The sequence below is a fragment of the Salinivibrio sp. AR640 genome (genome assembly GCF_001995405.1).
Lineage (GTDB): Bacteria > Pseudomonadota > Gammaproteobacteria > Enterobacterales > Vibrionaceae > Salinivibrio > Salinivibrio costicola.
In genome coordinates, this window is the sequence record NZ_MUFD01000024.1 from 1 (window position 1) to 57,671 (window position 57,671).

Consider the following 57,671-nt stretch of genomic DNA (forward strand, 5'->3'; position numbering starts at 1 on the left):
TATCACTGTTAAACCTCCTATTTATCGAGTAATCGATTACTAAATATTTTATTACATAGCGAATACTACTCTTTTTTCATCTTTATTTAGCCGTTTATTCGACCTGAACAAAAGCTGAATGGTCATTGACTCGAATGAACATATATAAAATAGAGCAAAAATCCTAATTGATTGTTAACTCAATAATAACACTATTGTCATGGCACTGACGCATTGCTAGCATAAATCCACATTCGCACCTCAGTCACCACCACATTTCTTGTGGCGCTAATAATGTTGTGAATGCCAAGGAATAGGCTGTCGCCCGGTATTGAAAAGTATGGACAGATACCGTCACCAGAAAGTAATAGCCAAAAAATTAGCGCCTACTTTTTGGTGAATAATGATAAAGCGGCAGTGCTCGGGAACATATTAAAGAAGGGATACTTTAAAGTGAGCAATACAATCCAAAAAACAGCGCTCGCCGCTGCCATCGCTCTTGCCAGCACAACAAGCTTTGCCGGTGAATTAGGTTCACTGACCAGTGAAGTCAAAGTCAACGACTATGAAAAAGGCCTGACAAAAACAGAAGTCACGATAGGTAAGGGTTCTTACAAATTAAGCGATGATGTCAGCTTTCTTTTTGATGTCGATAAAGACTTTATTGATAGTGAGGGAGCGGCGAGAAAAGAAGGGTGGGACACCCAGTTTGGTTTGGCCCAAGGCATAGGAACTATAGGGGATTTTAATACAACCATGTATTATTTATTCCGCTATGATACCTCATGGAAAGCTAGCGATGAGTCCGATAGTTCGGATACAAAGCAGTACATCATTGCCCCATACTTGAGTAAAGACATCTCCCTTGGTGGCAAAGATTTCTCCTTTGGTATCGAGCTGTGGGCACAATTGGGTAACGACAATGATGAGAGCCTAAAAAATATTAGTGGTGTGGAAACTAACTTCTATCTGTCAGGTGCTCTATCTGAAAACTGGAATCTAGAACTGGCTTGGTATAACTTCGATTACTATGATACGGATGAAGAAGAATATGATTACCAAATTGGTACTGAGAACTATTTAACCTATTCACTCCCGCTCGTCTCAGGTTTCTCATTTAATATTGAGAATTATGTAGAGGCTTACCACACACCAGATTCAGACACCACAATAGCCTATGCACATATCCAGCCTGAATTTGAGTTTAAAAAAGAAGTTAACGAAAACTTCTCTTGGCACGCAGGTGTTTCTTACGAAGCATTTAACTGGGAATTCAAAGATGCTAAAGGAAATAAAGATGATAAAGACATCTTTGACAATAACGAGTTCCAAGCATACCTAGGCTTTACTATTCAATAATCGCACCACACTGCAGGCAAATTCACTGCCTTTTGCCTGCAGTGTTTAAACGGTAACAAGATTAACTCACACGCTTTTGCCATTTATCGATAACCGTGGCGCCAATCAGGTCACCTTGCACGTTGACTGCGGTACGGAACGTATCAAGCGGGCGCTCAATGATCAGCAAGATAGCGATGGCTTCAAGCGGGATCCCCGCTGCCAGCAGCACCAACTGCATCCCAGACATCGAGCCCGATGGCATCCCTGGCGCGCCCACCGACGACACCATCGCCATAATGAAGATCATCACAATACCGGTCGTAGACAAATCAATCCCGAACAATTGCGCAAGGAACACGGCAGCAATCCCTTCAAACAGCGCGGTGCCATCCATGTTCATCACCGCCCCCAAAGGCAATACCATGCTCGCCGTGGATGGGGTGATCTTGAGCTCTTCCTTGGCTGCCTGCATAGATACCGGCAGTGTCGCAGCACTGGATGAAGTGGCAAACGCCATCGCCAGAGGCGCAGAGATCGCACGAAATAAAGCGATAAAACCAACGCCTCCCGCGACACGTGCGATCAGCGGCAATACAATGACGCCATGTACCATCGTCAGAGCAAACACTAAAGCCGCGAAGCTAAACAGCTGACCAAATAAGTCATTGTCGCCTTGATGCGAAAACTGAAAGACAATCGCAAAAACGGCGAAAGGCGCCAGTTTGATGATTCCGGCCACCAGCGTGTTAATACCTTGGTTTAAACCACGAATGGTATCAAATAGCGGATGTTTTTCCGGCAAAGCCACAATCAGTGAAATACCAAACAAAATGGTGAAAACGACAATCGCAAGTAGATTACCACTGCTTAGCGCCTCAACGGGATTCACTAACGCCATGTTAAAAAGCTTGGTGGCAATCGCGCCAGCTCCTGCCGCATCTTGATTGATAAAGCTGATGCTCTCATCCACCGGTGGCGCACTGTTAAGCGTTTGCCACTCTGGCATCAGTAACGCTGCGCCAAGTCCCAGAATAATCGCTATGGTGGTGGTAAAACCGTAGAACAAAAGGGTGGCACCACCGAGACGTTTTAAGCGGACAACGTTGCCAATATTACTGACCCCTTCCAGCAGCGAGAGCAACACCATCACGCCGACGACGGCTTTCAGTAAACCGATATAACTGACTTTGGCCAACATGAGCAATGGATACCAAGTGGTCTGCTCCGCATTTTCTATGGGACCCAATACAGTCCCCACCAGCCAAGCCAGTGCTGCTGCCAATGCAATTTGCAATGGTAAAGAATGTTTAACTTTTTTCCACATCGTCTTTTCCCTCGCTGCAGACGGAGCTACATGCTGATGTTTTGTCTAGTTTGTTGGGGTTTAATGGCGGCAAATCATAGCAAGATGAGGCGGTTAGCTCATGTAAAAGTTATGAACATTCTGGAATATCTAGTAACAAAATCGTTGGTTGGATGCGATTAAAAGCCCGCCAGTGATTGGCGGGCTAGCAGTACACGAATTACTGAGGCTGTTGATTTTGAGGATTGAGTTCAAGGTTGACCGGCGTCTCGAGTGATTGATTGAGTGCTTTTTCCAGCGCCGATACATTCACACCTGGGCTGGCTTCGAGCAACGCGACACCATCCATATAACTCACCAGATCCAGACCATATTGGTCAGCGAGTTGATCCGCTCGTGCTTGACTCGCTTTCACCAAAATAGAACCAGTGACTGTTAATGGTGTGCTCTGAGCAGACAAGGCAACCTTGTCACCGACCATCACCCCCATTTGCTCGCCATTCATATTGCGAGCATTATCGGCCGTATCGACCACAACATAGCGGTCACCATTTAATTCAACCGTAGCGGCATGGACACTCATTGTCAGCCCCATCGCTGCGATTACTGCAATTAACTTTTTCATACTTTTCTCCTATTAACCGCGGTGACCAATAACACGCAGTGACCATTGCATTAGTTTGCCATCAGCGCTGTTATTGGGTAGGGATTTCACTTCCCCTCCCAAGCTGTATTGACGTGTTTCACCATCGGTGTCAGTAACATGTAACGTCCATTGACCCGCTGAACTTTCGCTATTGAATTTATGGCTGAGCATTAAGTGATCGGTAAAACCCTCTGGATAAGTGCTATCCAGCGCATTCGATAACATGCTGTTACGCGGCGACATAAGCACGCTGCGTGTGCCAGATGGCGATTCGAGCTCGATCAACAAATCGGACATACGGCTATGATCAATTGAGCTACGTACTTGCACCGCCTCAATAGTGAGATCATCTGTCACTCGCACGCTATCGGCGGTGGCGGCTACTCCTGCGTCAGCAATCGGTAGCCCTGTGTCACCATTTTGGTTGTGATAAGACCAAGTCCAATCCGTAAACACTTGCTCAGGCAAAGGTTGATACGTCTTTGCCGCCTCAAGCGCCGCATTGACATCAATTAAGCCAAACCCATAGGTTGGGCTATACCAACGATCTGCCGCGTTTTGTTGCCAACCTTCTAGTCCCGTGACAGTGCGAGTCTGCCCTTGTGCCGTTTGGTAGCTTAAGCGTACATCATCACTATTCGTATCCACACGTGTAGCCGTCGTCGCTAACAAATGGCGAATATCACGCTGGGAAAGGTTCGGATAGGCCGACATTAGTAGCGCGAACGCACCCGAGGTGTTTGGTGCAGCCGATGATGTGCCATTCATGACGCTATTAAAGTCACACGTGTTGTCTATTTCCGTGCCACCGTGTAGGTCATGCGAATCATAAGGAATACGATCATTGCGGTTATAGCCCATGGTACAACCGGTCAAATCTGTGGTGATATGTGCGGGTTTATTGGTGCCGTATTCGCCTCCTGGAGCCGTCAAGAATACGTTGCTACCGACAGAAGAATACGACGATCGTTTGCCATCTGCATTCAAGGCACTGACCGTCACATTCCAATAATTTGCGTTGCTGGATGACTGGTTACTGTTTTGCCATGGCAATCCATTATTATTACCCACAGGACCAAATCGCTCTCGGTTAAACGAGGTGCGACTGAAGCCATTTCCCGCTGACTTAACAAATACTGCGCCACGCCCACCAAAAGCTTCCGTGGTCATTGTCTTGTATTGGGCATTTTGGCGACCATCATAGCTCATAGGATCATCACTATAAGGATAGCTGCGCACCCCTGAGCCACCATAGCTTTGATTGAAGACTCGGACATCATCTGAATAACCTTCACGCCCGTGACTGATCTCCCATGCTTTTTGGCTCTGATATGCCAGGTAATTATAGCCTTGTAGATTGGCAAGCGGTGCAACACCCATCCCTCCCAAGCCGTTATCACGCGCCGCCGCGATAATACCGGCCACCGAAGTACCGTGAGCTGTATTTCGATTGCTCCACCCTTCAGGCGTCGGATCGTCATCACGATCAACGAAATCGTAAGATTTTCCTGCACGCATATTCGCCACTAGATCAGGGTGTGCGATCTCTAACCCATCATCAACCACGGCGACATTGACGTTTTGTCCTAAAATCTCTTGTCGATGAGCCCACCAAAGATTTAAGTCATTACCTGGTTGCCCTCCTTCGCGAGCAAATGCATTCTGTCCACTATTTAGCAAATGCCATTGCTCTGCGGTAAAAGGATCGTCGCCCGGTAGACAGCGCTCGGCGCTGGTGCGCCCAATATCGATAGGTTCACTTCCTGTTAACACAATACAGGCTTGTGAGCCTGGTTCCGTCGGTGGCTCAACGGGTTCAGGCACTTTTGCCATCGCCCAAGCCCCAGATGTATGAAAGAGCGCGCCGATAATGAGCGCAAGAGAGCTATGTTTGTGCATTTATCATTCCTTTTTACACTAACGAGAGATGTCTCATTCATGAGATACTCATCATTAGTAAAAAGAAACAAACTCAATAGAAACAGGCTATTAGTATAAACGTGATCTTGTGCCTAATTTTTAGAGCAAGTAATCTAATTCGTTGAACAAGGCCAGCAAAATTAACGTTTACGTTACATTCATATTCAAGGCGTGTGATGTAAAAGAATCCCTGAGCCTATGCCCAACCATAAATCTATTGATGCTGCCCCATCCACCATCGTAACCACTTCGGCAATTTTTGCTGTTTGACTAAACGTATTATCTGCTTTTCGCGTAATATAAAGGCGAACAAGGAGCGATAATGAACTGGATTGAAACACATGAAGCGGGATTTCGACTTGGTCTATTCGTGCTCGTACTCGTGATCATGCTGGTCGCCGAGTGGCAATGGCCCAAACGTCAGTTAACCCGTACTCGACGTGAACGCTGGCGGGGCAATATTGCGCTCACCGCATTTAATACGCTAACGCTTCGACTACTGGCACCGCTTTCAGCCGTTGGTGTTGCCAGCCTTGTCGATGAATCAGGGTGGGGACTGCTTAATCAGCTCTCTTTGCCGCTTTGGGCAACGGTCGTCCTCACGCTAATTGTCATGGATTTGGCGATTTGGTATCAACACAAGCTGTTCCATGAGCTCCCTTGGTTATGGCGATTGCACTTAGTTCATCATGCCGACATGGATATTGATGTCACCACTGGCGCGCGCTTTCACACCGTCGAAATCTGGCTTTCAATGGCGATAAAATGTGCACTGGTAGCCTTATTAGGTGCCCCTGTTTTAGGCGTGATTCTGTTTGAAACCGTATTAAGCAGCATGGCGATGTTTAACCACAGCAACGTCCGTTTACCGCTGCCTCTCGATGACTGGCTGCGCCGTATCGTCGTCACGCCCGACATGCATCGCGTTCATCATTCCACTCGTTTTCATGAGTGCAATGCCAACTATGGCTTTAATTTGTCTTGCTGGGATCGCTGGTTTAATACCTATGTTGCTCAGCCTCGCAAAGGGCATCAGGGAATGCGAATTGGCTTAAATGAAGTGGCGCAAGCCAATGATGCGAGTCGCATAACAGGCATGCTGCGCTTACCTTTACGCTGGCGTATACTGCAGCGCGCCTACCAACATGATAAGGAGCGCTAGGGCGTATGACCCACGTAATCGTCACCTCACAAAACCCTGCCAAAATTTCTGCCGTTAAAGCAGCATTTTATGACGTTTTTCCCAATACCGACTTCACGTTTACCGGCGTGTCCGTACCCAGTGATGTCGCCGACCAACCCATGACAGAGAAAGAAACCTATTCAGGCGCATGCAATCGGGTTCGGCATGCACAAGGACGTTATCAAGGCGATTATTATGTGGGGATAGAAGCCGGCTTGGATGGCCAACATACCTTTGCTTGGATGATCATAGCAAAAGACGACGCGCACGGCGAAGCACGCTCAGCGTCACTTCCCCTTCCACCAGACGCGCTCAAGGCATTGCATCAAGGCGAGGAGCTCGGTGATGTGATGGATCGAATGTTTAGCCAACAAAATGTAAAACAAAAAGGGGGCGCCATCGGTATGCTTACCGGACACCGATTAACGCGATCAAGCGTGTATCATCAAGCTTTGATCATGGCACTGATCCCGTTTATGCATCCACACCTTTATCGCTAAAAACCCAGCGCTAAAAACCCAGCACTAAAAACGGAGCCCGTGGGCTCCGTTTTTGTTTGATAGACAGGGGATCAAGAGCGGGTTTGCTCCGCCTCGCGCTTGAGCAAGTCGGCGAGCCAAATTTTGGTATCCTCATCCATCCGCTTTAATTCGTTAGAGCCTCGGGTCACGGTCGCGATCCCTACCCCAAGTAACTGACTGAGCTGGCGCTGACTCATTCTGCCTTCTAATAATTCGTGCAAGATATTGATCCGAGCGACCAGAGTATCTCGCTCATCAGGCGTCAGTAGTGCTGTCAGTAATGCATCATCGTTATCGTCTTTTCCTGCTAAACGCACTAAAGAAATAACATCTTGCCAACCAGAGAATGCAGGCGATTGCGACATGGTTTCCTCTCGCTCTTTACGTGATGACAGCAATGATAACATCAATAGCGCTGAGCCAGCTCGTGCGCACTTAAAAATTGCACCGGCTCACCTAACAGCTGACGATAATAAATGTCGAACATCAAGACGTTCTGCACATAATGGCGCGTTTCGTAAAACGGAATCGACTCAATAAAAGCAATCGCATCCATATGACCTTGCGATCGTTCCAACCAACGCGACACACGATGCGGGCCGGCGTTATAGGCCGCGAATGCCAAGATACGATTACTGTCGAAACGATCTAACATCATTTTTAAGTAACCGCTGCCAAGACGAATATTAACGCCCGGATCACTCAAGCTAGCAGGGCCTTGATAATCAAATCCCAACTGACGAGAGGTTTCGCGTGCCGTGCCTGGCATTAATTGCATCAAGCCTCTTGCACCCACATGGGACACTGCGCGGGTAAAAAAGGCGCTCTCTTGACGCGATAAGGCCATCAGTGTGGTTTTGTCTACGCCACGCTCGCGGCTGAAAAACTCAAACCACCACTGGTGTGCTAACGGGAAGCGGAGTGACAAATGGTCCCACATTTTTCCCGCAATCGTGGCTTGAACCGCGAAGTGGTACCAATGTTTTTTATTGGCATAGGCCGCCAGTAAGGCAATCTGCTCATCACTAGCACGTTGTAATACATAATACCATTCACGCTTAGCCGCATAGATTTTATCGAGCGCGATAAGCTCATTCACTCTTGCCAATACATCATTGATCGGCATTAACCCTGCTTCTTTCAGGACTGCTGTGCGTGAGGGTATTGAAATCGGTTTATCTAAATGCTGCGCCGCTGCCACGCTATAGAAATTACGCTCACCAAGCATGGAAGCAAATGCTTGATTTGCTGACGCACTATCACCAAGCTCTAGCTTGATTCTCGCCTGCCAATACCGCCACTTTAAAGACTGCTGAGCCGCTTCGCTGAGCAATGCGCGCCACTGATCCAGCGCGTGCCAGTCACCCTCGATAAGTGCAAGGCGAAACCGTCTTTCCAATAAACCATCATCATGACTCTGACGCAGCATACGATCTCGCCAGCCAGCCAATGCAGGCTCGTCATCATTCATTAATTGACCAATCAAGTAATCGGCAATGTCTTGTCGCTCTCGTTTATCGTAATGCTGGCCCTCGACCGTGCGACGAAAGTGGCGAATGGCTTGCGCTTCATCCTTGCGAGCCAAACGCTCAAACGCCAAGCGAGTCAGTTTTTGATTAAACGGCGTCACATAACTGCGCTTCGAAAAGTCGGCCACGTTCTCAGGTTGGTCATATAAGTCCAACACCTGCTTGCCAACCGCACGATCCGCCTCGGGTAACTGGCGTAACAAATAACGCATCAAACTGCGGTTGCGCGCATCGAATGTTAGAAGCATACGCTGCAATATCAAGTCACCGGTCAGCAGCCCTTGTTCCGATAAAAAATCGAATAAGTCATTGCAACTGCTATCCACGGATTGACCCGACAAATAGAGCGATTTGGCGCCACTGCGCGCTAAAGCCTGATTCCCCGCTTGACTGTGCGCATAATAATATTGGCACTGATAACGATCACTCCGTGGCACATCAGACTGGAACGCGATCAATGTCTTCCAATCTCCTCTGTCCGCCAACAGGGTGAGATAATCCGCACGCAAACTATTCGCGAATGGCATGGTGCTATAACGCTGAATAAAGTTAGTGACCGCGTGGTGAGGCTTTTTAGAAAGATTACGAGTGAAATCACGATAATCGAGATACGGATACAAAGGATAATCACGCAGTTGTGCTTTTAAGCGCTGAAACTGATGCAAATCGCCGCTTTCAATCGCATCGATTGCCGCTTCATACTGGCGCTGGTGCGGTGTCATTTGACGACTATCAGGGCTGGCGGAAGCCTCAACCATCGGGACTGATAAGCTGGAAATCAACACGAACCCTGACACCCATACAGGAAAGAAGGCACGGGCGTGACGAAAAGTCGCTCGATATGCTGACTTGATTGGCCCGGATAATGCGATGAATCGTTCCATGTCAAAGATCGCTCCTATTGTATGCAACACCGACTGTGTAACACCGAGTAGACAACAGCTCCGCCCGCAAATTCCCTGTAGGTGGTAAGCGTTGTTTGTCGGCACGTCTCGCCATATTAATGACCGAATATGACAATCACTGTTAAACTTGGCAAAGTTAACGTTAGAATAGCGTTTTTTATACCACAACGATTAACGTGAGCAGAAATGGCTGAGTACGTATATACCATGTCGCAGGTGAGCAAGATCGTGCCACCTAAGCGTCAAATTCTTAAAGATATTTCTTTGTGTTTCTTCCCAGGCGCCAAAATTGGGGTGTTGGGTCTCAACGGTGCCGGTAAATCGAGCCTGTTGCGCATTATGGCCGGTATCGATACCGAGATTGAGGGCGAAGCCCGTGTGCAACCCGGGATCAAGATCGGGTATCTCCCGCAAGAGCCGAAGCTGGATGAAGAAAAGACAGTCCGGGAAACCGTTGAAGAAGCGGTCGGTGACGTCAAAGATGCATTAACGCGTCTCGATGGTGTCTATGCCGCTTACGCTGATCCAGATGCCGACTTCGATGCCTTAGCGCAAGAGCAAGGTGAACTCGAAGCACTGATCCAAGCTAAAGACGGGCATAACCTCGATAATACGTTGGAGCGTGCAGCAGATGCACTGCGTTTGCCCGAGTGGGATGCGCAAATCAAGCACCTTTCTGGGGGCGAGCGTCGTCGTGTTGCTATTTGCCGTTTGCTACTCGAAAAGCCCGACATGCTGCTGCTTGATGAGCCAACTAACCACCTAGACGCTGAATCCGTTGCATGGCTTGAGCGTTTCTTAGTCGACTACTCTGGTACCGTCGTTGCTATTACGCACGACCGTTACTTCCTCGACAATGCAGCGGGCTGGATTCTTGAGCTTGACCGTGGTGAAGGTATTCCGTGGGAAGGCAACTACTCATCTTGGCTCGAACAAAAAGATGTACGGTTAAAGCAAGAAGCGTCGCAAGAAAAAGCGCGTCAGAAAACCATTGAGAAAGAGCTTGAGTGGGTTCGCCAGAATCCAAAAGGCCGTCAGGCGAAATCAAAAGCCCGTATGGCCCGCTTTGAAGAGCTCAACACCACGGACTATCAACGCCGTAACGAGACCAACGAGCTGTTTATCCCACCAGGTCCACGTCTGGGTGAAAAAGTCATTGAGGTCAATAATCTGACCAAGTCGTTTGGTGATCGCATCTTGATCGATGACTTATCCTTTAGCGTGCCCAAAGGGGCAATTGTCGGTATTGTTGGTCCGAACGGCGCGGGTAAATCAACCCTATTTAAGATGCTCAGTGGCACAGAAACCCCAGATAGCGGCACCGTTGAAGTAGGCGATACCGTACAACTGGCCTCGGTCGATCAGTTCCGAGACAGTATGGACGATAATAACACCGTCTATGATGAGATCTCCGAAGGGGCGGACATCATTCGCATCAATAACTTTGAGTTACCGGCACGCGCTTATGTGTCACGGTTTAACTTTAAAGGCAGTGACCAACAAAAACGCATTGGTGATTTGTCAGGCGGTGAGCGTAACCGCGTCCACCTCGCCAAATTGCTAAAAGCTGGCGGTAACGTGTTGCTCCTTGACGAACCGACTAACGACTTGGACGTGGAAACGCTCCGTGCACTTGAAGAGGCACTCTTAGAGTTCCCAGGCTGTGCCATGGTGATCTCGCACGACCGCTGGTTCCTTGACCGTGTCGCGACCCATATTCTTGACTATCGAGATGAAGGCCAAGTGAACTTCTTTGAAGGTAACTTTGCTGAATACACCGATTGGTTGAAAAAAACACTGGGTGCACAAGCGGCGGAGCCGCACCGGATCAAGTACAAGCGTGCAGTCAAATAATGACGCATACCACGGTAAGGGCAGCGACGGCTGCCCTTTACCTTCCCACTCTTCATCTTCTCACTCGTCATCTCGATAAACCGTATTGCCGCCTGTACTTAGCTCAGCAGAACCACGAAAACGTTTTAAATGTGAGACAAACCACTAAATCAGTATTGTGATTGCCCCATATCACCTACACTAGAGACAGTGAATGAGGAGATGTCATCATGACAGAGCGTAGAAAATTTTCCCGCGTCATGTATCGTGTGCCGGCAATACTCAAACAAAACGAGCAGCAGTGGCACGCACAGGTACTGGATCTATCTCTCAAAGGCGTGTTGCTCAGCCGTCCTGAGAACTGGCAAGCTGATCCCGAACATAACGCGTTTCTACTGGTGTTTTACCTCCATGACTCGGATGTAGAATTAGACATGGACTGCATTCTGGTAAATAACTGCGAAAATTATCTCCATCTTTACATCGATCACATTGACATTGATAGCGCCAGTCATTTAAAAAGGCTCGTTGAACTGAACGTGGGTAACGATGAACTGCTTCATCGCGAGCTTGCGCAATTGACTGACCACATGGCGGAACCGAACGCTTAATCCGCACGGTCATGGACGGTATTTAATGCAGGCCAGCAGTAACCAGTCATGACAGACCATATCCATATTGCCGTAACGCACCCGAACGGGGTGAAACACTATACCCTCTGCCCGACCCGTAAAAAGGTCGTGCAAACCCTTGCATTAGTGATACTCGCGGCTCTCACCATCACCTTTGCTAGCCTGTACCTGCTTTCTGAGCGTTCGACCGAGGCCGAAGCGGCTGTTGAACGATTACGCCAAGAGCGCGCGACCTTAAATAACGAGGTGGCGATGTTGCAACAAAAACGTGATGCGCTGTCACAAACCATCGAGAACAAAGATGTTGAACTCACCGCCCTGACACAACGCGTGGTCACGGTTGAAGATATGCTCGGGCTAGAATCAGTGGCCAAAGACGCCTCGCTCACTCACCGTCTCGATGTCGCAGCGATTAACTCAGCGGTGCGTTACACCATGCTCCAGCTAATCCCGAATGGTAAACCGCTTGAAAGCTACCGACGCTCCTCGGGATATGGCTCACGAACTCACCCTGTGACAGGAAAAGAAAAATTCCATATGGGCTTAGATTTGACCTCAGACGTCGGCACGCCGGTGTATGCCCCCGCGGATGGCGTCGTCGAATATGTCCGTCCCAGCCGCCGCAAAGGCTATGGTAACTTCATCAAAATCGACCACGCCTTTGGCTTTATGACACTCTATGCCCATTTGGATAAATTCAATGTCCGGAGCGGGCAATTTGTGAAAAAAGGGGATTTAATTGCATGGTCGGGTAATACCGGATTATCAACTGGCCCGCATTTGCATTATGAAGTGCGCTTTTTGGGCCGCGCTCTTGACCCACGTCGCTTTATAAAATGGAGCACTGAAGAGTTCGATTCCTTACTCGAAAACGAAAAACGCGTGAGCTGGGGACATTTGGTCGCAGTGGTTGAAAACTTGGTCCAGACCCAGGTCCAAGTCGCCAATATGCCCGCCCCTAACCCACCGCTGAGCACCGCACAACAGCGTGACGCAGAGGATGATCGCGCCCCGGCTAATGCCGCTATGTAGCTCAAGCAACCGCCGCTATAACTCTTCTAATACTGCCAACGCATCTGATAATTTGCTCACACCGTACACGGTCATGCCTTCAAGCGTCTGTTTGGGCATATTGGCTTTAGGGACAACCGCTTTTTTAAAGCCATGTTTAGCCGCTTCCATTAACCGCTCTTGCCCACTGGGTACCGGGCGAATTTCACCGGCCAAGCCGACTTCGCCAAACACGACTAATTCTCTTGGCAAAGGCCGGTCTCTAAAGCTTGAGATCAACGCAAGCAACAAGGCCAGATCCGCGCTGGTCTCAGTCACTTTGACGCCACCAACCACATTCACAAACACATCTTGATCAGACATTTGCAGCCCGCCGTGCTTGTGTAACACCGCCAATAACAGCGCTAGACGATTTTGCTCTAACCCCACAGCCACCCGACGGGGATTAGCCAATTGCGAATAATCCACTAACGCCTGTATTTCGACCAATAATGGGCGCGTGCCTTCCCAGACGACCATGACCGAACTGCCAGAAGTTTGCTCCTCACCACGGGAGAGAAAAATCGCCGACGGATTACTCACTTCCTTCAATCCCTGACCTGTCATAGCAAACACGCCCAGCTCATTCACCGCCCCAAAACGGTTTTTGTGGCTGCGTAAAGTGCGAAAGCGACTATCGCTCGATCCATCCAATAACACCGAGCAGTCGATACAATGCTCAAGCACTTTCGGGCCTGCCAGTGAACCATCTTTGGTCACATGTCCGACCATAAAAATGGCCACATTGTTTTGTTTGGCGTAACGGGTTAAGGCGGCAGCAGATTCACGGACTTGTGCCACGCTCCCAGGCGCCGATTGCACATCGGCGACATGCATCACCTGGATGGAGTCGATCACCATGATCTTAGGCTGTTCTTTTTTCGCAACCTGACAAATGGTTTCAACGCCCGTTTCAGACAATAACTTAAGCTTATCTTTGGGTAACCCGAGTCGGTCAGCCCGCATCGCGACTTGTTGGAGCGATTCTTCCCCGGTGATATACAGTGTCGGAAAGTGGTGTGCTAAGCCCACCATGGTTTGCAATAGTAAGGTACTTTTACCCGCGCCTGGGTTACCACCGATAAGAATCGCCGCCCCCGGCACAATGCCACCACCGAGTACCCGATCAAGCTCTTTAAAACCGCTGCTCAGACGCGGTACTTCTTGCAAGTTAATATCTTGTAAGGTTTGTACGACACCCTCGGCACTGCCAGTATAACCGGCGTATTTTTCATTGCGTGCGACTTGAGGTGAAGCCGCTAACCTCACTTCGGTAATCGTGTTCCACGCCCCGCATGCAGAACACTGCCCTTGCCAACGCGGAAAATCTGCCCCACAGTCATTACACACGTAGGCTCGTTTTGTTTTTGCCATTCGCTCTCCAATACGTATGATGTCAGCTAATTCACAAAATGATTGCTATCTTATTCATTATCCCGACACTTTTCAGAGAAGATGCCGTTAACAAAGTAAGCGATTACTTTACCAGACTTTGCCATGAAGCAGGATGATTACCAGGGACTGATTGAGCAACTGCTTCCTCTGTCCCAAACCCCAAAATTTGAGGTGTTGCTCGATAAGCTCACGGCTAACGAGCCCAACTCCGCAAAGCTGCTGATCAAAATGGAGATCAGACGGCTGATGACCCCATGCAATCGCGCCATCGACTTACGCGGGAAAGTGGATGGCGAATGCCACGAATACAGCCTGCACGGTCAAAAGCACTGGCTCGATGATGTGGCGATTAACCGCTACTACGATCGCCTCCCTATGTATAACGGCCAACTCACCCAAGGATTATGGGAAGATTTGCATAACACACCGAATAACTTTCGGGTGAAGCACGAAAAAGAGAAACAGCGCCAACAGCAAGGAAAAGGGCCGGTCAGCGATGCGTCACAGTCGGCACTCTTACCCGAAAAGCTGACATTTGGTCATTACTTATCACGCAGTGAAAGCCGCATTCATTTTGCTACACAAGTCTTAATTACGCTCAACACTGGCCATGAAGTGCATGGAGTGACCAGTGATTTATCGAACTCGGGCTGTCGGGTTCGTGTGCCTGCTGCGTTCGATTATCCACCGAGCTCAGAGGTGGTGGTTCGCTTTACCACTCTCGCACAAACATACCCGGACCCCGATCTTGAACAGGGGTTGAGTTATCGGATTATCGGCGTCGATGACAACAAAGACTCGACCAGCAATGTCTGGCTACGGTTGCGGCTAGACACGAGCAGTGACGCGATAAAACAAGCATTAGAAGCAGAAATGACCGCGCCAGATTTTCGCGGCAAGCAAGATGGCGAAGACAAACTGCTCACGTTAAAACTGCAAAGTTACGAGCAATCTTTTTTGCATCATACCAGTGTGTTACCGCTCTATTTCGCACAAGATAAAATGGAATATGTGCTACAAACGCGACAGAATCAGGAGCTATGGGCCTACTGGCACGATAACCGTAATCAACCCGTGATCAATCATCTGTTTAACACTGAACGGTTATCACTGCTCCAACTCGACGGTGCCTCCACCAGCCAGCTGTTGCTGTACTGCTTTTCTGTTGAAAAAAACAAACAGCGTTTTTTCTACTCCGCCTCCCCCAGTGAAATGAGCGAAGAAGAGCGCCAGCTTTTTTGGCACCTGGGAGCCAAGCGCGCCTCATGGCGCGTGTTTAAAGTGACGATGTCTGCCATTAATGCGACAGATATTGAACGACTCCAAGATGTGTCACCCGATTGGCTTAACACCCTCAAAACGCTGACCCATGTTGCGCTGGTACAAGATGTCACTCATGCCGACGGAAGACGCAGTTACCTTGAACACCCAAAACCTCAATGCTCTAGCCAGGTCCTGCGACGCTTTTTACACCAGCGCAACCCCGTTTGCCGTGCACAGCTCATCTCATCCGATCGCCAGCCACAACGACGGGAGCCCCGATACGCTTATCGATCGGAAGTATCAATGGTTCACGCTGAACAAGGGCCTCTTAAAGGTCAGCTGATTGACTTTTCCTCTGGGGGACTCAATGTGACGCTGAAGCAACCGTTTCAAGGGGCAAGAGATGATATTGTCTCGGTATCGCTCGATGCATTTGTCAATATTGACCCGCGCGCTCCCTTGGTCGATATGCCGTATCAAGTGATTCGAGTGAGTCCGAAAAGAGACAATATTCAGCTAAAACTGACCACCGAGTCACCGAATACCCGGCGCCGACAATACTTACGCCGATTGATTGAACATAATCAGGATAAGTTAACGGTACTCGATGAACGCTTACCCGATCCGCCTCTGGTTTGGGCCATGCACCAGCTGTTGCTGACGCGTTTGACCGTACAGCCCTATTTTGTCCAACGAGATAATGGCGCTTTGTCGGTGTCTGCTGTTGGGATCAACTTACCACCGAGCCGCTTACACCGTTTTCTCGAACGGGCGGGTGGCGGACGTCAATTATCTTTTTATCCGGTTTTCGGCGACAAAATTTTAACGCGAACCCATGAAGTCACTCGCCCATCGCAACCGCTCAATGAATTAGTCCGTGAGTACTTTGTGTGGATAGATATCCAAGCCGACAAAGTGCGAGCGGTACATACCTTTGCCGATAGCGAGTTTGAATCGGACGATGCACGCCGTAAATTCGTTCAGTTGGCACAAAAAGGCGGCACGTTTGCCGTGATACGCAATCGCATGACGCCTCTGACTCACGCAGAGCAAGACATTGAGCCATCACAATTATCGGCGCTACTCAAGCGTGACACCCATAAAGCACGCCAACTCGAAGACGAATTTATCTCGCTGTGTGCGTACGGTGAATTAGTGGATGTCACCGACGAAGTATTGATGCGCTTGGGCCGTTAACGGGGTTGCCAGCTAATTTTCCCCGCTCGCAAGCTCGCAGAGAGCACGCAGAGCACGCCCCCAAGCCAACAATGTTTCACTGCGGTTTGTGCTCGAGCATTCACGGTTGGCTTGGCGTGATAGGCAATGCCGAGTCCAGCCGCCTCCATCATCGCCAGATCATTGGCGCCATCCCCGACCGCTAAGGTATTCTCAGGATCAATATCGTACTGCTGCGCCAGTGTGGTTAAAATATCCGCTTTACGCTGGGCATCAACAACAGCCCCTACCACGTCGCCAGTCAATTTCCCCTCGTCAACGCCAAGCTGGTTTGATTCGGCATAATCTAGCCCTAACTGATGCTGAAGGTGATCAGAAAAGTGAGTGAAGCCGCCAGACGCGATTGCCACGTACCAGCCGTGTGCTTTTAAGCTTGCGACTAACGCCGCCATTTCTGGCATTAACGGTAAATGCGCTTTCACCTCATCAAGAACAGCAATATCTGTACCTTTAAGCGCAGCCACACGTTGGCGCAGGCTCGCCTCAAAATCAAGCTCTCCGAGCATCGCCCGCTCTGTCACCGCCGAGACCGCCTCACCTACACCTGCAAGCGCGGCAATTTGATCAATACATTCAACCTCAATGGCTGTTGAGTCCATATCAAACACAGCCAATCCAGGTTTACTTAAATCTGGCAATGCGTGTAGATCTGCACAATCTAATCCGAGAGCATCAATCACGGTTCGGTGATTGGGCGTGAGCTCACCACTCATTAATAAAACCTGATACGGGCCGACACACCACGCATCCATGACGTCGACTACGTGGCCGGTAAAAAAAGCAATATTGTCTAAATGATCAACGCTGATCGTCTCAGCGAAGAGAATCCAGCCACCGTTTCGGCGACGATAGGGAAGCGTGCGGGTAACAGTGGGAAAGCGACGATACAGTCCGGATGCGCGGTAAATTGCCAAGGGCTTAGCCTTATCCATGGTCAGTATTTTCCTTTTCAGCTCTCAAGCAGAGCCTCGTCAATAAAACAATCGAGATGAGGCTGTGATACCATAAAAAGTGTACTCAGCTCCAGTGCTAATTACGCCGTCAAGACGGCTTTGAGGTAGGTATGTTTTCAATTTCGCGCAAAGCGCTACGGCGAACCACTCGGTGGGGAATTCTGATCAGTGCATTCAGTGCCATTGCGGCGTTAATGCTCTATAGTACGACCTTAAGCCAACGCCAGTATCAAGCGCTTTATCAGCAAACCGATCAGCTCGCCCAGTTAATGACACGTCAAATCGGCGCGCAAGCCTATGATGCATTGGTCGACAAAAATTACCAGCCACTGCAAACCCTCGCCGACCAGCTAGCGACCGAGCCTTTGATTCGCGATGCCAGCTTTTATCAACTTAACGGGCGCCCCGTTGTCCGCTCTACCCATGCGTTGCCGCTTGAAACCGCCGTGGGCCTCACCACGCCGCTTGGACTCGAAAGCGAAGGACGACAGCAATTAATGACGCCCATTAGCCGTGATGGCGATATTATCGGCTTTTTACGCCTCACGCTTGAACACCAATCGGTGATTGATCATGCCAAACAACAGATCCAATCGACCATTACTGAGCTTCGTGCCCTACTGGGACTGGCGCTGTTTCTCGGCGCGCTATTGATGGCCATGCTACTACGGCGCGACAACCGATCACGCATACTGCCTTGGTAACGCCATCATAGTGTCGGCAATCTAATCAGTTAGATAGGCAACAAAAAAAGAGATGGCATGCTGCCATCTCTTTTTATTGCGATCACTCGGAGACGATTACAAGAATGACTTGCCGTAATCCATTGGTGAGGTATCAAAATAATGTGCCAACGATTGGCCAATATCCGCAAATGTTTCGCGGCGACCTAGCGAGCCGGCTGGCACTTTTTTACCATAGACCAATGCCGGGATGTGCTCACGAGTATGATCCGTACCTGGCCAGGTTGGATCACAGCCGTGGTCTGCAGTCAGTAGCAGCACATCATCGTCTTCCAACATCGCCATAATTTCAGGCAAGCGGCGGTCGAAATACTCGAGTGCAGCTGCATAGCCGGCAACATTACGACGGTGACCATACGCGGAATCAAAGTCGACAAAATTAGTAAAGACTAAACTGTTGTCGCCCGCTTCTTTGATCGCATCTTTAGTGGCATCAAACAGCGCTTCAAGGCCAGTTGCTTTGATTTTCTTGGTGATCCCGCAGTGAGCATAAATATCAGCAATCTTACCAATAGAAATGACATCACCGCCTTTCTCATCGACAATTTTTTGCAGTACGGTGGCTGACGGTGGCTCAACCGATAAATCACGGCGGTTACCGGTACGCTCGAACTGGCCTTTACCTGGACCAACAAACGGGCGCGCAATCACACGGCCAATGTTGTAGTCTTCCAGCTCTTCACGCACGATCTGGCAAAGATCATACAGATTGTCTAGCCCAAAGGTGTCTTCGTGGCAGGCAATCTGGAACACAGAGTCTGCCGAGGTATAGAAGATCGGTTTCCCGGTTTTCATGTGCTCTTCACCAAGATCGTCGAGCACCTGCGTTCCCGATGCATGGCAGTTACCGATATAACCCGGTAGCCCTGCACGCTCAACAATGCGGTCAAGCAGTACTTCTGGGAAGCTATTGGTCAAATCAGAAAAATACCCCCACTCAAACAAGACAGGCACACCGGCAATTTCCCAGTGGCCAGATGGGGTATCTTTCCCTGACGACAGCTCTTTGGCATGCGCATAAGCACCAATGATCTCGGCGTGAGGATCCAGTCCTTCAGGGAAATAATCTGATGATTCTTCACAGGCTTTGCCGAGTCCAAGTTTGGTCATGTTAGGCAAAGACAGTGGACCTTTGCGATCGGCGTTGTCGGCTTCACCTTTTGCGCACGCTTGTGCGATGTGGCCAAGGGTGTTAGCGCCTTGGTCACCAAATTTTACGGCGTCTTCAGTGGCGCCAATACCAAATGAGTCTAAAACTAATACAATTGCGCGTTTCATGATCGCCTCCATTAGACGTCTTGTAAGCTGATACGACGATATACGTCCGGCGTAGAATTGGGTGCCTCATCAGCTACTTTTACTGCGGTTCGCACCGCATTGGCCGCTTGTTGCCATTGCTCTTCAGTTTGAGCGTGGAGCATGGCGAGCGGTGTTTGCTCATCCACGTTTTGCCCCAGACGAATCATTTCGTTCAACCCAACGGCATAATCAATTTTATCGCTGGCAACCCGACGGCCGCCACCTATTTCTATAATAGCCATGCCCAATCCCCGCGTATCCATCGCGTTGACCGTTCCAGCACGGTCGGCATAGACAGGCTTAATGACTGACGCTTTGGCCAGGTATTGATCCGGCGACTCGACAAAGTCAGAGGGACCACCTAGGCCTGCGACCATTTTGGCAAAACACTCGGCAGCACGACCGCTATCCAATGCGTGATCCAATTTTTGTTTCGCTTGCGTCACATCTGACGCTAGTCCGCTCACCACCAGCATATCCGCACACAGTGCCATGGTCACATTGTACAGGCGAGGGTTGCGGTAACGACCGGTCAAAAAGTCGACCGCTTCTTTCACTTCCAATGCATTTCCCGCCGACGATGCCAACACTTGGTTCATATCAGTGAGCAACGCACTGGTTTTGGTGCCGGCGCCATTGGCCACGCCCACAATCGATTTCGCCAGCGCCTCTGAATCTTGATACGTGGGCATAAACGCCCCCGATCCTACTTTGACATCCATGACCAAAGCATCGAGACCTGCCGCGAGCTTTTTCGACAAGATTGACGCCGTGATCAATGAGATATTGTCAACGGTGGCGGTGACATCTCGGGTGGCATACACACGTTTATCGGCCGGTGCCAAAGAGCCAGTTTGGCCAATGATCGCTACGCCAGCATCACGTGTGACATCACCAAACACCTGGTTGCTTGGCATGATGTTATAACCGGGAATAGACTCCAGTTTATCAAGTGTGCCGCCGGTATGGCCTAAGCCACGGCCTGAAATCATCGGCACATAACCGCCGCATGCCGCCACCATTGGGCCCAGCATTAACGAGGTCACATCACCAACGCCCCCTGTCGAGTGCTTATCCACGATTGGGCCATCAAAATGCATGTGTGACCAATCGATGGTCATACCGGAATCGCGCATCGCACAGGTCAGAGCCACACGTTCATCCATGGTCATATCATTGAAGTAAATCGCCATCGCAAATGCAGCAATTTGGCCTTCCGACACCGAGTCATTCGCAACACCCTGGATGAACGAATAAATTTCTTCTTTGCTTAACGCGATGTTGTCGCGCTTCTTACGAATAATTTCCTGAGGTAAGATCATGCATCCTCCTTACCAGCACAATACGTGAGCGACCGAGTACACGATCCTCGCTCGCCCTACCGTTTGGGTGAGTGGCAACTTACTTAATAGCCACCTTCAGCCGCTTTTTCGCCTTCACCCAAGGTGTGGAGTAAGTTCGCCAACAAGCTAGATGCGCCAAAACGATAGTGGCGGTTATCGGCCCATTGGTCGCCGAGAATGCGATCGGCCATAGCCAGGTATTGCTGCGCATCTTCTGCGGTGCGCACGCCACCGGCTGGCTTAAAGCCAACACGTGCTGCAACGCCTTTGTCTTTGATTACATTCAGCATGATCTCAGCGGCTTCAGGCGTGGCATTGACAGCCACTTTACCGGTAGAGGTTTTGATAAAATCTGCCCCCGCCTCAATGGCAATCTCCGAGGCGCGCTTGATCAACGCCTCAGTTTTAAGTTCACCGGTTTCGATGATCACTTTAAGCAACACCTTGTCACCACATGCCGCTTTACACTGTTTCACCAGCTCAGCGCCAGTACTTTCGTCACCAGCAATCAGCGCACGGTATGGAAAAACAACGTCCACTTCATCGGCGCCATAGGCAACGGCAGCTTTGGTTTCTGCTACCGCAATATCAATGTCATCATTGCCATGGGGGAAATTAGTCACGGTCGCGATACGGACATCTGGCGTGCCTTGTTCGCGTAATGTTTTTTTCGCAATCGGAATAAAGCGCGGATAAATGCAGACAGCAGCCGTATTACCAACAGCCGTTTTCGCGTTCTGACACAGGGTGATCACTTTTTCATCGGTGTCATCATCATTCAGCGTGGTCAGATCCATTAATTTGAGTGCGCGTAGGGCCGCGGTATGTAATTCGTTCATTGGATATCTCCAGTCCTCATTCTTTTGCCAAACAGGTATTGGGTTGGCCACTGTGTTGGCAACCGTCACTTGTAGCCGGTTGCTGCTCAGCGGACTTGGCTCCATGAAGTTTGAGGCTGGACCTTGCGCCGCCTTCAACCAACCATCCTTGTTGCCGCGTGCAAACACATTTGTGTTCGCAGTTCTACCATTGGACGTTTTCGATTGGGGCTAGCCACACCTTTGTTGCTAACCATAAGAGGAAAATAAAGATTGTGGCGCCACCAAACTTTGACGGCCTTCACTTATTTTACCAACGCCGTTTCGGCAAAACTAGTTTTTACCGTTTCTGTTGGAAAATACAGTGTTGCTTGGCAGAATCAATACGGGTTAGCTGAAAAACCGTTCGATAATCCACTGGTAGCCGATCCCACCTAAGTAGACACCAACAATCCCCATCACACCCGACAAAACCGGTGGCGCGGGGATAGGTAACTTGATCGCACTAAACAAAACACCGACTAAAAACCCGGCTACTACCGCAAGGAGCACTTCCTGCATCGTTTTTCCTTATTTTGTTAACTAGCTTCACTTTATTTATCGGATACTCCCTGAGTATACACCCTATAAAAAAAACGCCACACAGATTCACTGTGTGGCGTTTTAATCGGTTTATACTTAGTCCGTAATTAGCTGAGTCAGTAATTAGCTGAGTCAGTAATTAGCTGATTAACCTGCGAGGGTTAAGGTCACAAATAGACCCGCAATCGTTGCCGCCATCAAGTTAGACAAGGTACCTGCAACCACCGCTTTGACACCAAAGCGTGCAATCTCTGGGCGACGGCTAGGCGCCAAACCACCGAGACCGCCAAGCAAAATGGCCACCGATGACAAGTTAGCAAAACCACACAGTGCGAATGAGATAATCGCTTTGGTTTTCTCCGTCATCTCAACACCCGTTGCCGCAACAACTTGTGCGTTATCACCAAGATATTGGGTGAAGTTGAGGTAAGCGACAAATTCGTTGACGACGATCTTCTGACCGATGAAAGAGCCGGCAACCACTGCTTCTTCCCATGGCACACCGATAAGGAACGCAAATGGAGCAAATAAGTAACCCAGGATCATCTCAAGTGTGATGTCTGGATAACCAAACCAACCGCCGATACCACCCAGCATACCGTTGATAAGAGCAATCAAACCGATAAAGGCAAGTAGCATTGCACCCACGTTCAGGGCCAGTTGCATACCTGAAGAGGCACCACCAGCAGCGGCATCGATGACGTTAGCTGGCTTTTCAACGCCTTCTGCGGTGGCATCGGCCATTTGTTCAACTGGCTCTTCAGTTTCTGGCTTGATGATTTTAGCAAACAACAGACCACCAGGCGCCGCCATAAATGAAGCGGCAATCAAGTACTCGAGGGGAACACCCATTGACGCATAACCGGCCAATACACCACCGGCGACAGAGGCAAGACCACCACACATCACGGCAAACAGCTCTGATTGGGTCATGCGCGGGACAAAGGGACGAATCACGAGAGGCGCTTCTGTTTGACCCACGAAGATGTTCGCAGTCGCAGACATGGATTCGGCACGCGAGGTACCCAAGGCCTTTTGCAAACCACCACCGAGTACGTTAATCACAACCTGCATAATACCCAGGTAGTAAAGCACACTGATCAGTGATGAGAAGAATACGATAACAGGCAGAACTTTCAGTGCGAAGACGAAACCGCCACCGCCGAACAGTTCAAACATTTTGTCAGAAACCAGTCCACCAAAGATGAAGCTGATCCCTTCGTCACCATATGCGATGACGTTGGCAACGTATTGTGATGCGCCGTAAAGAATGTCACGACCTACGTCGACATACAGTACGAAAGCACCGAAAAAGAGTTGGATAGCAAATGCGCCACCCACGGTACGGAGGTTAATGGCTTTGCGATTATCAGAAAGGAGAACAGCTATTCCTAGCAGTACAACCATCCCGATTACGCTCATCAGCAGGCTCATAGTATTGGCATCCTCAAAGTAAAAAGTTGGCGTCTCGACAGAGTGGAATTTGGCTTCCGGGGAGGGATTATACGCAGAGCAGTCACATTAAAGTAATATTCCAATCACAGTTCGCTGTAAAACTATTTTGCAATGCATCAATAAGTATGACTTTGATCTAGTTTTGTGAGCTTATGCAACCGCAAACGTTTGTCTCACGCACGTTCGCGCTTAGTGAAAGCCAAACATTCTTTCAGCATTGCCTGATGTTTCGGCCACCAGGTGATCTCTATCACAGCTTTTTAACGCGGCGACCACATCGACCACCCGAGATACCTGGGCGGGTGTGTTGGGTTTTCCTTGATATCCCGCAAGCGGCATGTCAGGAGCATCGGTTTCCAAGAGCAAATGGTTGAGCGGTAAGCGCGCGATAGCTTGACGCGTTTTATTCGCCCGCTCATAGGTGACGGTGCCCCCCACGCCGAGCATTAGCCCAGCATCAATAAATTGTTTGCCTTGTTGCTCACTGCCGCTAAACGCATGCAGCACACCGCGCACGCCAGGATACGCTTTCACCAGACGCAGCAGGTCGTTATGAGATTGACGGCTATGCAAAATAATGGGTAAGTCATAACGGCGGGCAAGCCATAACTGACTATCAAGTAAGGCGTGCTGACGCTGCTTCATCTCTGGAGTGTGCGCGACAAAATAATCCAGACCGGCTTCGCCGACCGCCACGCAGGACAATGGCCGTGATACCAGCGCGTCTTCTAATGCGGCGAGGCTGTTGTCTGTGTGCGTATCGAGAAAACATGGATGTAACCCCAAGCCAGCATACATCTCAGAAAAACGTTCCGTCAGCGCTAATACCGCCGGCCAGTTTTGTTCATTGACACTCGGTACCACCATGCGCGTGACGCCCACCTCACGCGCCGCTTGCCAGTACTGACCCGGCGCCTGATTAAAAGGGGAGAAATCGAAGTGACAATGGGTATCAATCATGCTTTAACCGCCAAAACCACCTTCATCATCGCTGTCCTCTCGAGAGTAGAATGCCGTCTATATAGACGGCATTATAGAAGGTTTACCCCTCATTCACAGTGGGACAAGACACTTTGCCTACCTCACTGCGATGTCTTTGACATAAGCCAAGATCACTTAGTGCTCACGGGTGGCTCTGAGATCAATGTCTGGAAAACGCTCTTGCGTCAGGTTGAGGTTGACCATCGTCGGCGCGATATAGGTCAGGTTATCGCCGCCATCCAGCGCGAGATTAGCTTGATTTTTGCGCTGGAACTCATCCAGCTTCTTCTCATCCTTGCACTCAACCCAACGCGCAGTGGCGACATTGATCGGCTCGTAGAGTGCGTCAACGTTATACTCGGCTTTCAAGCGCGCCACCACCATATCAAACTGCAGGACACCGACCGCGCCAACAATTAGATCGTTCGACTGCATCGGGCGGAATACCTGTACCGCGCCCTCTTCAGATAACTGAATGAGGCCTTTCAATAGTTGCTTTTGACGCAATGGATCTTTGAGACGAATGCGACGGAATAGCTCAGGCGCAAAGTTCGGGATCCCGGCAAATTTAAGATCTTCTCCTTGGGTAAAGGTATCGCCAATCTGAATGGTGCCATGGTTATGCAGGCCAATAATATCGCCGGCAAACGCATCTTCAGCCCGTGACCGATCCCCTGCCATAAAGGTCACCGCATCAGAAATATTGATTTGTTTGCCTAAACGTACATGGCGCAGCTTCATTCCCTGCTGATACTTACCGGAGACAATACGCATAAAGGCAATACGGTCACGGTGACGTGGATCCATATTGGCTTGGATTTTAAACACAAAGCCTGAGAATTTATCTTCATCGGCACTCACTTCACGATCATGAGTTGACCGCGCCATCGGCTTAGGCGCCCACTCGGTCAAGCCGTCCAACATATGATCCACACCGAAGTTACCCAGTGCGGTACCAAAGAATACCGGCGTCAGCTCACCGCTTAAGAACAGCTCACGATCAAATTCATGCGAGGCTCCCATCACCAACTCCAGCTCGTCACGCAAATCTTGCGCGATGTCAGCGCCAATTGCGTCATCCAGCTCAGGGTTGTCCAAGCCCTTGATGATACGGGCATCCTGGATTTTATGCCCCTGACCAGACTGATAGAGAATGCTTTCATCACGGTGAATGTGATAAACACCTTGGAAGCCTTTGCCGCAGCCAATTGGCCATGATACTGGCGCACAGGCAATATTGAGCTCACTTTCGACTTCATCAAGCAGCTCCATCGGATCGCGAATATCTCGATCCAATTTGTTCATAAAGGTGATGATCGGCGTATCACGAAGGCGAGTCACTTCCATCAGCTTACGGGTCCGGTCCTCAACCCCTTTCGCGGCATCAATGACCATCAAACAAGAGTCAACCGCTGTCAATGTTCGATAGGTATCCTCCGAGAAATCCTCGTGCCCTGGGGTATCAAGCAGGTTTACCAAGCAGTCGTTGTAAGGAAATTGCATCACCGAGGTGGTCACCGAGATCCCACGCTCTTTTTCCATGTCCATCCAATCTGACTTGGCATGCTGGTTAGAGCCGCGCCCTTTGACCGTGCCGGCTGTTTGAATCGCACGTCCAAACAACAGCACTTTTTCAGTAATGGTAGTTTTACCCGCATCCGGGTGCGAGATAATCGCAAAGGTGCGTCGTTTATCAACTTCCTGTTGCAGCGGTGTATTTGACATAGCAGGTTATCTTCTTGTTTGATTCAGGCGGCAATCGAGCGCCAACTGAGGAGGTAAATCACAAAGGTGGCGTATTTTCGCTGATCTTGTAGCCAGCTTCAATTCACAAATCTGACTTGGCACGGTTATCTGCACACGTTAGGGTCAAGTTTGCTTGCCAAACCCATCACAAATGTCGTCAATTGACGGCCCCGTGGTGTCGTTATTGGTGAAGCACGTGTATAATTAGCGCCACTTTCAGCTGTAAAACAGTCAACAACGTCGACCATTAGGTCGCGACTATTGACAGCATACTGCCCATCAAGATCAACCATCCGCGCAGCGTGCTTTCATTAGTCGCGATGGTGAACAGCTGAAAGCCGACAATTAGTGAGATAAATCAAAGGGTTTATCCCTCAGCAACAAGGAAATAATCTGTGAATCCAATCGTAAAAACATTCCAATACGGCAATCATACTGTGACATTGGAAACGGGCGTCATGGCACGCCAAGCCAATGGTGCCGTCATGGTCAGCATGGACGATACCTCGGTATTCGTCTCTGTTGTAGGTAAAAAAGAAGCCGCCGAAGGCCAAAGCTTTTTCCCTCTAACCGTCAACTACCAAGAGCGTACATACGCTGCAGGTAAAATCCCAGGTGGTTTCTTCAAACGTGAAGGCCGTCCATCTGAGTCAGAAACCCTCACCGCACGCTTGATTGACCGCCCAATCCGTCCGCTTTTCCCTGATTCGTTCAAAAACGAAGTACAAGTCATTGCGACGGTTGTGTCTGTTAACCCAGCCGTTAGCCCTGACATTGTCGCCATGCTGGGTACCTCTGCCGCCCTAGCGATTTCAGGCATCCCATTCAACGGCCCGATTGGCTCGGCACGCGTAGGTTATATCAACGACGAGTTGGTTCTTAACCCAAGCCCAGCGCAACTCGACGAAAGTAAGCTGGACCTGGTTGTTGCAGGGACAGAAGGCGCAGTACTGATGGTTGAATCAGAAGCTGATCGCTTGAGCGAAGAGCAAATGCTGCAAGCCGTGATGTTTGGTCACGAGCAACAGCAAACCGCTATCAATGCCATTAAAGAGTTCGCGGCTGAAGTCGGCACGCCTCAGTGGGATTGGAAAGCACCTGAAGTTAACGCTGCCCTACAAACCCGTGTGGCAGAAATGGCACAAGGTCCATTGGCTCAGGCATACCAGATCACTGAAAAAATGGCCCGTTACGAGCAAGTTGGCCAGGTGAAGCAAGACGTGGTTGCCGCTTTGCTGAGTGAAGACGAAAGCCTCAATGAACGTGAAATCCTCGGCATGCTTGGCGACTTAGAAAAAACCGTGGTTCGTGGTCGTATTATCGCCGGCGAACCGCGCATTGATGGCCGTGAAAAAGACATGGTTCGCGCCCTTGATGTCCGTACCGGCGTATTGCCACGTACACACGGCAGTGCCTTGTTTACCCGTGGTGAAACGCAAGCGCTAGTAACGGCGACCTTGGGTACCCAGCGTGATGCGCAAACTATTGACTCGATCATGGGTGAGCGCCAAGAAGGCTTCATGCTGCATTACAACTTCCCTCCATACTGTGTGGGTGAAACTGGATTTGTTGGCTCACCAAAGCGCCGTGAAATCGGCCATGGCCGTCTCGCTAAACGTGGTATCGCCGCGGTGATGCCAAGCCAGGACGATTTCCCGTACACATTGCGTGTGGTGTCTGAGATCACCGAATCTAACGGTTCGTCATCCATGGCATCTGTCTGTGGTACATCGCTTGCGCTGATGGATGCCGGTGTACCGGTGAAAAAATCCGTTGCAGGTATTGCCATGGGTCTGGTGAAAGAAGGTGACGAGTTTGTTGTTCTTTCGGACATCTTGGGTGACGAAGATCACCTCGGTGATATGGACTTTAAAGTGGCCGGTACCGACGACGGTGTGACTGCGCTACAAATGGACATTAAAATCGAAGGGATCACCAAAGAGATCATGCAAATCGCCCTGAACCAAGCAAAAGGCGCACGTCTGCACATCTTGGATGTCATGGATCAAGCGATTGGTTCAGCCCGTGATGATATCTCTGAGTTTGCCCCTCGTATCCATACCATGAGCATCAATCCTGATAAGATCCGTGATGTGATTGGTAAAGGCGGCGCGGTGATCCGTCAGCTGACAGAAGAGACCGGCACTACGATCGAAATCGACGACAATGGTACGGTAAAAATTGCTGCTACTGATGGCGACGCGGCAAAAGATGCGATCTCTCGTATCGAAGCGCTTACCGCCGAAGTAGAAGTGGGCCGCATCTATACCGGTAAGGTCCAGCGCATTGTTGATTTCGGTGCGTTCGTCTCTGTGATTGGCGGTAAAGATGGCCTGGTTCACATTTCTCAAATCGCCGATGAGCGTGTTGAGAAAGTGACCAACTATCTTGAAGTTGGCCAAGAAGTAGACGTCAAAGTGCTCGAGGTTGATCGCCAAGGACGCATTCGCCTAAGCATGAAAGAAGCCGCATCTGAGAAAGGCTCAGACAAGCCTTCAGAAGACGCCGCACCTGCGGAGCAAGCGCCAAGTACTGACGCTTAGAGTCATCGAGTTATTCATGATATAAAGGGGGCTGAGGCCCCCTTTTTTTTACACGGAGATGCGCCTTCATGACCGTTTTTTATAAACCACTGACCAATGTGGCGCTGTTATTGCTGATGATGGCGTCATTGTTGCTGACAGGATGTAGCAGTCAGTGGACCTTCCCACCGATGGCCGTTCCCTTGCAGCCAACACTGCAACAGGAAGTCCACTTGGCACGCATCGATCAATTACTCGCACGAAAGGATTTAAGCGACGAGGCACGTGCGCAACTGCATTATGAACGTGGATTAATGCACGATAATCTTGGCATGCGAGATTTGGCGCGATTAGATTTCAACCAATCTTTATCTTTAAAGCCTGACCAACCCGATGTATTCAATATTCTCGGTGTCTATTTTACTCAAAATGGCCATTACGATGCGGCTTACGAAGCGTTTGACTCAACGTTAGAGCTTGATGATAGCCATAGTTATGCCGAACGTAACCGCGGTATTGCCCTGTATTATGGCGGGCGCTATCGTCTGGCCTATCAAGACTTACTTAATCACTACCAAGAAGATCGCGACGACCCTTATCGCCTGATTTGGCTTTATTTAGTGGAGCGCGATTGGCAAGGTGAATCCCAAGCTCAACAAGCATTGTTAACCCGCAAAGCAAACGCCGAGACAACCGGCTGGGGCTGGCAACTGGTAGACATGTATCTGGGGGTGATCAGCGAGCGAGAGTTGCTTGAACAATTAGCCGCTCAGGGCAAAGATAACCAACAATTAGCAGAGCGCCTGTGTGAAGCGTATTTTTATCTCGCCAAACGGTACCAATATCAAGGCGATAACGATCGCGCTGTCGCGCTTTATAAGCTCGCCATGTCAGGCAATGTCTATCAATTTGTTGAGCATCGTTACGCGCTACTTGAACTCAACCGCCTGGCTTACCGTCAGCCATAGCCCATGCTTGCGACCCATATGCACCACTAAAAAGAGCTAGGTTTTCCTGCTCTTTTTATTTTTCACTGACACATAATCATCACGGGTGGGTGGGCGCTAATAGCTGTGGCGGTTGATTTTGCGGCTTATTTTTATGTAGCAATTGTTCAAACTCTCGCTTCGGCATCGGAGAATGAAAGTAATAGCCTTGAATGGTATCGCAATGTAAGTTGGTTAACACCGATGCTTGCTGGCGAGTTTCGACACCCTCAGCCACCACCGTCATCTCCATCGCTCGCCCAAGGTGGATAATACTTTCCACCAGCGTCACCTGCTTACTGAGCGCATCCATCTCATGGATAAAAGCGCGATCGATTTTGAGCTCATCAAGCGGAAAGCGCGCGAGATAGGACAACGATGAGTACCCTGTCCCGAAATCATCAATCGATAACGCAAACCCTAATGATTTAATCGCATTCAGCATGGTCAGCGCGTGCTCATCATTTCTCATTACCGCGCTTTCGGTAAGTTCAAAGGTAATATCTTCAGGATTGGCGCCAGTTGCTTTTAATAGCTTTTCCATATGTTCAATTAACTTAGGGCTACTAAATTGCTCAGGCGATAAATTGATCGCGACCCGGCCCGGTAATAATCCTTGTTGCCGCCAACGATGAACATTTTGAAACACTTCCCGCATCACATGGCGCCCAAGCGCCTCTATCAAGCCGCAGCGCTCAGCCACAGGGATAAAACGCCCTGGACTGATGTAACCTTCTACAGGGTGCTTCCAGCGCACCAAAGCCTCTGCGCCATTGATACGAAAATCACCCGCATTCACTTTGGGCTGATACCAGACTTCTAGGCTTTTGCTTTGCAATGCTTTTTGCAGCTCAATTTCCAGCCACAGACGCATCCGCGCTTCTTTGCTCATACTGTCGTTATACTCAACCACACGGTTTCGGCCTTGCTCTTTCGCCTCATACATTGCCGTGTCGGCATTTTGCAGTAATTGTCTGGCATCTTTGCCGTCTTCAGGGTAGCGCACCATCCCCAGGGAACAGGCCAAATATTTGCTAAAGTAGTGCAGTTCAAAAGGCTGGCTAATCGCGCCAACAACCTTGTCAGCTAACTGCTCGACCATGTCTTCAGTGGCAGGTTTGGGTAGGATCACCGCAAATTCATCGCCCCCCAAATGACCAATAATGGTGTCGGCGGAAAGCAGTGCGCGTAAACGTTGTGCGATATCTTGCAACACCCGATCACCTACGTGGTGGCCTAGCGAGTCATTGATATTTTTAAAATTATCCACGTCAAGATATAACATGGCTAAAGGCGTCTGCGCACGGATCAGTTTATCCAGTTCACTGCTAAAGCCATAGCGATTATACAATCCTGTCAAGGCATCAATATTGGCCCATTGCGGCTCGCCCACTTTGCTTATTTCATCGTGCTGTGCGGGTTGCAGCCGCTTCACCTCTGTATAAGGCGCGTGTAAGCGCAACATAGTGGCTTGTTTACCTAATACCTGAATCGGCGACTGAGAAAGGCGCACAGACGCACCTTTTTTACTACTCAATGCGTCAATGCACTCGCGATCATTGGCACTCGCTAAGCGCTCTATCACCGAATGGTTTTGATCGGCAAGCGCTAAATAATTCGCCACCGGTTCACCGAGCAAGTCGTCTGCGGATGCCACCCCTAGCAAGGTCGCTGCAGCAGGGTTCGCGGAGAGAATACAACCGTCCTCCACCAGGCAACAGCCATCGTCGATCAACGAACTTAAACGATGATATTTTTCATCCGCTTCTTCCAGCGCACTGGCTAAGATTTGACGCTCCGAGGTGTCAACTGCATGGAAAATAACACAAGGCTGTCCTTGCTCATCCTTATAGTTTTTAAGCGGTGCCACACTGAAATGAAAGCTTGAGCTATGATACTCATCCGCAATCACCACTTCTCCTTCCGCGCCATCCCCGCGTCTTGCTTTCTCATAATGCGGTTTTACCGCTTGATAAAACGCCTCGCCTAGCGTGTCTTTGTCACAAAGCCCCTTCAACGAGACAGAGGAAAGACCCGCCAACTCACAATAGCGCGGGTTAGCGTACACGTAGCGATCGGTACTATCTAGAATGGCAAAAAGGAACGGACTGTTATCGGTTAAGCAGTAAAACCAATCATTTAACGACGATATTGGCATGGGGGCTCACATTGGGTAATCACGCTCGATTATATCATCATCGAGACAAGCGTCTCATATATTAGACACTTTTAACTTCATTGTCAGTAGCACTTTATGAGGCACACGTCATAGGTTCAAGCTTTTCTCACTATATACCGCACATTTATCGGTAAAAAGAGAAAAGGCACTCAAAATCAGTAAAAAAGCGAGAGTATGTTGCCAAATCGCACAATTTGGCGGATATTTATGCATTTAGCTGCGTAATAATCTGTGCGAGACTCACTGTCACTATTGCACCGGATCGGGAATCGGTTATCCTGACCACAACATTTACTCACCGCTGTATGTCTTATGCTTATTCGCTCAGAAGCGCCCGCCGACTTGGTTAAACTGGATCGTTGGTGGCGCGACGATATCACGCGTCCTTATCAAGCCGACCAACTCAAGCAATGGCGTGAAGCCGGGCTTATTTCTCTGTCGTTGCTCGCGACCAGCGATATGGGAGAGGTACAGGGCCATATTGTGGTGATTGATGCGCAAATGGATAACAACAGCCAAGAAATCGCGTTATGGCACAGTCCAGATCCCGACCTTTTAATGCCACTCTTGGACGAAGCGGAATCCACCCTCTTTGAGTTTGGCTATACCCGGCTTAAAATAATGCCCAGTGCTGAGGCGGCGCGCGCTGAGTTTGCCCCGATACAGACCAACGATACCTGGTGGTATAAGCAATTAGCCGCCGCGACCGCTTAATACGGATGCCAAAACGATGTTAACCGACATTCAACGTTTACAAGCGATGGGCCTAGACGTCTGGCAGTTACGTCATCCAGCCATTTATGACCAAACGCACGAAGTTATTCAGTTACCAGACGCCTGCCAATTATTGCTGGTCTGTGATACGCCGCTCAGTGAAAAAGATGCGTGGTTGTTCGGCAATATACTCAAGAGCATGAAATTGCGCCCCGAGCAGGCGCGTCAATTACCGCATGCAGCGTTGTCGGCACTGGGTGAACATCGCTTAACCTGGTGTTGGTATATTGACACACCGGATGTGATTATTGATGGCGTACGACGTTTAGATTCGATTCCCTTAGCGCAGATGCACGATAACCCAACCGCCAAACGCGATCTGTGGCGGCAGATTTGCCAATATGACTGATTATTATCTTTGTCCGCTGGCGCACGATGACATCACAGCCATCAGCGCAATCGAGCGGCGCGCCCACAGTTCACCCTGGTCAGACACCCAACTGGCGGCGCCAACTGGCCGTTTTGACCACGCGTATGGGCTTCATTTAATGCAGCCACACGCATTACTGATTGGGTATTTTTACGCGCGCTGTGTCGCCGGGGAGGGGGAATTATTGAACATTGCGATTGAGCCCACCTATCAAGGGCAAGGATGGGGAAGTATTTTACTTGAGGCGATGATCAAACGCCTAAATGAAGCCGGTGCGGAGAGTATCTGGCTGGAGGTACGCGAAAGCAACATCGCGGCGCAAGTCTTGTATCAAAAATATGGCTTTAAGCCCGTCAGCCGCCGAAAACACTATTATGCGTGTGCCGACGGTCGACGAGAAGATGCGTGGGTGATGCAAAAAGTAGCCGATTGAAACTAAGGCTGCTCACCACTATCTAACCTGATCGGTGGCAGAATATAGCCTTGATAGCCCTGACAACCTAACTGATGAAAATACTGGTGCTGCTCTGATTGTTCAATCCCAGTGGCAATGACAGTGATCTCTCGTCCCAGCGCAATATTGACTAGCATGCGAATGAATACATCATCCACATCGCTCGACTGCTGACCAAACCCGATATCCAATTTGACATAATCAGGCTCGATATTTTTGATGTAGTCGACGTTATCCATATTACGGCCAAAGTGATCAACCCCAACGGCAAAGCCTTGACCACGGATTAAACGAAACAATGCCTTGCAAGCTTCAGGATCAGCATGCACCGCTTTTTCTGACACTTCAAACGCCAGTTTATCGGCGAGATAGGTTTTGAGTAAAAAGTGACTTAACCAATCATAGAATGTTTGGCTTTGGACACTTTCGATGGTGATATTGATCGCGAGCTTGTCACTGTGAGGATTTTTATTAAGGTAGTCACTCACCCTATTTAGCACGTGAATATCAAACTCTTCGCCTAATGCATACATCTCAATACGGTTGAGCAACTGACCCGCAGATAGCCAGCTATCGTCCACCCAAAGGTGTGCGTACACCTCTTGATGCCAATTATATTGATTATCACGATGACGAACCGGTTGGGCATAAAGCGCTAATGGATTTTTGTGCAACGCTTCAAGCAAAACATGCCGCCATTGCTCTCGGGTCCGGCTATCAACTTGTTCATCCGTTGGCCAAAAGTAAACCTCGTTTTGGCGCTTCGCGTGTTGTAATGCATTATCCGCTTTCGCCATCAGGCTCACCGTCTCGTCGGTACGCGTTTGCGCAATACCTAAGTGAAAGCCTTGATTGACCGGTAGCGAGATATTCTCTAGCTCTTGATTGATCACCCGTAATAACTGGCGTAAGTAACGCCGTAATGCTTTCTCTTCATCGGTAACCAGTAGGATCGCGATTTCATTATGACTCAACCTTGCCACGACTTGATGCGTGCTGGCTAAGCTCTCCTGCGTTAACGCTTCTCCTAGTAATCGCCAACATTGATCCCGGTATTGATATCCATAGCGAGCGCGTAAACGTGATAACCAATCCGCCTCTAACAGAATTAAGCTGCAACCGACTTCATCGTTGATAAAGCTTTGCAGCTGGTGCTGAAAATAGCCACGGTTCGGTAAGCGTGATACCGGATCAACCATGAGTTTATCGCGCAAGCGTGCCAATTCGTCTTGTTGTGATTGCTGCATCCGTGCGACTTGTTGCCCGGCAAGATTAAAGGCGTTTTGCAGTGCCGATAAATCACTCACACTGGTTGACACTTGTGTCGGATGAAAATCACCATGTCCTAACGACGTCAGTCGCTGACTGAGCTCCCCCAGAGGGACGGTAACACGACGGAACATAAAAGACGCGGCGACAATAACGGCCACACCCGCAGCCAATAACCAGCCGACTAATCGCACCAGTCGTTGCCATAACTCAGCAATGTCTTGATGAGGATCGAACGTCATGGTCAGCTTCGCTAACTGTGTCCAGCCGTTGCTCACCGAGACGGAGGTTGTGTTCACCGTTAAGCCCGTCGCTGTCGCGAACCAGTTCGGCACATGCATTGCCGGGCGGTCAGATTCCCATACTTGGCGTTCCCCAGATAGCATGGGCTCGATCGTGATCTGACTCACTTGGGGCATACTGATAAACTGGGAAGCTAACTGCGTGAGTCGTTGTCCATCACTTTGTTCAAGTACCGCGGGCAGCGCTTCAGCCAGCGTCTTACTGAGTAAGTTTGATTGTTGCTGCTGCTGTTGTTTGCGTTGCTCCGCGCTCAACTGAAATACCACTGCTGTGGTCACCAATACAGTGACCACAGTAGCGGCGACGACAAACGAAAGCACACGTTGATGCAGTGTCATTGCGCGCCTCGCCAGCCGATACGTGAAATGACTATCGAAGTGACCATTGGCGTAGCCGCTAATCTGATTCCGATGAATAAATAGTCCATCGTTTCTCCGTTATGCCGTGTTCGCCAGAAACAGTCGCGACCACTCGGCGATTTGTTTCATTGGCTCTGTCTGTCTCAGCATCGATTAATGGGCGTGTCTCACCGAAGCCTTGCGCGCTAACGCGACTGCGGTCAAGGTAAAACTGATTAACGAGCACGTCCGCAATCGCCTCTGCGCGTCGCTGTGACAACGCTAAATTGTAGCTCGCCGCACCCACTTTACTGGCATGACCTTCAATGAGTACCGACGCCTTAGGATAACGGCGCATAAATTCGGCAAGATCACGGATATCACCATACTGACTCTCACGAACCTGGGCCGAATCCGTAGCAAATTGGACATTCAGCTCGAACGATGCGGTTTCTATTCGCTCTTGCGGGCATCCTTCATTATTGACCCGAGCTTGTTCAAGCGTCGCGTTACACTGATCGCGCGCGGCAATTACACCATCTTTGTCTTGATCGGTGAGGTCACGGCTTTGTATGATCTTCGTTTCCATGGGATCAACCGACTGTGGCGCACAGCCACTGATCATGAGCCCGGTAAAAAGAAGTAAACTCAACTGCTTCATTATTCACTCCCCTCACTGTACAGCGATGCCGTGTCCCAGCTTGCAGGCGTATCGATTCTTAGTGAGGCCAGTAATTGCCCAGTAGCGTTTAATATTCGATATTGTGCATACCGCTCATCGGCTTCTTTACTTAGGTATTCACGGCGTGTTTCAAACAACTCATTTTGCGAGTCCAATACATCCAAAAGCGTCCGCGCATTGAGGCGAAACTCTTCGCGATAGGCATCTCGGGTATCGGTAGCGGCTTCGACATGTTGGCGCATAAAGTCACGCTGCTGTTCAAGATAGGTTCGCGCGTTCCAGGCTAAAGTGGCCCCTTCAACCACTTGGCGATGGGTCATCTCATTAACTTCTCGCGCCTCGATGGTTTGATAAGCCGTTTGTCGCTCTCGGGCACGATCGGCACCACCATTAAATAAGTTGTAGCGCATGCGTACCATGGCTTGGATATTATTATTCTCGCCACCGACATCTGGCGGACCCGCACCGTCTTCGCCACCAATGTTTTCGTTCCAATTAGCATCGACTTCTACGTTGATGGTCGGTAAATACGCGGCACGAGAGCCATCACGGGCTGCATTCGCCGCCGCAATATCTGCTTGTGCAGATTGCAAACGCGGATGGTTATCTAACGCCATATCCAAGGTAGTATCCAGCGACTGCGGCAGCATCGCGGCATCGGGGCTGGGTAAGTGTAAATCCTCAGGTGCGATACCGACGACCTTCATAAAAGCACTACGCGCATCGGCGAGGTTATTACGCGCCGACATTAAGTTTGCGTTCGCACGCGCTAAGCGTCCTGTCACCTGAGACAAGTCGCTGGCTTTGGCAAATCCACCTTGATTGCTTTCTTCAATCGCATCGTAGATTTCCTGATGGTTATCTAGGTTTTTTTCTGCCAGGATCACAATCTCTTCAGCTACGAGCACATCCAGATAAATACGTGACACTTCCAACGCTTTATCTTCTGCGGTGGCAATCAAGCCCCACTGCTCGGCCGTGGCTTCGTTTTGTGTCCGCGCCACTTCATGTTGGGTACGAAAGCCATCAAAAAGCATTTGGCGTAATGATAACCCAAGCTCACGACGAGTTAGGTCTACTTCATCATCCGTGCTGGTATCACGGCGAGTGCCTGGTGAGTCCGTCCATTCCTGCCCCACACCAGCGGTCGCATCCAGTGTGGGATAATAACCGGCTTTGGCTTGGTCTATAGATTGCTCACGCGCTTTATAGCGCGCAAAGGCTTCACGTATTTGTGGATGAGACTCGAGTGAGCGAGCCACCGCTTGCTCCAATGTTTGCGATATTGCAACGGGTGAAATCAAGCTCATGGCTAGCGCGATAGCCGTTATGCGCGTTTTATGACACAGATGCGAAAGGGTCGGCATCTTGTTTCTCCTTGTTGTGATTATTTAGCGCTCGCGTAGTGCGTTTTCTTTTGCCCGTAAAATAGGATTGAGAAGATAATCCAACACCGTGCGCTTGCCGGTAATAATATCAACCGAGGTCAGCATGCCAGGAATAATCGGCATCGGCGTGCCATCATCCCGCGTTAAGTGCGATGCCTCAGTCCTGATTCGCACGAGGTAAAAGCTATTCCCTTCTTCATCCTGCGTGGTATCGGCACTAATGTGCTCCACTTTACCGTCTAGCCCGCCATAGCGGGTAAAGTCATACGCGGTGACTTTTACAACGGCCGGTAACCCAGGATGTAAAAATGCAATGTCTTTGGGCAAAATTTTCACTTGTACGAGCAGCTGATCTTCAGTGGGTACAATTTCTATCACATCTTCCCCGGGGCCCACGACACCACCCAATGTGTTGATGTGCACCGTTTTCACCGTGCCATCGACAGGCGAAGTAATGACGGCTTTGTCCACTTTATCTTGTGCCCCGACGGTCGCCTCTGTGAGTCGAGACAGCCGTGCCTCGCTTTCACTCAGCTTGGCCCGTGTCTCACCAATAAACTGCAAAGCAGCCTCACGGCGTTTTAAGATAGATTCATCTAACGCTGCTTTAATTTTAGGCCGCGACAGTCTTAAGTTGGTCAGCTCACCCTGCATATCATTGATCTGTCTTTCCAGTTTGAGAAGCTCCACTTCTGAGACAATCTTCTTTTTTACCAAAGGACGTGTGATATTGATCTCACGATCCATAATCGATAACGAGTTAGTTAGCGTTTTTATCTTGGACGCCACTTCTTCCAACGCTTGGCGTTTCTGAACGATTTGTTGTCCCTGAATATCCAGTTGATTACGTAGACTGTCCAGTCGGCTCCGATATTCTGACTTTTGCCGTGCAATTAACTGGGGTTTACGGCTGGTGAGTGAATCAGGAAAACTGATGGGACGCGGCACAACCTCAATCTGTTGCTGCCATGGCTGGCTAGGTGGCTGAAGAATGACACTATCAAGTTCACTGTACATGCGCGTGACCGAAGCCCGCAAACTGTCAATTTCTTGCTCTTGCTGAGCCAGATCGGAACGAAAGCGGGTGGCATCAATACGCGCGAGAGGCATCCCTTTTTCAACCAATTGCCCTTCATCAACATACATCGCCTGCAAAATGCCACCATCTAGGCTTTGGATCAGCTGGACATGAGAAGGAGGAATGACTTTACCACTGCCCCGAGTGACCCGATCCAGCTCCGCCACCGCGGCCCATACAATAAAGCTTGCAATCAGCAGTAAGGCAACCCAAACCACCGCACGGTACTTGAGCGGGGTATCTGTCATCATCGCGCCATAAACATCGTCAATCATGTCAAGATCAGCGGGTTGGCTGGCCTTTTTAACGACCTTGCTCATGACGCATTTCCTTTGTTGAGCTTACTGAGGACTTTGTCGCGCGGACCATCCATTACAATGCGTCCTTTGTCCATCACAATCACCCGCTGCGCGAGGTTGAGCAGTGACATGTTATGGGTCACCATCACCAGTGTTCGTGATTTGGCTGCGACTTCCATCGCTTTAATAAATTGGTTTTCAGCGTGTGCGTCTAAACTGGCCGTCGGTTCATCCATCACCAGCACAGGCGGCTCATTAAGCAACGCCCGTGCTAAAGACACCGCCTGCCTCTGACCGCGAGAAAGGCGTTCGCCACGCTCTCCCACCTGTTTATCTAGGCCTTCATGGTCTTGCGCGGTAAACAAACTCACGCCTGACAGCTGCACGGCACGCATCAGCTGGTGCTCAGTGACTTGGCGCGTACCAAACATAATGTTTTCGCGAATAGTGCCATGAAACAGCGTCACATCTTGTGCCAAATAGCCCACGTTGCGACGCAAATCTGAAGGATGGATTTGACGGCTATCGACGCCATCAAACCGTAAACTGCCTTGGTTGGGCTGAAAAAGACCGGCTAACAGTTTGAGTAACGTGGTTTTACCCGAGCCATTTTTACCTAAGATAGCGATCACTTCACCCGGCTGAACGCGAAAATTCAATGGATAAAGCGCCGGTTTTTCCGTCTCTGGATAATTAAAGGCCAAGTTATCGGCACTGAGTTCACCTTTAAGGCGTTTACGACTGACAAGGTGCCCTTTATCAGCAAACTCATCCTCTTGCTCCATCATCGCATTCAGTTGGCGCAGCGAGGTGCTGGTTTGATTCCAACGGTTGAGCAAACTCGCCATTTGCGCCATGGGTGACACCGCTCGGCTGGAAAGCATCACTGCCGCGATGATCCCCCCCATGGAGATATCGCCGTCCGCCACCCGATACACCCCCAAGATCACCACGGCGATCGCCATCATCTGGGTGATGAAAGTGGCAATGTAAGAAACGTTGTTGGTGATTTGTTTGACTTTAAAGTTCCAATTCGCCGTGTGCGCGGTCATTTGCTGCCAACTGCGCTGCACGATGCCTTCGGCGCCATTGGCTTTGATGCCTTCTAACGCCGATAAACTTTCAATGAGATGGCCATGGCGTTCAGACGCGTATTTATTACTCTCTTCAATCGCTGCGCGCAATTTAGGCTGGACCGAGATGGTGTAGCCCAAGATCAGTAACCCAGCCACGACCGGCACCATGGCCAGATCGCCCGCGACTAGATAAATAATCGTGATAAAGAAAACCGCAAACGGCAAATCAACCAAGGTGGTGATAGTCGCCGAGGTGAGCATGTCTCGCACAGAGTCGAACTCACCCAACTGTTTGGCCGTGGCCCCCACACTGCCGCCACGATTGGCCAGCGGCGTACCCATCAGCCGTGCAAACAGTCGAGACGAAACAATAATATCGACTTTCTTCCCGGCCATATCAATCATGTAGGAGCGCAACTTGCGCATGATAAAGTCAAAGCAGTAGGCCAAGGTGGCGCCGCTAGCTAACACCCACAAGGATTCAAACGCCAAATTAGGAACGATCTTGTCATAGACGTTCATTACGAACAGCGGCGACACTAAAGCAAAGAGGTTCACCAACACCGAGGCGAGCAACGCATCGCGATAAATAGGCGCAGCGTCTTTGACCGTTTGCCAAAACCAGTGGATTTTATTGTCGTGCAGGTGTAAATCGACCGACTGATCACCGCGGTACTGGCGCTTAATAAAAAAGCAATACCCGACATACATCGCCTCAAGGGCTTCAAGCTGCATGGTTTGCTCGCCGCCATTTTCGGGCAACTGAATCAGGGCAGTGCCTGCCTCATTATCAATTTCACGCAGCACACAGGCTTTTTGATCTGCTAACAGTAACACGCAAGGGAGCAATAACGGCCCTAAGTTATCCAGGTTGCGACGTGACAAGCGTGCGGCCAAACCGGCGCGCCCTGCCGCTTGTGGAAACATATCGGGCGTGAGTAGCGCATTGGTCATCGGCAAGCCCGCAACTAACGCATCCCCCGAGCAGGGGGTGCCATAGTGTTCGGTCAGCAATACCAAACAATCTAGCAAGGGATCGTCGGTGGGCTGTTCGCCCGCTGCGATTCGCCACTGCACCGATTGATTATTATTTGAAGGGTCAGTCACTTACATCTCTCTTTTGACCGAAAACAAAAGGCAGCGACATGATAGCCGCTGCCTGAGGGTGATTACCAGTCCGCCGTATCCACTTTGATCTCTAGGTCTTGGCTATCTCCTACTGAAAGTTCAGCATTATCATCATTTTCAGTCAATCTTAGCTCCCCTTCTTGGCCACCAATCAAGGTGTTGATCACCACTTCTTGCTGACCACCGTTGGTAACGACGCTCAAGCTTTCAATGTTAATCTGCTGATCCATTTGGCTATCGTGATCGGCATCAAGGCCAATCGTTAAGGTGGCCTCGGTATCACCACTTTCAGAGGTTTGCAATGATATAGATACCTGCGCATCTTTAATGAGATCAGTCAAGTCCTCGACAAACGCGAGGGTATCTTGCGTGTCACCTTGGTTATCAAAATCGACAATGACATCGGTGTCAGTCCCATCGCCATCGGCAGACGATGGCATATCATCCAACGACCACTGGAATTTATCGCTACCGGTGCCTCCGATGAGAATGTCATTGCCTTGGCTGGCTTCTAAAACATCGTCACCTATGGTCCCTGTAACGGTAGTCACCTGATCGCCCCACTCTGCATTCACTTTTACGTCGTCAAAACTGAACTTATTAAACCAACCTACACCACCCAATACATCCTCAAATCTAAGATCACCGTTGTCATCAGTTTTCATATATGAGTCGCCATCTGGGTTTAAATCGGCTTGGTCAAATAAAGCTGGCGCCCCCTTGCCGGATAACGGCTGCCCATTAACGACAGCTTGCCAGTTTCCGTACTGATTTTGCTCAAACGTTACATTGGCTTGGTCTGATATTGCATTTTCACTACCACCATCTGGAATAATAAAGAATCCAATTTCGCCTTGGGCGTAACCATCTAGATCAAATGTAGCATCTTTATTAGCGTTCGATGCATTCGCCCAAACCACTTTACCAATAGTGGGATTGCCTTCGTCATCTTTGACATAATAGCCAAAGCTATTGTTATACCCCGCAATCCCATCATCGTTAGTGAGCGTAAGCGGTTGCGACACATTACTCGTCACTTCATTCGGTAAAATGACGTTTAATGGCGAAGCGGTGTCTTTGATTTCGTCATCAACAAGATTGCCTTGATCATCGACCTCAGCGGCACCAACAGTCACGGATAAATCAGGGGCACCTCCCTCAGGCAATTCAAGCGTGACCGAGAAACCAGGACTTGTCTGAAGTGCATCAATCGGCACTTGCCAATCACCTGAATCAAGCTGCTCGCCATCCGGTACGCTGCCCCCTTCAGGCATGCCCGATATAATTACTGATGTGATTCGCTCAGAGCCGTCGTTATCGTTCAACGTCACATCAACATCCAGCTGCACAATGTCCGCAACTTTGGTCAGCTCGCCGTTTTCATAGCTGTATTTACCATCAGCGAAGTAAATCGTTTCAATTTGATAAAGATCGTGGCTTGCACCGTTATGTAAATCGTTACTTAGGAAGAGATTATGTGATGTTTGCTGAACTACCGTATAATCAGCAAAGTTACCTTGGAGGTATACAGTATCGTGGCCATTATTCCCGGTATAGGTTGTTGCTGCGCCAGCGTTACGTGACACCATCACATCATCACCATTATTGGCAACAAAATGGTACGAACCGTCTGATGTGCCGCCAATGATCAGATCATTGCCACCTTGCGTTTCAACCTTATGGGACTGATCGTCCACAATCTCATCATACTCACCGGATGGCGATCCTTCATGCTCCTCTGCATATTTTATTAGTGCGTCGGCTGGGTGACTATCAGCTGAGGGCTCGGACAGCGAGGCCGAGACCGTTAGTCCGTCAGAGGCAAGGTAGACGGCGCTATCACTGCCTGGTTCTGATGTATTGTCGTGCTGGTCTTCCAGCACCGCTGTCACGGTGAGGGTTTCACCTTCCGCTGGCGCATCGAACGAGGTCGCGACGCTGCCGTTGCTGATGTCGGTGTCGGCCAACACGATGTCGTTGGTGGTGGTGCCATCGCTGACGCTGATGGTGTCACCGGCCACGGCACCCGCTGGCAAGTCGACGTTGACGTCGACCTGGCCATCGAGCTCGTCACTGCTGATCACGCCATCATTGTTGGCGTCTTCGGTGATGGTGACCGTCGGCGTGAAGAGCTCATCTATGGTCTTTTCATCGCCATCTATATTGATCAATTCAAAATCACGCAGCTCAACACGATCGCCAGTATCACTGTTTTCCACAATGACGTAACCATTACTATCTTTGCTGAACGATAGGCTGTCGGCACTCGCATTAAATATAGCCTTGTCATTTGCTGCACCGCCGTCGATGACGAGTTGATCGTTCGCATCATCAGTAATGATATTAACCGTATCGTTACCGGCACCAGTTAAGACATAATCATCCCCAGTTTCGGTATTAACATTCGCCCCGTTACCGTGCCAGTAATGTACAATGTTCGAATCTTCACTGGCATTACCCGCCTCATCAGTCTGAATCGCTTTGAAGAATTCATTATCATTGACGGGCGTATTGTCGAGATCTGTAATATCTAAAGTCCAGAATCCATCACCATCCACCTCGACCTCGGTCGCGACACGAACATAACCATTCGGATTGGTATCATTACCATTAGTCGTACTGCCTTCTTTGCTATACAACGTTATGATTGCTCCGGGTTCACCCGTGCCGTGCAAAGTGACATCGCTGTAATCACTACCCGCTGAGTCATCGGTGATATTGGTGATGACTGGGGGGTTGGGGGGAGTCGCATCCAGTGCGGCGTTGTCGGTCGCTTCAACGGTTTCGCCGTTGTTATCGGTGGCTTGCGCATCGATGGTCAGAGCGCCGTCGGTCAGGCTGCTGACGTCCACGTCGGCAACGCTGTAGTCGCCGTTTCCATCCACGGTGGCCGTGGTGGTCACGGTGTTTCCGTTCTGGTCGGTGATCGTGAGGCTCACCTCACCNCGCATCCAGTGCGGCGTTGTCGGTCGCTTCAACGGTTTCGCCGTTGTTATCGGTGGCTTGCGCATCGATGGTCAGAGCGCCGTCGGTCAGGCTGCTGACGTCCACGTCGGCAACGCTGTAGTCGCCGTTTCCATCCACGGTGGCCGTGGTGGTCACGGTGTTTCCGTTCTGGTCGGTGATCGTGAGGCTCACCTCACCGCCTTCCGGTACGTCTGTGCTGGTACCGCTGATGTCGAGGCTGTTGGTCTCGTCAACCGTCGCCGTCACCGTGAGGTTGCCATCAACCGCATCCAGTGCGGCGTTGTCGGTCGCTTCAACGGTTTCGCCGTTGTTATCGGTGGCTTGCGCATCGATGGTCAGAGCGCCGTCGGTCAGGCTGCTGACGTCCACGTCGGCAACGCTGTAGTCGCCGTTTCCATCCACGGTGGCCGTGGTGGTCACGGTGTTTCCGTTCTGGTCGGTGATCGTGAGGCTCACCTCACCGCGCTGTAGTCGCCGTTTCCATCCACGGTGGCCGTGGTGGTCACGGTGTTTCCGTTCTGGTCGGTGATCGTGAGGCTCACCTCACCGCCTTCCGGTACGTCTGTGCTGGTACCGCTGATGTCGAGGCTGTTGGTCTCGTCAACCGTCGCCGTCACCGTGAGGTTGCCATCAACCGCATCCATTACCGCTTGATCACTCCCCGGCGCGGAGGTGTTGCCGGAGGTGTCGGTAATGGTGGCTTCTACGGTTAATGTTTCTCCGTCTGCAGGAGTGTCTGGCAGTGTGATGGTGACGGTGCCGTCTATGATATTTTGCTCGGTAATCGTCGAGGTTTGACCATTTATCGTTAATACATCGCCCGGATTAGCACCGGTATCGGACAGATCGATCAATACCTGGATCCCATCACCAAGCTCTTGCCCACTAATAATGCCATCGTTGTTAGCATCATTAACAATGGTCACGCCAGGGATTCCGGGAGCGGTGGTGTCAATCGCAAGCCCCGCTCCTCCTTCTGCATCGCTACCAATCGCCCCGTCGTTGGTTGCAAGCGAATCAGTATCAAATCCTGAGCTTGCAATGGTCTCGCTTCCATCACGCTCAACATTGACATAACTCCATGAGCCACTGCCAGCTGCAGCGTCACCACCAGCGGCGGTCGCTTGGTCATCTTCAATGGTGATCTCGCCTTCACCATCAAGGATTTGTTGCTGAATCTCGGCTATTTCATCTTGAACATCTTGCGGCAATCCATCGAGCACGGTGCCGGACTGCTCTCCCTGAGCCTCAACGGCGAGTAATGTTCCGTCGCTGAGTACAATAACAGCCTCACTGTTATCTGGCAGAACCAGCTCGGTTCCAGACGGAAAGGACGTGCCTTCGGTCACTGTCATTGGCGTGCCATTGACAAGCAGTACACCATTTCCTTGGATACTTTCGACGTTTACATTGCGAGAGAGCGAGGTTGATTTCATAGCCGGGACTCTTTATCCATAAAAAATGTGAGGTGCATTCAAAGTCTATTACTTGCATTATCTAAGCAATTAGACTTCTTCGAAAGTAATTTTACGCCGAAATGTGCACTTTGTACGGCTCAACATTGAGACAATACGTAAGTATAGGTGGGTGTTTGAAACGGCGCGAAACTATGCTCTCAAACCATGCCCTTAAAGTATGCGCTTAAATGTCACTATTAACGGGATTGAGTGTTTTATCTCTTAGTCACATCGATGCATTACGGTTGAACTGGCTTTTTCGATGAAGTCTTGGATGTAATCATCTCTTTGTCCCTCGCGTACACCCAAATGGATCGATTTATGAATGCCTGTTTTGCCCATGCGAAGAATATGTAGGTTTAAACGCTGTTGATATTCCAAAGCCAGCCATTTGGGGAGTGCCGCGATCCCGCGCTCAGCGGCAACCATTTGCAGCATGATATCGGTTGTTTCTATGGTTTTGTGTTTGCGCGGTGCACAGTGCGCCGGCGCCAAAAACTGGGTAAAGACATCTAAACGCGATTGATCAACAGGGTAGGTAATCAGCACTTCCTGTGTTACTTGCTCAGGATCAACATGGTCAAACGCCGCGAGTGCACTTCGTCCGCTCACCACCAGCACCTGTTCGTAATCAAACACGGATACGTATTCTATGCCTGGTTTAAGTAAGGGATCGGGCGTGACGAGCACATCAATCTCATGGCCAAACAATGCGCCCAAACCACCGAATTGGAACTTTTGTTTGACGTCAACATCCACATCCGGCCATTGATGTAAGAAAGGCTCAACCACCTTAAGCAACCACTGATAACAAGGGTGACACTCCATGCCGATGCGCAATGTACCGCGCTGGCCTTGAGCAAATTGTTTAAGCTGCTGTTCAGCGTGCTCGAACTGAGGAAGCATACGCTCAGACAGCGTAAGCAAGTACTCACCCGCTCGCGTGAAATGAAGCTGCCGTCCGGATTTTTGCCACAAGCTAATCCCGAGCTGGCTTTCTAGCTTTTTCATCGCATGGCTAATCGCGGACTGGGTGAGATAAAGCGTCTCTGCGGCTGCGGTAAGCGACCCTTGCTCTTTGATCGCTCGCAAAATATGAAGGTGGTGACGTTCTAACATGTCTATTCCATGACTAAAATTCATTGATTGATGAAATAATGCCATTTTAGTTCATAACGAGAAAGCCCTATGCTGAATTCAATCAAAAAGGAGGACGTATAGATGGCTAAAACTCATAATCTCGGCTTTCCACGTATCGGCGCCCAGCGCGAACTTAAATTTGCACTCGAGCGTTACTGGCGTGGCGAATCATCCCAACAAGACTTAACCGATCTTGCGAAAGATCTGCGCCGCAGTCACTGGCAACAACAAAGTGAACTCGACATCGCTCCCGTTGGCGACTTTTCATTTTATGACCATGTGCTCGACACCAGCTTTTTAGTCGGCAATGTCCCTGACCGTGTGGCTGCCCATCAAGATAACACCCTGGATAACTACTTCCGCGTCGCTCGTGGCCGCTCGGCAAACGATAGTGCTTGCCAGTGCGTGCATGCCGGTGAAATGACCAAATGGTTCGATACCAATTATCACTACATCGTGCCAGAATTTACCGCGCAAACAACGTTTAGTCTTCATGCTGAAAATCTATTGACGCAAATAGAAGAAGCCAAAATAACCGGTATAAACACCAAGCCAGTTTTAGTCGGCCCCGTGACTTACCTTTGGCTGGGCAAAGAAAAAGATGCATCGAACAAACTGGATCTGCTCGATAAGCTCTTGCCCGTGTATCAAACACTGCTGAGCAAACTGGCAGAAAAAGGCATTGAGTGGGTCCAAATCGACGAACCGATCTTGGTCACGGAGCTCGCGCCTGAATGGCAGACGGCGCTAAAAACCGCGTATCGTGCATTAAGCCAAACCAAGGTCAAGTTATTGCTGGCGAGCTACTTCGGCGAGCAAGCTGAAAATCGTCCATTGGCGCAATCGTTGCCCGTTGACGGCTGGCACTTGGATGCTATTCGTGGTCGAGGGGATGTGGATGCATACCGTGACACGCTTGGCGCTCAACACGTCCTATCTCTGGGTGTGATTAATGGTCGTAATGTTTGGAAAACTAACCTTGATGCCACGTTAGAATGGCTCGAACCGATTCATCAATCTCTAGGGGATCGCCTCTGGCTCGCGCCGTCTTGCTCTTTGCTTCATGTGCCGGTCGATTTGGAAAGCGAGAAAAACCTCGATCCTGAGGTAAAAAACTGGCTTGCCTTTGCTCACCAAAAGCTAGAGGAGTTGGATGTACTCGCGCGCGCCCTTAATCACGGCCGTCAAACCGTTCAGCCCGCGCTGGACAATAACCGTGAGGCAATAGAAAGCCGTCAGCAATCACCACGCGTACACAACCCTAAGGTGCAAGCCGCATTGGCAGCGATTACACCACAATTAGGGACACGGCAGCGTCCGTTTGCAGAGCGCATTCGCTTGCAACACGAGCAGCTCAATCTGCCACGCTTCCCGACCACCACCATAGGCTCATTTCCACAAACCAGTGCCATTCGCCAAACGCGCTTGCAATACAAGAAGGGCGACATTGATGCCGCCACTTATCAAGACATTATGCGCAAAGAGATCGCCCATGCGGTGGAAAAGCAAGAAGCGTTAGGGCTCGATGTGTTAGTACATGGCGAGGCTGAGCGTAATGATATGGTGGAGTACTTTGGCGAACAGCTAGATGGGTATGTGTTCAGTCAGTTTGGCTGGGTGCAATCGTATGGCTCTCGCTGCGTCAAGCCGCCGATTTTGTTTGGTGATATTGAACGCCCTAAAGCGATGACGGTGGAATGGACCCAGTACGCGCAATCTCTGACTGATAAGCCGCTGAAAGGCATGCTCACTGGACCGGTCACCATTCTTAATTGGTCATTTGTGCGTGATGATCAGCCTCGAGCACAGACCTGTAACCAACTGGCGCTGGCGATCCGCCAAGAAGTGCAGGATCTTGAGAAAGCTGGCACTCAAATCATTCAAATAGATGAAGCGGCGCTGCGTGAAGGTTTACCTTTGCGTCGCAGTGAGTGGCAAAATTACCTCGATTGGGCAATCAACGCGTTTAAAATTGCCGCCAACGGTGTGAGTGACGAGACGCAAATCCATACCCATATGTGTTATTCCGAGTTTAACGATATCATCGCATCCATCGCGGATATGGACGCCGACGTGATCACCATAGAGACCTCTCGCTCGGATATGGAACTGTTGGACGCATTTGATCACTTTGACTATCCCAATGACATTGGCCCTGGCGTGTATGACATTCACTCCCCCAATACGCCAAGCCAAGCGCAAATTGTTGGGTTAATGGAAAAAGCCGCCGCCCGTATTCCTGCAGAAAGATTGTGGGTGAACCCAGATTGCGGCCTAAAAACGCGCCAATGGGATGAGGTGATCCCGGCATTAGAAAGCATGGTTGCAGCGGCGAAAGCGCTTCGTCAGTGACACTGCGTCAGTAGCGCGAAGACCAAAACATCGTCAAACAAAAAACGCGCCACGGATGCTCCGATGGCGCGTTTTTTATTCACACGTTATTGGCTAATACGAATATCAGCGCGGCGATTAATAGCACGCCCTTGCTCGGTGTGATTGGTCGCAGCAGGCCGTGACTCACCTTGGCCGCTTAGCGTCACTGTGTTGCCACCATCCGACGAAATAAAGGGGGCAACCGCGTCCGCTCGCCGTTGTGACAATTGCTGATTATAGTGTGCGCTTCCGACACTATCGGTATGGCCAGTGACCGAGATCTGTGATGGGTGTTTTGCTAACGTCTGCGCTAAGCGTTGCAAAATCGCTTGGCCTTGGGAAGAGACACGCGACGTATCAAAGTTAAAATGCACACGCGCTACCGGCGAATTGGGCGCTTGCTGCCAGTAAGCATGACTTTTAATAAAACTGGCACACTGTGGCGACACATCAAGCGCGTCAATTTGTGCAACCAGCCACTGGTGATTGGCGGTGGTTTTGGGGGAAACCGAGAGTAGTTTATTATCCTGATAAGTGCGCGCGATGACGCCGTCACCGGTCGTCACCTGGTAATGTGCCGACCCTTCTTGCATGACGCAGTAAGTATCAAATAAGGCGTCATTCGCCCACACGATATTGGGAAGGCTCAGTACGAGTGCAATATTGATCCATTTAATCATTGGATGCTCCTTGTCATGGGGCGAGGTGGCCGATTTCTTCAGTAATAAGCTCGAGGATTTTATTTTTTATTGCCACGAAATTATCTGCCTTAAAGACATTATCTTTCTTAACACACTTAGTTAACCCAACATCGTTAGGCACTTCATAACCAAAAGCGATCATTGCTATTCTAGCTTTAACATTCTCTGTTTGACCATTAGCTTTTTTAGACTCTCTTGATTCGAGTTTTTTTATTATATTATCGCACAGACCCAATTTGACGAGAGAAGTCATTCTATTCTCCCGCCAGTCCGGATAATCTTTTCCATCAGACAATATTATAATCAATTGCCGCGGATTCGGGTTAGAAATAGAATAAGCCATATATGCAGCATCAATTAAACCTTGATAAGATGCAGTTGTCCCTCTTCTTGGCTCGAAGCTACTAATCACCCCATCTATTCTTGATGAGAAACTACTAGTAATTGATATCCTATAAAAAGGAGGGTTATTATTTACTGAATAACATTTTTTATCATTAAAAATTGATTTTAACGTATTGCTCGAGCTTGAACGCCAATGGCTTAAGGCACAATATTTATCATTTTTAGGGTTGTACATAAAGGTATTGTAATCATAGGCTGTGAATCCAGCCCTATTCAACATGGCATCATCTCGGCCAGCTAATATGCTATTGAACTTCAATAACTCATCATTTATATCTTGAATGGTTTTAACCAAAGCTTTATATTTTGTTTTACCATCCCAAGTTTCATTCATGGAACCTGAGAAATCGGCTACAAATATCACATCAACAGTCTTAGCATGGTATTTCCTACTCACCGCACCGCTTGCCACATCATAGTTCTCACCAAAACCAACAATGGTCTCATTGCCCGGAAACCATGTGGGTTGGTGAATTTTGGCTGAGACTTGATACTCAAAAAAACGCTGCTCTGAGTCTTGGCAAGACGCGTTGTTTTCGCAATTTATTTTGCGAATGGTAATATCACTATCGTCGACTTCTGCGTAGGGAAAATAGTCCTGAATATAAGCCTTGGCCAGAGTCTTATCATCCGACCCTGCTCCTGCAACAGCTAGGCTTGCCACTTCAACCGCCTCTGCCAGACGTGCCTTGTCCTGCACCGCACGCGCCCCATCTGTCCCTAGGGTAAAAATGCCAAACAGTATTGGAATAAATAAGGCGAATAAAATGGCTGCATGCCCTTGCTGCTGACGGTAGTAGCCGGGAGCTGAGTGAGCAAAACCTGGTTGTGAGCGCATAAACTATCTCCCCATCACTACGGCGCGCGACGATACGCGCGAGAAGTCTTCGCCAATCAGATTGCCGTACCAATTATCGGTGTCGTAGCACACGGTCACTTGGTATAAGGTAGCTGGTCGCCCAAAGGTGGTGGTAAAGCTGAGATCTTTACTCGGCGGCGCTGCCTGGCACAGGGTTCCAGAAGGTGCTGACCACTGGCTAATAATTTTGTTTTGATCCTCTTCATCCGTCGCTCCAACGCCTTGACGAACATGAAGCGAAAATCCGAGTTTGGTACTGTCAAAGTTACTCATGGTACGCGTGAGGGAGTTTCTGACGATGGTGTAAGCTTCTTCAGCTTGAGTATCGTTCACTCTAAAGTCGTCCTCACTAAACAGTTCAGTGCGCTCTTTAATGATATTGGCTGCAGAAAAAGCCATGCGCTCGAGCTTACCTTTAACGCTCAGTTTAATGATGATATCGGCACTGAACACCAACAGCAGCGCGAAGAAAACCCCGACGATGGCAAATTCGACGGTAAAGTTGCCTTGCTGATGAGATTTAAAGCGCAAAGGTTTCACGTTGGTATTCCTGTATCACTATCATTTCACGGGAAAAAAGGGTGTTTTTATCCAAAAATAAATTAAAGATGGGTTGATAGTCATAACTGACATTATAAATGGCAATAGGGGCTTTCTCTGGCTCGCCACATACAGCTTCTTTGTCATCTTCATTGTCTGGTTCACAACCATCAGTGATCGTGGCAAGGGTGTTGTATTCATTAACATAACGGATACTTATCCGGTAATTATTCGCATCGATCAACGCATGCCAAAGGCTACTATCATCATTAAGGGTTTGTTGAAATACGGTCAGAAAATCTTCAGTTTGTTGTTTTTTCGCATGTTGTGCGGCTCTTGAGATAGCTAAATCCCCCAAAGCAGATACATACGACATAAAGCTCATTTCCACCCAAGCGGCGCACATCAACCAAAAGGCAAAAAAACCGCCAACAAATTCAATCGTTGCGACGCCTGATTCTCGCTTTAGGTGATGGGGCGTGTTTATTCTCATTGAATAACGCCCTCTTGCTCTGGCGCTTTAGCCTGAGGCGCGACATCAAGAAGAGAGGACAAATCGGCCACGGGTAAAGCTTGCAATTGTTGGTAAAGTACGGTTTGTTCCTCGCTCTCCATGCTGGATGTTAGCGCATCAAAGGCTGAGCGCTGATTGGTTTTGGCATAGATTAACGACAGGGTAATGCGCGTTTTATCCGAAAGTTCACTGAGCTCTGGCAATGGTTCTAGTCGACGAAGGGCCCCCGTCAAGTCCTGTTCCAGTACATCAATCAATGCGAGGTTGTTTTTTATGGTGCGATCATTGGCCATGTTCTTTCGTGCTTGATTGAACCACTGTCGCGCGTCTGTTAAGTCTCCCTCTCGTGCAGCCAGTATGCCAAGCAAATTAGCCGACTCGCTGTCATTGGGATCCCGTTGTTGTACTTCTTTCAGGCGTAAGGCGGCGGTTTGCCATTGCTCTAATCCCATCGCGACTTTGCCGGCCAGTAAGCCTATCTGCGATATAGGCTGTGCATCTTGCTCCGTCTTTTGTAACAAAGGCGACAGATAAAAATCCGCCGAGTCATAGTCTTTGATATGCAGATAACGTTTCACCAGCTTTATTCGTGTTTGCGAAGATTCTTTTTGCTTTAACTCACGCTTGTAGAGCTCAATAATCTCACGATCATTGCCACTACTTTCTAACACTTGTTCGTTGGTCAGCGTCTTTTGCTCTGGCGGCTGACTGGCTGCACACCCAGAGAGCACCAAAATATAGGCTGCCACCAGCGCCCAACGCGGTTGTTTGATTCGAGGTTTCACCTGATTAGGCATTGGCTAGCATCCTCATAATGCCCGGTGCGGCGATTAGGATCACAATCGGCACCATGATAAATACAATCAAAGGAATCGACATTTTGGCTGCGAGCTGACCGATTTTTTCTTCAACTTGCAAAAGTTGTACTTCACGAATATCCGCCGACAAGGTGGTGAGCACCCCGTATATCGACGTGCCGTATTGCAAGCTTTGATTGAGGGTCATCACAAAGCTGCGCATTTCATTAGACGGCACTCGCTGATAAAGCTCTTCGAGTGCTTGCTCAAGCCCCACAATCCGTGAGCGTTCATTCACACGGGTGAGCAAAAAACTCAAGTCACGGTCAAAGGCCGCCATTTCACGCGATAAATAAGTAATGGACGCTTCAATGGTCATCCCGGTTTGAACACAAACAGCCATCAGATCGAGCATGTAAGGCAGTCGATTAGAAATGGCTTTCACCAACGCCCGTTTACGTAGGTTGAGATAGGCATCGGGACCAATGATGATGATCACCAGCCACACTAAGCCACCAATCAAAAGCCAAGTATTCGGCCATTGTTGCAGTTGGCTCAATAAAAATATACCAACGCTACCCGCAAGCAATACCGCATACTTCATCGGCATAAATAACCGGCTCCAACGCTTATCGTAAATACCGGCCGCGAGAAATTTTTGTTCCACCTCATGGGTGTCATTAGACACCAGCTGGTTGATAAAGGCGCCAAACTTATCCCATAGTGGGGTTGTTGTTTGATCGGTTGAGTTCTCAATATTAAAGTCACGAAATTGGCGTTTTTTACGCGACTGTCGCAATGCACCAACAGCAAGCACGCAGCCGACAAGTAGCAGTATTAAAAAAATCCATTGATGCTGTGCCATCATGATTCCCTTTTATCAGCGCACACTTTTCATTAATCCCCAAACGATGGCGATCCCAATCGCTTCACTAATAAGGACATAATAAAGAATCACTTTGCCATCGGGGTCAAACATCACAAACTCAAAGTTTTCTGGGCTGAGATATTGCAAAACAAACAGGAAAAAAAACGGAATCGCCGCGACGATTTTCGCCGATGTGCGCGCCTCAGACGTTAACGCATATTTTTTCTTATCAATCGAGCGGGCATTAAACATCATCCGATTAAGCCGCATCATAATATCTTTGAGTTGGCCACCACGCTGCATATTGGCACGCAGCGTGATCACAAAAAAGTAAAACGATGGATAAGGATAACGACGACAGGACTTTCGAAACACGTCGTCGGGAGACTCACCAAGTTGTAAACGTTTCCCCATAATGCGGAACTCGCGACCAATGTCACCTTCGAGCGTATTACCGACATACAAAATAGCATGCATGATACTTTCACCGGCAGACACTGCACTGGTCATCATATTCAACGCATCCGGGAATGCCGTTTCAAACATTTTTTGTTCACGGTTTTGAAGCCAACGGTAAAATATCAACATACCCACAAGCACAAAAGGCGGCGTAACTATCCAGATGGGCTCCCGTAAAAACTGGTTGTTAAATTGAATCGATGCAAAAAAAAGGCCCGCTAAAAGTGCGGCTAACTTAATATTTGGGCGCTCTCCCAGCTGTTTCTTAAAGTTGCTCCAGCGCAGTAGAATGTTTTCCCATACACTCCTATCGGCCAGGGAACGTAAATCAACCGCTTGCTGGTTTGCCATCACGGATTCAACGAACTCAGTCCGATTAAATTCTTCGAGATAATCATAGCGTTTGTGTTTTTTCAGCCAAGGAACAATCAATAACCCCAACCCAACCATCAGCATTACAAGGTAAATCACATGCCCTCCCCGGCTTTGAATGCAGACGAAAGCTTTTCCTCAAGACCAAAGAAACGTGCTTTTTCCATCAACACCGAACGTTGCATGAGTCCTGCCGTCATAAAGTTGCCACGCACTTTCCCTTCACCAGACTGCTGATAAACCGGTTGAAAGCGAAAAATTTCCTCCATAACCACATTTGCGCCCTCTAATCCAACCACTTCGGTAATACTCATCACTTTACGGCTACCATCATGCAACCGGCTGATTTGGATCACCAAATCGACAGCACTAACGATGGTGCGCCGAATCGCTTCTAGCGGGAGGTTACTGTTTGCCATCATCACCATCGATTCAACCCGAGCCAGTGCGTCGCGAGGTGTATTGGCGTGCAGCGTTGACATGGATCCGTCGTGACCGGTATTCATGGCCTGGAGCATCTCAAACGCTTCGGCCCCACGGCACTCACCCACAATGATCCGATCGGGACGCATCCGTAGCGAGTTAATCACTAAGTCTCGTTGATCGACTAAACCTGTGTTTTCAATCCCTGCGGTCCGCGTTTCTAATCGCACCACGTGAGGTTGCTGCAACCGTAACTCCGCGGCGTCTTCGATGGTAATGACCCGCTCATTTTCACCAATAAACTGGGACAAGGCATTGAGCATGGTCGTTTTACCTGAACCTGTTCCCCCGGATATTAAAATATTGAGCCGACAATGCGCGGCAATCATTAATAGTTGGGCCATTTCTGGGCTCATTGCCCCGAACTCACACAGCTTCTGTAGATCAATACTCTGTTTTTTAAATTTACGGATTGAAATCGCGGTGCCGTCAATGGATATCGGCGGAATAACAATATTAACGCGGCTACCATCTTCTAAGCGCGCATCACAAGTAGGAGACGATTCATCCACCCGACGACCAACCCGTGAAGCAATACGCTTGGCGATTTCACGCAACTGACTTTCATCAATAAAGGTCACCGGTGCGGGTTCAACTAAACCGTTACGCTCAATATAAACGGAATCAGGTCCGTTGATCATAATGTCGGTGATGGTTTCATCGTCCATTAAATTTTGCAGTGGCCCCAGACCAATCAGCTCGTCGGTTAAGTATTTAACGAACTCGTTTTTTACCGTGCTACTTAATGGCCATTGCTCACGATTGATGAGTAGCTCAACCGCGCTATGGAGTTGCTTTTCAAGATCTTCACGCGACACATCCGCAATCACATTCGGGTCTAAGGCATCAAAGACCTGCTTACGGATCTTTACATAGACTTCCTTGGTGCCTATCACTCAACGTGCCTCTTTTGACGCCACAAACCGGTGAAAAAATTGAACGCTGAACGGCGCTCTGTTGACTCACCTATCACCAAGGAAGCCAATTTACGCGTCGGACCAGATGCCTTTATTTTTGCCTGCGCGACTCGGTTTCCCTCCAACACAAGCTCGCCAATTTTCCCCGAAAAGGGGATCACGACATCAAGTGGGCATTGAAGGAACTTCTCTATGTCTGCCCCCGTCACGGTGGCAAACTTTTCCGGTATACAGTGGTTTAGTACCAGGATGAGGCGCGGCCGCGATGCTTCATCGACTTTGTCAATGGTCATTTTTAATCGTCCGGCATCACGTAATGCTGATACAGTTGGACTAACCACCAAAATAATGCAGTCACTGTCTAACCAACGCGCTTGGTTACGATGCGTAAAGCCCGACGAACCCGAGACATCTTCAACAATGAAGTTGCATTCTGATGAGAGTATATCCGCGGCATTATTGTGGTAATCATTCAGTTCGTCGAAACTGTACTGTTTGGAGGTCAGTGATAGAACAGAGAGCATGTCGCTGTGTTTGGTGAGTAAGCTTTGCGCGGCCGATAGATCAAGGCTTGAAGAAAACGCGCCTTTTTGCACCTCCCGCTTTTCAAACTTCTTTAGCCCTAACATAATATCTAGGTTGCCACTGGTGTAATTATGGTCAACCACAATGCAAGATGCGCTTTTATCGGTGACCAATTGATGCGCTAACTCAGACGTGATCAATGTCGTGCCAACCCCTCCTTTAGCGCCAATCACCGATATTCTTTTCGCGCGACGGTTTTGGCCAGGTCCACGATTACGCTGACGGTTATCACTGACGCTACGGACAAAATCGATCAGCTCTTGTTTCGTAATTGGCCAAAATAAGTAATAAAATCCCATCTCTTTGAGATTACGAATCGTTGAGATCGCATCCTCACTGCCAATCACAATCACAGAGGCATGACTTGGCAATAAGTGGCTAATACGACGGGCATCCCCCGTCACATCCTGACTGCTATTCAACTCAACCAATACGATTTCGACACTTTGTTGACGAACGTGATCCGTGATCGCCATGTCTGAGTTTTTGCAGATCTCTGGCGTTGCGACGCCCTCAAAACGAAACGCTTCTTCCACCAAAGAACGACAGGGAGCGGTTTGATAGAATAATACCGACGTAATCTTCTCGCGTTCGTCTTGCTGAGATTGATTACTTTTTAATATATCAACGAGATCAAACATCAGTATTCGCCTTCTTCATGACTGAGGCCACGTTCAGGACGCACCTTGGAGAGCCAGCGATTCTGTGTCACCACACAACCGGTTTTATTCT

At 49.4% G+C, this 57,671-nt stretch carries 47 protein-coding genes (1 of these 47 running past the window's edge); 14 read left to right on the top strand and 33 right to left on the bottom strand.

Features of this window, described 5'->3' with window-relative positions; all coding sequences use genetic code 11:
- Positions 1–432: 432 nt before the first annotated feature.
- On the top strand, positions 433–1,338 hold the full coding sequence (locus BZG75_RS11850) for a hypothetical protein (RefSeq protein WP_077577094.1): 906 nt from the start codon (positions 433–435) through the stop codon (positions 1,336–1,338).
- Positions 1,339–1,399: 61 nt separating this feature from the next.
- Here BZG75_RS11850 and BZG75_RS11855 read toward each other — a convergent pair whose 3' ends face one another.
- The 3 genes from BZG75_RS11855 to BZG75_RS11865 form a co-directional block, all read right to left on the bottom strand.
- On the bottom strand, positions 1,400–2,644 hold the full coding sequence (locus BZG75_RS11855; RefSeq protein WP_077577096.1) for a dicarboxylate/amino acid:cation symporter: 1,245 nt from the start codon (positions 2,642–2,644) through the stop codon (positions 1,400–1,402).
- 199 nt (positions 2,645–2,843) lie between these two features.
- Positions 2,844–3,248 (bottom strand): hypothetical protein, encoded by a 405-nt coding sequence (locus BZG75_RS11860; protein ID WP_077577098.1) that lies wholly within the window; start codon positions 3,246–3,248, stop codon positions 2,844–2,846.
- A gap of 12 nt (positions 3,249–3,260) precedes the next feature.
- Positions 3,261–5,168, bottom strand: a complete 1,908-nt coding sequence (locus tag BZG75_RS11865; protein ID WP_199878894.1) for a S8 family serine peptidase — start codon at positions 5,166–5,168, stop codon at positions 3,261–3,263.
- A gap of 343 nt (positions 5,169–5,511) precedes the next feature.
- Between BZG75_RS11865 and BZG75_RS11870 the strand changes: the two genes are divergently transcribed.
- The gene (locus BZG75_RS11870) at positions 5,512–6,351 is read left to right on the top strand and encodes a sterol desaturase family protein (RefSeq protein ID WP_077577100.1); all 840 of its coding nucleotides are present in this window, start codon (positions 5,512–5,514) and stop codon (positions 6,349–6,351) included.
- A 5-nt stretch (positions 6,352–6,356) separates the two neighbouring features.
- Positions 6,357–6,872, top strand: a complete 516-nt coding sequence (gene yjjX / locus BZG75_RS11875) for an inosine/xanthosine triphosphatase (protein WP_077461829.1) — start codon at positions 6,357–6,359, stop codon at positions 6,870–6,872.
- A 71-nt stretch (positions 6,873–6,943) separates the two neighbouring features.
- Here yjjX and trpR read toward each other — a convergent pair whose 3' ends face one another.
- Together trpR and sltY are read right to left on the bottom strand one after the other, a co-directional pair.
- The gene (gene trpR, locus BZG75_RS11880; RefSeq protein WP_025744414.1) at positions 6,944–7,258 is read right to left on the bottom strand and encodes a trp operon repressor; all 315 of its coding nucleotides are present in this window, start codon (positions 7,256–7,258) and stop codon (positions 6,944–6,946) included.
- Positions 7,259–7,299: 41 nt separating this feature from the next.
- Positions 7,300–9,306 carry a murein transglycosylase gene (gene sltY / locus BZG75_RS11885; RefSeq protein ID WP_077577102.1) on the bottom strand — a complete coding sequence of 669 codons (2,007 nt, stop codon included), beginning with the start codon at positions 9,304–9,306 and terminating at the stop codon, positions 7,300–7,302.
- Between the two features lie 207 nt (positions 9,307–9,513).
- On the opposite strand from sltY, the gene ettA reads away from it, so the two are divergent.
- From ettA to BZG75_RS11900, 3 genes are all read left to right on the top strand, one after another.
- Positions 9,514–11,181 carry an energy-dependent translational throttle protein EttA gene (gene ettA / locus BZG75_RS11890; protein ID WP_021023650.1) on the top strand — a complete coding sequence of 556 codons (1,668 nt, stop codon included), beginning with the start codon at positions 9,514–9,516 and terminating at the stop codon, positions 11,179–11,181.
- Positions 11,182–11,390: 209 nt separating this feature from the next.
- The gene (locus BZG75_RS11895; protein ID WP_021023649.1) at positions 11,391–11,771 is read left to right on the top strand and encodes a PilZ domain-containing protein; all 381 of its coding nucleotides are present in this window, start codon (positions 11,391–11,393) and stop codon (positions 11,769–11,771) included.
- Positions 11,772–11,819: 48 nt separating this feature from the next.
- Entirely contained in the window at positions 11,820–12,824 is a 1,005-nt protein-coding gene (locus BZG75_RS11900) for a peptidoglycan DD-metalloendopeptidase family protein (RefSeq protein ID WP_021023648.1), read from the top strand.
- A 15-nt stretch (positions 12,825–12,839) separates the two neighbouring features.
- Here BZG75_RS11900 and radA read toward each other — a convergent pair whose 3' ends face one another.
- The gene (gene radA / locus BZG75_RS11905) at positions 12,840–14,216 is read right to left on the bottom strand and encodes a DNA repair protein RadA (RefSeq protein ID WP_077577104.1); all 1,377 of its coding nucleotides are present in this window, start codon (positions 14,214–14,216) and stop codon (positions 12,840–12,842) included.
- Positions 14,217–14,339: 123 nt separating this feature from the next.
- On the opposite strand from radA, the gene BZG75_RS11910 reads away from it, so the two are divergent.
- Positions 14,340–16,697: a PilZ domain-containing protein gene (locus tag BZG75_RS11910; RefSeq protein WP_077577106.1), complete on the top strand. Its 2,358-nt coding sequence runs from the start codon at positions 14,340–14,342 to the stop codon at positions 16,695–16,697.
- Here the strand turns inward: BZG75_RS11910 and serB are convergent.
- A complete protein-coding gene (gene serB / locus BZG75_RS11915) occupies positions 16,694–17,668 on the bottom strand; it encodes a phosphoserine phosphatase (protein WP_077577108.1) in 975 nt (324 codons plus the stop codon). The genes BZG75_RS11910 and serB overlap by 4 nt on opposite strands.
- A gap of 131 nt (positions 17,669–17,799) precedes the next feature.
- On the opposite strand from serB, the gene BZG75_RS11920 reads away from it, so the two are divergent.
- Positions 17,800–18,393, top strand: a complete 594-nt coding sequence (locus tag BZG75_RS11920) for an AhpA/YtjB family protein (RefSeq protein ID WP_021023644.1) — start codon at positions 17,800–17,802, stop codon at positions 18,391–18,393.
- A 96-nt stretch (positions 18,394–18,489) separates the two neighbouring features.
- Here BZG75_RS11920 and deoB read toward each other — a convergent pair whose 3' ends face one another.
- From deoB to prfC, 7 genes are all read right to left on the bottom strand, one after another.
- Positions 18,490–19,710, bottom strand: coding sequence for a phosphopentomutase (deoB, locus tag BZG75_RS11925; RefSeq protein WP_077577110.1), 1,221 nt, complete (start codon positions 19,708–19,710; stop codon positions 18,490–18,492).
- Between the two features lie 11 nt (positions 19,711–19,721).
- The gene (gene deoA / locus BZG75_RS11930) at positions 19,722–21,053 is read right to left on the bottom strand and encodes a thymidine phosphorylase (RefSeq protein ID WP_077461823.1); all 1,332 of its coding nucleotides are present in this window, start codon (positions 21,051–21,053) and stop codon (positions 19,722–19,724) included.
- Between the two features lie 83 nt (positions 21,054–21,136).
- Positions 21,137–21,913 carry a deoxyribose-phosphate aldolase gene (deoC, locus tag BZG75_RS11935; protein ID WP_077577113.1) on the bottom strand — a complete coding sequence of 259 codons (777 nt, stop codon included), beginning with the start codon at positions 21,911–21,913 and terminating at the stop codon, positions 21,137–21,139.
- Positions 21,914–22,282: 369 nt separating this feature from the next.
- Positions 22,283–22,453, bottom strand: coding sequence for a XapX domain-containing protein (locus BZG75_RS11940; RefSeq protein WP_021023640.1), 171 nt, complete (start codon positions 22,451–22,453; stop codon positions 22,283–22,285).
- A 168-nt stretch (positions 22,454–22,621) separates the two neighbouring features.
- Positions 22,622–23,908: a NupC/NupG family nucleoside CNT transporter gene (locus BZG75_RS11945; RefSeq protein WP_077577115.1), complete on the bottom strand. Its 1,287-nt coding sequence runs from the start codon at positions 23,906–23,908 to the stop codon at positions 22,622–22,624.
- A gap of 210 nt (positions 23,909–24,118) precedes the next feature.
- Positions 24,119–24,889, bottom strand: a complete 771-nt coding sequence (locus BZG75_RS11950) for a TatD family hydrolase (protein WP_077577117.1) — start codon at positions 24,887–24,889, stop codon at positions 24,119–24,121.
- Positions 24,890–25,045: 156 nt separating this feature from the next.
- Positions 25,046–26,635, bottom strand: coding sequence for a peptide chain release factor 3 (gene prfC / locus BZG75_RS11955; RefSeq protein WP_021023638.1), 1,590 nt, complete (start codon positions 26,633–26,635; stop codon positions 25,046–25,048).
- 416 nt (positions 26,636–27,051) lie between these two features.
- On the opposite strand from prfC, the gene pnp reads away from it, so the two are divergent.
- The gene (gene pnp, locus BZG75_RS11960; protein WP_077577119.1) at positions 27,052–29,199 is read left to right on the top strand and encodes a polyribonucleotide nucleotidyltransferase; all 2,148 of its coding nucleotides are present in this window, start codon (positions 27,052–27,054) and stop codon (positions 29,197–29,199) included.
- A 68-nt stretch (positions 29,200–29,267) separates the two neighbouring features.
- Positions 29,268–30,146 (top strand): lipoprotein NlpI, encoded by an 879-nt coding sequence (gene nlpI / locus BZG75_RS11965; protein WP_077577121.1) that lies wholly within the window; start codon positions 29,268–29,270, stop codon positions 30,144–30,146.
- A gap of 79 nt (positions 30,147–30,225) precedes the next feature.
- Here nlpI and BZG75_RS11970 read toward each other — a convergent pair whose 3' ends face one another.
- On the bottom strand, positions 30,226–32,322 hold the full coding sequence (locus tag BZG75_RS11970; RefSeq protein WP_021023635.1) for a sensor domain-containing protein: 2,097 nt from the start codon (positions 32,320–32,322) through the stop codon (positions 30,226–30,228).
- 333 nt (positions 32,323–32,655) lie between these two features.
- On the opposite strand from BZG75_RS11970, the gene BZG75_RS11975 reads away from it, so the two are divergent.
- Genes BZG75_RS11975 through rimI form a run of 3 tightly spaced genes read left to right on the top strand, consistent with a single transcriptional unit; the run spans position 32,656 to position 33,920 of the window.
- Entirely contained in the window at positions 32,656–33,057 is a 402-nt protein-coding gene (locus tag BZG75_RS11975; protein WP_021023634.1) for a hypothetical protein, read from the top strand.
- A gap of 16 nt (positions 33,058–33,073) precedes the next feature.
- Positions 33,074–33,466, top strand: coding sequence for a DNA polymerase III subunit psi (locus BZG75_RS11980; RefSeq protein ID WP_021023633.1), 393 nt, complete (start codon positions 33,074–33,076; stop codon positions 33,464–33,466).
- On the top strand, positions 33,459–33,920 hold the full coding sequence (gene rimI, locus BZG75_RS11985; protein ID WP_077577123.1) for a ribosomal protein S18-alanine N-acetyltransferase: 462 nt from the start codon (positions 33,459–33,461) through the stop codon (positions 33,918–33,920). Before BZG75_RS11980 ends, rimI begins: the two co-directional genes overlap by 8 nt.
- A gap of 2 nt (positions 33,921–33,922) precedes the next feature.
- On the opposite strand, the gene BZG75_RS11990 is transcribed toward rimI, so the two are convergent.
- From BZG75_RS11990 to BZG75_RS12030, 8 genes are all read right to left on the bottom strand, one after another.
- Entirely contained in the window at positions 33,923–35,851 is a 1,929-nt protein-coding gene (locus BZG75_RS11990; protein WP_077577125.1) for a bifunctional diguanylate cyclase/phosphodiesterase, read from the bottom strand.
- A 58-nt stretch (positions 35,852–35,909) separates the two neighbouring features.
- Positions 35,910–36,512: an OmpA family protein gene (locus BZG75_RS11995; RefSeq protein ID WP_077577126.1), complete on the bottom strand. Its 603-nt coding sequence runs from the start codon at positions 36,510–36,512 to the stop codon at positions 35,910–35,912.
- Positions 36,512–37,900 carry a TolC family outer membrane protein gene (locus BZG75_RS12000; RefSeq protein ID WP_077577128.1) on the bottom strand — a complete coding sequence of 463 codons (1,389 nt, stop codon included), beginning with the start codon at positions 37,898–37,900 and terminating at the stop codon, positions 36,512–36,514. The genes BZG75_RS11995 and BZG75_RS12000 overlap by 1 nt, the downstream gene beginning before the upstream one ends.
- A gap of 24 nt (positions 37,901–37,924) precedes the next feature.
- A complete protein-coding gene (locus BZG75_RS12005; protein ID WP_077577130.1) occupies positions 37,925–39,319 on the bottom strand; it encodes an HlyD family type I secretion periplasmic adaptor subunit in 1,395 nt (464 codons plus the stop codon).
- Positions 39,316–41,481 (bottom strand): type I secretion system permease/ATPase, encoded by a 2,166-nt coding sequence (locus tag BZG75_RS12010; RefSeq protein ID WP_077577132.1) that lies wholly within the window; start codon positions 41,479–41,481, stop codon positions 39,316–39,318. Before BZG75_RS12010 ends, BZG75_RS12005 begins: the two co-directional genes overlap by 4 nt.
- Before the next feature lie 62 nt (positions 41,482–41,543).
- Entirely contained in the window at positions 41,544–44,441 is a 2,898-nt protein-coding gene (locus BZG75_RS12015) for a hypothetical protein (protein WP_158009987.1), read from the bottom strand.
- Positions 44,442–44,921: 480 nt separating this feature from the next.
- Complete coding sequence (locus BZG75_RS12025) at positions 44,922–45,905, bottom strand: hypothetical protein (protein WP_077577138.1); 984 nt, start codon at positions 45,903–45,905, stop codon at positions 44,922–44,924.
- Between the two features lie 243 nt (positions 45,906–46,148).
- Positions 46,149–47,045, bottom strand: coding sequence for a LysR family transcriptional regulator (locus tag BZG75_RS12030; protein ID WP_199878895.1), 897 nt, complete (start codon positions 47,043–47,045; stop codon positions 46,149–46,151).
- A 102-nt stretch (positions 47,046–47,147) separates the two neighbouring features.
- Between BZG75_RS12030 and metE the strand changes: the two genes are divergently transcribed.
- The gene (gene metE / locus BZG75_RS12035; RefSeq protein WP_077577140.1) at positions 47,148–49,418 is read left to right on the top strand and encodes a 5-methyltetrahydropteroyltriglutamate--homocysteine S-methyltransferase; all 2,271 of its coding nucleotides are present in this window, start codon (positions 47,148–47,150) and stop codon (positions 49,416–49,418) included.
- Positions 49,419–49,504: 86 nt separating this feature from the next.
- Here the strand turns inward: metE and BZG75_RS12040 are convergent, their stop codons facing one another.
- The 10 genes in view from BZG75_RS12040 to BZG75_RS12085 are tightly spaced (at most 15 nt apart) and all read right to left on the bottom strand, a layout consistent with a single transcriptional unit that may run on beyond the window.
- Positions 49,505–50,119: an OmpA family protein gene (locus tag BZG75_RS12040; protein ID WP_077577141.1), complete on the bottom strand. Its 615-nt coding sequence runs from the start codon at positions 50,117–50,119 to the stop codon at positions 49,505–49,507.
- Positions 50,120–50,132: 13 nt separating this feature from the next.
- The gene (locus BZG75_RS12045; protein WP_077577142.1) at positions 50,133–51,383 is read right to left on the bottom strand and encodes a TadE/TadG family type IV pilus assembly protein; all 1,251 of its coding nucleotides are present in this window, start codon (positions 51,381–51,383) and stop codon (positions 50,133–50,135) included.
- Between the two features lie 3 nt (positions 51,384–51,386).
- The gene (gene tadF, locus BZG75_RS12050) at positions 51,387–51,944 is read right to left on the bottom strand and encodes a tight adherence pilus pseudopilin TadF (RefSeq protein ID WP_077577143.1); all 558 of its coding nucleotides are present in this window, start codon (positions 51,942–51,944) and stop codon (positions 51,387–51,389) included.
- The gene (locus tag BZG75_RS12055) at positions 51,925–52,437 is read right to left on the bottom strand and encodes a TadE/TadG family type IV pilus assembly protein (protein ID WP_077577144.1); all 513 of its coding nucleotides are present in this window, start codon (positions 52,435–52,437) and stop codon (positions 51,925–51,927) included. The genes tadF and BZG75_RS12055 overlap by 20 nt, the downstream gene beginning before the upstream one ends.
- The gene (locus tag BZG75_RS12060; RefSeq protein WP_077577145.1) at positions 52,434–53,255 is read right to left on the bottom strand and encodes a tetratricopeptide repeat protein; all 822 of its coding nucleotides are present in this window, start codon (positions 53,253–53,255) and stop codon (positions 52,434–52,436) included. The genes BZG75_RS12055 and BZG75_RS12060 overlap by 4 nt, the downstream gene beginning before the upstream one ends.
- Positions 53,248–54,120 (bottom strand): type II secretion system F family protein, encoded by an 873-nt coding sequence (locus BZG75_RS12065; protein ID WP_077577146.1) that lies wholly within the window; start codon positions 54,118–54,120, stop codon positions 53,248–53,250. Before BZG75_RS12065 ends, BZG75_RS12060 begins: the two co-directional genes overlap by 8 nt.
- A 15-nt stretch (positions 54,121–54,135) precedes the next feature.
- A complete protein-coding gene (locus BZG75_RS12070; protein WP_077577147.1) occupies positions 54,136–55,053 on the bottom strand; it encodes a type II secretion system F family protein in 918 nt (305 codons plus the stop codon).
- Positions 55,050–56,333, bottom strand: coding sequence for a CpaF family protein (locus BZG75_RS12075; protein WP_077577148.1), 1,284 nt, complete (start codon positions 56,331–56,333; stop codon positions 55,050–55,052). The genes BZG75_RS12070 and BZG75_RS12075 overlap by 4 nt, the downstream gene beginning before the upstream one ends.
- Entirely contained in the window at positions 56,330–57,580 is a 1,251-nt protein-coding gene (locus BZG75_RS12080) for an AAA family ATPase (RefSeq protein ID WP_077577149.1), read from the bottom strand. The genes BZG75_RS12075 and BZG75_RS12080 overlap by 4 nt, the downstream gene beginning before the upstream one ends.
- Positions 57,580–57,671: the 3' portion of a hypothetical protein gene (locus tag BZG75_RS12085; protein WP_077577150.1), read on the bottom strand. Its footprint extends 403 nt past the window's final position; only the last 92 of its 495 coding nucleotides appear in the window; its start codon lies beyond the right edge, outside the window; its stop codon occupies positions 57,580–57,582. The genes BZG75_RS12080 and BZG75_RS12085 overlap by 1 nt, the downstream gene beginning before the upstream one ends.

Bases quoted from the DNA above. Each gene is read 5' to 3' on its own strand.
- BZG75_RS11855 (WP_077577096.1), bottom strand. From the start codon at position 2,644: ATGTGGAAAAAAGTTAAACATTCTTTACCATTGCAAATTGCATTGGCA.
- BZG75_RS11860 (WP_077577098.1), bottom strand. From the start codon at position 3,248: ATGAAAAAGTTAATTGCAGTAATCGCAGCGATGGGGCTGACAATGAGT.
- BZG75_RS11865 (WP_199878894.1), bottom strand. From the start codon at position 5,168: ATGCACAAACATAGCTCTCTTGCGCTCATTATCGGCGCGCTCTTTCAT.
- BZG75_RS11870 (WP_077577100.1), top strand. From the start codon at position 5,512: ATGAACTGGATTGAAACACATGAAGCGGGATTTCGACTTGGTCTATTC.
- yjjX (WP_077461829.1), top strand. From the start codon at position 6,357: ATGACCCACGTAATCGTCACCTCACAAAACCCTGCCAAAATTTCTGCC.
- trpR (WP_025744414.1), bottom strand. From the start codon at position 7,258: ATGTCGCAATCGCCTGCATTCTCTGGTTGGCAAGATGTTATTTCTTTA.
- sltY (WP_077577102.1), bottom strand. From the start codon at position 9,306: ATGGAACGATTCATCGCATTATCCGGGCCAATCAAGTCAGCATATCGA.
- ettA (WP_021023650.1), top strand. From the start codon at position 9,514: ATGGCTGAGTACGTATATACCATGTCGCAGGTGAGCAAGATCGTGCCA.
- BZG75_RS11895 (WP_021023649.1), top strand. From the start codon at position 11,391: ATGACAGAGCGTAGAAAATTTTCCCGCGTCATGTATCGTGTGCCGGCA.
- BZG75_RS11900 (WP_021023648.1), top strand. From the start codon at position 11,820: ATGACAGACCATATCCATATTGCCGTAACGCACCCGAACGGGGTGAAA.
- radA (WP_077577104.1), bottom strand. From the start codon at position 14,216: ATGGCAAAAACAAAACGAGCCTACGTGTGTAATGACTGTGGGGCAGAT.
- BZG75_RS11910 (WP_077577106.1), top strand. From the start codon at position 14,340: ATGAAGCAGGATGATTACCAGGGACTGATTGAGCAACTGCTTCCTCTG.
- serB (WP_077577108.1), bottom strand. From the start codon at position 17,668: ATGGATAAGGCTAAGCCCTTGGCAATTTACCGCGCATCCGGACTGTAT.
- BZG75_RS11920 (WP_021023644.1), top strand. From the start codon at position 17,800: ATGTTTTCAATTTCGCGCAAAGCGCTACGGCGAACCACTCGGTGGGGA.
- deoB (WP_077577110.1), bottom strand. From the start codon at position 19,710: ATGAAACGCGCAATTGTATTAGTTTTAGACTCATTTGGTATTGGCGCC.
- deoA (WP_077461823.1), bottom strand. From the start codon at position 21,053: ATGATCTTACCTCAGGAAATTATTCGTAAGAAGCGCGACAACATCGCG.
- deoC (WP_077577113.1), bottom strand. From the start codon at position 21,913: ATGAACGAATTACATACCGCGGCCCTACGCGCACTCAAATTAATGGAT.
- BZG75_RS11940 (WP_021023640.1), bottom strand. From the start codon at position 22,453: ATGCAGGAAGTGCTCCTTGCGGTAGTAGCCGGGTTTTTAGTCGGTGTT.
- BZG75_RS11945 (WP_077577115.1), bottom strand. From the start codon at position 23,908: ATGAGCCTGCTGATGAGCGTAATCGGGATGGTTGTACTGCTAGGAATA.
- BZG75_RS11950 (WP_077577117.1), bottom strand. From the start codon at position 24,889: ATGATTGATACCCATTGTCACTTCGATTTCTCCCCTTTTAATCAGGCG.
- prfC (WP_021023638.1), bottom strand. From the start codon at position 26,635: ATGTCAAATACACCGCTGCAACAGGAAGTTGATAAACGACGCACCTTT.
- nlpI (WP_077577121.1), top strand. From the start codon at position 29,268: ATGACCGTTTTTTATAAACCACTGACCAATGTGGCGCTGTTATTGCTG.
- BZG75_RS11970 (WP_021023635.1), bottom strand. From the start codon at position 32,322: ATGCCAATATCGTCGTTAAATGATTGGTTTTACTGCTTAACCGATAAC.
- BZG75_RS11975 (WP_021023634.1), top strand. From the start codon at position 32,656: ATGCTTATTCGCTCAGAAGCGCCCGCCGACTTGGTTAAACTGGATCGT.
- BZG75_RS11980 (WP_021023633.1), top strand. From the start codon at position 33,074: ATGTTAACCGACATTCAACGTTTACAAGCGATGGGCCTAGACGTCTGG.
- rimI (WP_077577123.1), top strand. From the start codon at position 33,459: ATGACTGATTATTATCTTTGTCCGCTGGCGCACGATGACATCACAGCC.
- BZG75_RS11990 (WP_077577125.1), bottom strand. From the start codon at position 35,851: ATGACACTGCATCAACGTGTGCTTTCGTTTGTCGTCGCCGCTACTGTG.
- BZG75_RS11995 (WP_077577126.1), bottom strand. From the start codon at position 36,512: ATGAAGCAGTTGAGTTTACTTCTTTTTACCGGGCTCATGATCAGTGGC.
- BZG75_RS12000 (WP_077577128.1), bottom strand. From the start codon at position 37,900: ATGCCGACCCTTTCGCATCTGTGTCATAAAACGCGCATAACGGCTATC.
- BZG75_RS12005 (WP_077577130.1), bottom strand. From the start codon at position 39,319: ATGAGCAAGGTCGTTAAAAAGGCCAGCCAACCCGCTGATCTTGACATG.
- BZG75_RS12025 (WP_077577138.1), bottom strand. From the start codon at position 45,905: ATGAAATCAACCTCGCTCTCTCGCAATGTAAACGTCGAAAGTATCCAA.
- BZG75_RS12030 (WP_199878895.1), bottom strand. From the start codon at position 47,045: ATGTTAGAACGTCACCACCTTCATATTTTGCGAGCGATCAAAGAGCAA.
- metE (WP_077577140.1), top strand. From the start codon at position 47,148: ATGGCTAAAACTCATAATCTCGGCTTTCCACGTATCGGCGCCCAGCGC.
- BZG75_RS12040 (WP_077577141.1), bottom strand. From the start codon at position 50,119: ATGATTAAATGGATCAATATTGCACTCGTACTGAGCCTTCCCAATATC.
- BZG75_RS12045 (WP_077577142.1), bottom strand. From the start codon at position 51,383: ATGCGCTCACAACCAGGTTTTGCTCACTCAGCTCCCGGCTACTACCGT.
- BZG75_RS12055 (WP_077577144.1), bottom strand. From the start codon at position 52,437: ATGAGAATAAACACGCCCCATCACCTAAAGCGAGAATCAGGCGTCGCA.
- BZG75_RS12060 (WP_077577145.1), bottom strand. From the start codon at position 53,255: ATGCCTAATCAGGTGAAACCTCGAATCAAACAACCGCGTTGGGCGCTG.
- BZG75_RS12065 (WP_077577146.1), bottom strand. From the start codon at position 54,120: ATGGCACAGCATCAATGGATTTTTTTAATACTGCTACTTGTCGGCTGC.
- BZG75_RS12080 (WP_077577149.1), bottom strand. From the start codon at position 57,580: ATGTTTGATCTCGTTGATATATTAAAAAGTAATCAATCTCAGCAAGAC.